At 47.3% G+C, this 57,671-nt stretch carries 43 protein-coding genes and 3 tRNA genes (2 of these 46 only partly in view); 18 read left to right on the top strand and 28 right to left on the bottom strand.

The genetic code is table 11. The features are described from left to right. The 9 genes from ACO08K_RS17690 to gltX all read right to left on the bottom strand — a co-directional run. A protein-coding gene (locus ACO08K_RS17690; RefSeq protein WP_421798321.1) for a hypothetical protein crosses the window boundary here: on the bottom strand, positions 1-524 show its 5' portion. It extends 241 nt beyond the left edge of the window; 524 of the gene's 765 nt are visible here — the first part of the coding sequence; it begins with the start codon at positions 522-524; the stop codon falls past the left edge of the window. Positions 525-721: 197 nt separating this feature from the next. Continuing rightward, positions 722-1,408 (bottom strand): DUF1349 domain-containing protein, encoded by a 687-nt coding sequence (locus ACO08K_RS17685; protein ID WP_421797739.1) that lies wholly within the window; start codon positions 1,406-1,408, stop codon positions 722-724. Positions 1,409-1,419: 11 nt separating this feature from the next. Beyond that, positions 1,420-1,731 (bottom strand): DUF6958 family protein, encoded by a 312-nt coding sequence (locus ACO08K_RS17680; protein WP_421797738.1) that lies wholly within the window; start codon positions 1,729-1,731, stop codon positions 1,420-1,422. Next, positions 1,728-2,378: a hypothetical protein gene (locus ACO08K_RS17675; protein ID WP_421797737.1), complete on the bottom strand. Its 651-nt coding sequence runs from the start codon at positions 2,376-2,378 to the stop codon at positions 1,728-1,730. Before ACO08K_RS17675 ends, ACO08K_RS17680 begins: the two co-directional genes overlap by 4 nt. Positions 2,379-2,401: 23 nt before the next feature. Beyond that, positions 2,402-3,085: a class I SAM-dependent methyltransferase gene (locus tag ACO08K_RS17670; protein WP_421797736.1), complete on the bottom strand. Its 684-nt coding sequence runs from the start codon at positions 3,083-3,085 to the stop codon at positions 2,402-2,404. Positions 3,086-3,146: 61 nt separating this feature from the next. Next, complete coding sequence (locus tag ACO08K_RS17665) at positions 3,147-3,686, bottom strand: inorganic diphosphatase (protein ID WP_421797735.1); 540 nt, start codon at positions 3,684-3,686, stop codon at positions 3,147-3,149. A gap of 38 nt (positions 3,687-3,724) precedes the next feature. Beyond that, the gene (locus ACO08K_RS17660) at positions 3,725-4,681 is read right to left on the bottom strand and encodes a type IX secretion system membrane protein PorP/SprF (RefSeq protein WP_421797734.1); all 957 of its coding nucleotides are present in this window, start codon (positions 4,679-4,681) and stop codon (positions 3,725-3,727) included. 9 nt (positions 4,682-4,690) lie between these two features. Further along, positions 4,691-11,080, bottom strand: coding sequence for a gliding motility-associated C-terminal domain-containing protein (locus ACO08K_RS17655; RefSeq protein ID WP_421797733.1), 6,390 nt, complete (start codon positions 11,078-11,080; stop codon positions 4,691-4,693). A gap of 273 nt (positions 11,081-11,353) precedes the next feature. After that, a complete protein-coding gene (gene gltX / locus ACO08K_RS17650; RefSeq protein ID WP_421797732.1) occupies positions 11,354-12,874 on the bottom strand; it encodes a glutamate--tRNA ligase in 1,521 nt (506 codons plus the stop codon). A gap of 264 nt (positions 12,875-13,138) precedes the next feature. Between gltX and ACO08K_RS17645 the strand changes: the two genes are divergently transcribed. Further along, positions 13,139-13,792, top strand: a complete 654-nt coding sequence (locus ACO08K_RS17645; RefSeq protein ID WP_421797731.1) for a polysaccharide deacetylase family protein — start codon at positions 13,139-13,141, stop codon at positions 13,790-13,792. Positions 13,793-13,904: 112 nt separating this feature from the next. Here ACO08K_RS17645 and ACO08K_RS17640 read toward each other — a convergent pair whose 3' ends face one another. Continuing rightward, a complete protein-coding gene (locus tag ACO08K_RS17640; protein WP_421797730.1) occupies positions 13,905-14,903 on the bottom strand; it encodes a bestrophin family protein in 999 nt (332 codons plus the stop codon). 240 nt (positions 14,904-15,143) lie between these two features. Here ACO08K_RS17640 and ACO08K_RS17635 point away from each other — a divergent pair, with 240 nt between their 5' ends. Continuing rightward, complete coding sequence (locus ACO08K_RS17635) at positions 15,144-18,215, top strand: hypothetical protein (protein ID WP_421797729.1); 3,072 nt, start codon at positions 15,144-15,146, stop codon at positions 18,213-18,215. A 133-nt stretch (positions 18,216-18,348) separates the two neighbouring features. Here ACO08K_RS17635 and ACO08K_RS17630 read toward each other — a convergent pair whose 3' ends face one another. Further along, positions 18,349-19,143 carry an NIPSNAP family protein gene (locus ACO08K_RS17630; protein WP_421797728.1) on the bottom strand — a complete coding sequence of 265 codons (795 nt, stop codon included), beginning with the start codon at positions 19,141-19,143 and terminating at the stop codon, positions 18,349-18,351. 177 nt (positions 19,144-19,320) lie between these two features. Between ACO08K_RS17630 and ACO08K_RS17625 the strand changes: the two genes are divergently transcribed. Next, positions 19,321-22,014 carry a S8 family serine peptidase gene (locus tag ACO08K_RS17625; protein WP_421797727.1) on the top strand — a complete coding sequence of 898 codons (2,694 nt, stop codon included), beginning with the start codon at positions 19,321-19,323 and terminating at the stop codon, positions 22,012-22,014. A gap of 159 nt (positions 22,015-22,173) precedes the next feature. Here the strand turns inward: ACO08K_RS17625 and ACO08K_RS17620 are convergent, their stop codons facing one another. The 11 genes from ACO08K_RS17620 to ACO08K_RS17570 form a co-directional block, all read right to left on the bottom strand. Further along, positions 22,174-23,139: a D-2-hydroxyacid dehydrogenase gene (locus ACO08K_RS17620; protein WP_421797726.1), complete on the bottom strand. Its 966-nt coding sequence runs from the start codon at positions 23,137-23,139 to the stop codon at positions 22,174-22,176. 150 nt (positions 23,140-23,289) lie between these two features. Next, entirely contained in the window at positions 23,290-23,622 is a 333-nt protein-coding gene (locus ACO08K_RS17615) for a hypothetical protein (RefSeq protein WP_421797725.1), read from the bottom strand. 81 nt (positions 23,623-23,703) lie between these two features. After that, positions 23,704-24,807: a histidinol-phosphate transaminase gene (gene hisC / locus ACO08K_RS17610; RefSeq protein WP_421797724.1), complete on the bottom strand. Its 1,104-nt coding sequence runs from the start codon at positions 24,805-24,807 to the stop codon at positions 23,704-23,706. A 98-nt stretch (positions 24,808-24,905) separates the two neighbouring features. After that, positions 24,906-27,551, bottom strand: a complete 2,646-nt coding sequence (locus ACO08K_RS17605) for a c-type cytochrome (protein ID WP_421797723.1) — start codon at positions 27,549-27,551, stop codon at positions 24,906-24,908. Between the two features lie 7 nt (positions 27,552-27,558). Continuing rightward, on the bottom strand, positions 27,559-28,503 hold the full coding sequence (locus ACO08K_RS17600) for an NAD(P)-dependent oxidoreductase (protein ID WP_421797722.1): 945 nt from the start codon (positions 28,501-28,503) through the stop codon (positions 27,559-27,561). A gap of 177 nt (positions 28,504-28,680) precedes the next feature. Then, positions 28,681-29,166, bottom strand: a complete 486-nt coding sequence (locus ACO08K_RS17595) for a VOC family protein (protein WP_421797721.1) — start codon at positions 29,164-29,166, stop codon at positions 28,681-28,683. A gap of 4 nt (positions 29,167-29,170) precedes the next feature. Then, positions 29,171-30,337, bottom strand: a complete 1,167-nt coding sequence (locus ACO08K_RS17590) for a mandelate racemase/muconate lactonizing enzyme family protein (RefSeq protein WP_421797720.1) — start codon at positions 30,335-30,337, stop codon at positions 29,171-29,173. After that, positions 30,334-31,218: a sugar phosphate isomerase/epimerase family protein gene (locus ACO08K_RS17585; protein ID WP_421797719.1), complete on the bottom strand. Its 885-nt coding sequence runs from the start codon at positions 31,216-31,218 to the stop codon at positions 30,334-30,336. Before ACO08K_RS17585 ends, ACO08K_RS17590 begins: the two co-directional genes overlap by 4 nt. A gap of 59 nt (positions 31,219-31,277) precedes the next feature. Next, positions 31,278-34,448 (bottom strand): PVC-type heme-binding CxxCH protein, encoded by a 3,171-nt coding sequence (locus ACO08K_RS17580; protein WP_421797718.1) that lies wholly within the window; start codon positions 34,446-34,448, stop codon positions 31,278-31,280. A 73-nt stretch (positions 34,449-34,521) separates the two neighbouring features. Then, on the bottom strand, positions 34,522-35,367 hold the full coding sequence (locus tag ACO08K_RS17575) for a ThuA domain-containing protein (protein WP_421797717.1): 846 nt from the start codon (positions 35,365-35,367) through the stop codon (positions 34,522-34,524). Positions 35,368-35,519: 152 nt separating this feature from the next. Continuing rightward, positions 35,520-35,996 (bottom strand): hypothetical protein, encoded by a 477-nt coding sequence (locus tag ACO08K_RS17570; RefSeq protein WP_421797716.1) that lies wholly within the window; start codon positions 35,994-35,996, stop codon positions 35,520-35,522. 230 nt (positions 35,997-36,226) lie between these two features. Here ACO08K_RS17570 and ACO08K_RS17565 point away from each other — a divergent pair, with 230 nt between their 5' ends. Continuing rightward, a complete protein-coding gene (locus tag ACO08K_RS17565; RefSeq protein WP_421797715.1) occupies positions 36,227-36,847 on the top strand; it encodes a CvpA family protein in 621 nt (206 codons plus the stop codon). Here ACO08K_RS17565 and ACO08K_RS17560 read toward each other — a convergent pair whose 3' ends face one another. Further along, complete coding sequence (locus tag ACO08K_RS17560; protein WP_421797714.1) at positions 36,848-37,942, bottom strand: Gfo/Idh/MocA family protein; 1,095 nt, start codon at positions 37,940-37,942, stop codon at positions 36,848-36,850. 151 nt (positions 37,943-38,093) lie between these two features. Between ACO08K_RS17560 and ACO08K_RS17555 the strand changes: the two genes are divergently transcribed. Further along, a complete protein-coding gene (locus tag ACO08K_RS17555) occupies positions 38,094-38,864 on the top strand; it encodes a MerR family transcriptional regulator (protein ID WP_421797713.1) in 771 nt (256 codons plus the stop codon). A gap of 179 nt (positions 38,865-39,043) precedes the next feature. Here ACO08K_RS17555 and nadA read toward each other — a convergent pair whose 3' ends face one another. After that, positions 39,044-40,054 carry a quinolinate synthase NadA gene (gene nadA, locus ACO08K_RS17550; protein WP_421797712.1) on the bottom strand — a complete coding sequence of 337 codons (1,011 nt, stop codon included), beginning with the start codon at positions 40,052-40,054 and terminating at the stop codon, positions 39,044-39,046. Positions 40,055-40,382: 328 nt separating this feature from the next. Here nadA and ACO08K_RS17545 point away from each other — a divergent pair, with 328 nt between their 5' ends. Together ACO08K_RS17545 and ACO08K_RS17540 are read left to right on the top strand one after the other, a co-directional pair. Then, a complete protein-coding gene (locus ACO08K_RS17545; RefSeq protein WP_421797711.1) occupies positions 40,383-41,678 on the top strand; it encodes a hypothetical protein in 1,296 nt (431 codons plus the stop codon). Between the two features lie 59 nt (positions 41,679-41,737). Further along, positions 41,738-42,922 carry a DUF255 domain-containing protein gene (locus ACO08K_RS17540; RefSeq protein WP_421797710.1) on the top strand — a complete coding sequence of 395 codons (1,185 nt, stop codon included), beginning with the start codon at positions 41,738-41,740 and terminating at the stop codon, positions 42,920-42,922. Positions 42,923-42,940: 18 nt separating this feature from the next. Here ACO08K_RS17540 and ACO08K_RS17535 read toward each other — a convergent pair whose 3' ends face one another. The 4 genes from ACO08K_RS17535 to ACO08K_RS17520 all read right to left on the bottom strand — a co-directional run bounded on the left by ACO08K_RS17535 (position 42,941) and on the right by ACO08K_RS17520 (position 45,234). Further along, positions 42,941-43,378 carry a hypothetical protein gene (locus ACO08K_RS17535; RefSeq protein WP_421797709.1) on the bottom strand — a complete coding sequence of 146 codons (438 nt, stop codon included), beginning with the start codon at positions 43,376-43,378 and terminating at the stop codon, positions 42,941-42,943. Next, positions 43,375-43,632, bottom strand: a complete 258-nt coding sequence (locus ACO08K_RS17530) for a hypothetical protein (RefSeq protein WP_421797708.1) — start codon at positions 43,630-43,632, stop codon at positions 43,375-43,377. Before ACO08K_RS17530 ends, ACO08K_RS17535 begins: the two co-directional genes overlap by 4 nt. A 63-nt stretch (positions 43,633-43,695) precedes the next feature. Next, complete coding sequence (gene lptB, locus ACO08K_RS17525) at positions 43,696-44,442, bottom strand: LPS export ABC transporter ATP-binding protein (protein ID WP_421797707.1); 747 nt, start codon at positions 44,440-44,442, stop codon at positions 43,696-43,698. Between the two features lie 42 nt (positions 44,443-44,484). Next, positions 44,485-45,234 (bottom strand): hypothetical protein, encoded by a 750-nt coding sequence (locus ACO08K_RS17520; protein ID WP_421797706.1) that lies wholly within the window; start codon positions 45,232-45,234, stop codon positions 44,485-44,487. 273 nt (positions 45,235-45,507) lie between these two features. Between ACO08K_RS17520 and ACO08K_RS17515 the strand changes: the two genes are divergently transcribed. The 11 genes from ACO08K_RS17515 to ACO08K_RS17465 form a co-directional block, all read left to right on the top strand. After that, a complete protein-coding gene (locus ACO08K_RS17515; RefSeq protein ID WP_421797705.1) occupies positions 45,508-45,744 on the top strand; it encodes an acyl carrier protein in 237 nt (78 codons plus the stop codon). 91 nt (positions 45,745-45,835) lie between these two features. Continuing rightward, the gene (fabF, locus tag ACO08K_RS17510; protein ID WP_421797704.1) at positions 45,836-47,089 is read left to right on the top strand and encodes a beta-ketoacyl-ACP synthase II; all 1,254 of its coding nucleotides are present in this window, start codon (positions 45,836-45,838) and stop codon (positions 47,087-47,089) included. 315 nt (positions 47,090-47,404) lie between these two features. Beyond that, positions 47,405-48,151 (top strand): ribonuclease III, encoded by a 747-nt coding sequence (rnc, locus tag ACO08K_RS17505; protein WP_421797703.1) that lies wholly within the window; start codon positions 47,405-47,407, stop codon positions 48,149-48,151. A gap of 67 nt (positions 48,152-48,218) precedes the next feature. Next, entirely contained in the window at positions 48,219-49,142 is a 924-nt protein-coding gene (locus ACO08K_RS17500; protein ID WP_421797702.1) for a hypothetical protein, read from the top strand. A 13-nt stretch (positions 49,143-49,155) separates the two neighbouring features. Continuing rightward, entirely contained in the window at positions 49,156-49,995 is an 840-nt protein-coding gene (locus ACO08K_RS17495; RefSeq protein WP_421797701.1) for a zinc-dependent peptidase, read from the top strand. A gap of 221 nt (positions 49,996-50,216) precedes the next feature. Beyond that, positions 50,217-50,293: transfer RNA gene (locus ACO08K_RS17490), tRNA-Ile, on the top strand. A 28-nt stretch (positions 50,294-50,321) separates the two neighbouring features. Beyond that, positions 50,322-50,393: transfer RNA gene (locus ACO08K_RS17485), tRNA-Met, on the top strand. Between the two features lie 15 nt (positions 50,394-50,408). Next, a tRNA-Gln gene (locus tag ACO08K_RS17480) sits at positions 50,409-50,480 on the top strand. Positions 50,481-50,783: 303 nt separating this feature from the next. After that, positions 50,784-53,306: a DEAD/DEAH box helicase gene (locus tag ACO08K_RS17475; protein WP_421797700.1), complete on the top strand. Its 2,523-nt coding sequence runs from the start codon at positions 50,784-50,786 to the stop codon at positions 53,304-53,306. Between the two features lie 99 nt (positions 53,307-53,405). Beyond that, positions 53,406-54,509 carry a hypothetical protein gene (locus tag ACO08K_RS17470; protein WP_421797699.1) on the top strand — a complete coding sequence of 368 codons (1,104 nt, stop codon included), beginning with the start codon at positions 53,406-53,408 and terminating at the stop codon, positions 54,507-54,509. A 43-nt stretch (positions 54,510-54,552) separates the two neighbouring features. Further along, positions 54,553-57,671 carry the 5' portion of a tetratricopeptide repeat protein gene (locus ACO08K_RS17465; RefSeq protein WP_421797698.1) on the top strand. 550 nt of this gene lie beyond the right edge of the window, so 3,119 of the gene's 3,669 nt are visible here — the first part of the coding sequence; it begins with the start codon at positions 54,553-54,555; its stop codon lies off the right edge, out of view.

The raw sequence follows: 57,671 nt of genomic DNA, 5'->3' as shown, positions 1-57,671 counted from the left end.
GCAATGGGCACCGTTTTGCCACTGCGGAACCGGGTTTTCTCCAACAGGGAATCAATGAAGGGTTTGGTGGGTATGTTCATTTTATACCAGATGCCTTTGGTATAAGGAGTAGGTTCTACCAAGGCCCCTCTTTCTTCGGGGTGGGGGGTAACATTTAAAACCGCATCCAGCACATGGGTAGCTTCGTGCAATAAAACGTATTGAAGTGCATCTAACTCTCCAGCCTCAATACTGATTGCTAAATCGGGATTGGCAGATCGGTCATAACAGGTATTTTCTTTCTGAGTGGCCCATTCAGAAATCGTTTCATTCAGGATGCCAGCTCGAAAAGTAATGTTGAATAGTTGCGTGGAATCCGAGCTTTCCACTGGCGAGGTCAGGGCAGTATTGGGCATGTTGTCCATAAAGCTGATGCTGTGTAAATGCCCTTTCAGGATTTTTTGATAAAGCGGCGGCAAAATGGCAAAAGCTTTTTCAACTTTTGCCCGTTCAACTTCAGTTAATTCATGGTTCACGGGATTCATTTCGGCTTCCCGAAACATTTTAAAAACACTCTCCGGGGCTATTAGAACCCGCTTAGCAAGGTCTGAATTGGATACCTGAGCGCAAATAGGAATTGCTAAAAATAAGCTAAGGACAAGGATGGAAAATTTATGGATCATGGTCAGCAAGGTCTAGGCTTGGTTTTGATTTTTTCAGCCATTTGACGCGAAGTTATGGATTAAATCCCCATCCTAAAATCCTTGATGCTTTTTTGGCTCAGGGAAAATTCTTCAAAAATTGTACTGTTCCCCTTGCCGATAGGCGATTGAGTGCTCACACCGATCCAGGTTTCGAGGGGATAGTCATTGCGGAACAAACGCACCAGCTGCCAGGCTTTTTTATCCAGCGAATAATAAAAGCCAATGGTCTTGGTATCCGAAGAGATTTTCATGTAGGTACTTGTACTGTCAATCACATCGTGGTTGTTGTCATCAGATGTTTCAATGGTTCGAACCGTTACGGCGCGAGTACGCTTCAGTTCATCTCTTTCAAAAGCAAATTTAAACCACCAGTTTTTGTTCAAAAAAACATACATCGCCCCTGCATCGTAGGTGTCCGTAAAGGTGGGCGTGACCCTCGCCGTAAAAGTAAAGGGCTTGCTGTTGTCTATTTTTGTCAGCAAAACCGGCGCCGTACTGTACGACATCGTGCCATCGGGTTCATTAAAATAGTCGGATTTGGCTTTGCTTTTGAGCACCAGTCTATCGCCTTCAACGCTGGCTTGGGACTTTGCTCCATTGAGCGATTTGGTAAACTCAAGTCCCGAAACCTTGATCGCGCAGGCTTCTCCTTTTTCAATCGGATCACTTGTACAGCCATTCAAAACTGCCAAGGCAAGAAGCAGGTTCAAACTTACTTTTTTCATTTTCGATTGTTTTATGGTGCTTCCAAACCGGTCTCTCCCGACTTATTGACGAGGCGGTACTTTTCTGGTTTGCTCCTCGTTCGCTCAATTACTTTTCTTGCCTCCAAATCCAGTTTCACGGTCTCCCCATACCATTGAACTCCACCTTCAAAGGTATCTTTTACATTGGTATACAATTGCTCCATTAGTTCGGTATGGGTCAACTCATTTTGACTCAAAATAGCTAAAATCTGCGCTTTGATCACTTCGTATTTTTCCAGGGCAATACGTTTGTTGGTTTTGCCTGGAATAGGGTGCAGGGTTTGAATTTGTTCTGCTTTCATTTTTTTGCAAGTTGAGTAACAACCGTTACGCCCCCAATCAAAAGCATTAAAACGGCACCCAATAATACAAAATTTGTTGGAATGAACTTAGTAGATAATAGATTGCCAATCATGGCGTTTCGCAACAAAACGACTCCTAAAAAGTAGAATAGCCCCAAATACGTCCAAACCCTTCGGGTAGAAAATTCGGCATTGTTATCCAAGTAATTTTGAGGCTTAGGCAGAGCGATGAACTTGAGTTTATTCCAATCCCACAGCAGTAGGTAAATGGTCCCCAATAGCATTAAAAAGGTAATGGCTTGAATACTGGCTGATTCAAAAGAAAGGGTGATGACAAAAATATTGAGCACGATGGTGAAAAAAGCCACTGCGCCCAAGGTGCTGAACATTTGAGACATCAACAAAAAACCGGCAATCAACTGTCCCCAGCCGATAAAATGCCAATACATTTCGGCTTGGTACATGGCCTCAAAGAAGTGAGCAAGTGAATCGACTGCAGTGTCTGCGCCAGGCTCAGGCATAAACCTTTTGCCTTGAATTTTAAAAACACTCGCATAAACAAACGATGCCCCCATCACATAGCGCAGTGAAATGGTGAAGAGTTGAAGGATTCTGCTTTGTTTTAGCCTTGAAATCAGTGGTTCCATGTTGATGGCTTGTGTAGTACATTTCACCCGGAGTAATGCGAAGTTACCGCGTCCTGCCCAGTGTAATTGGGGCCGGAATGATCGTCTGCACCAAGGTATTGAAGATCGAATTTGATGGCCAGTCCACCAACGCGCTCCAGCACTTTTCGCCTGGCATGATAGGCAATCCCCAATTGTTTGAATGACTTTTTTAGATAAGCACTGGTATTTGTGCCTTGAATGACCAGGTTGTTTAAGTCGAGATTTGCCACAAATCGACCGGATGGGTTTAGGGCAGCGATACTGGTTTCAATCACCTTTAATTTGTCACCGAGGTAATGCAAACCATGTACGCAGGTAATCAGGTCATAGCTTTGGGTAGGCATCCAGTCAAGGAGCGATGAGGATACAAACTCTACACAGGTAAGGTTTTTATCTATGGGTTGGAAGCCATCCACCAGGTCAATTCCGGTGAGTTGAAGCAGGTGTTGTTGGCCCTGGTGCTCAAAGTGTCGGGCCGTTTGAATCAAGGCATTGCCGCGCCCGCAGCACAAGTCGAGCCAGGATGCTTGGCCATATGTGGCTATTTTAGCAGCGAGGTATGCTTCGGGTTTGAACTTGAACTCCTGTTCGTAGCTGTTGACTCCACTGACGTTTCTTTCGCGATTCATTCGGGAGTTGGCAACAGTGGGCGACCAGATGAGTTGGGCTTCGGGAAGGAGGTTCATGTGGGGAGATGGAGGTTTTAATTGGGAAACTTATGGCTAACAAACCGAGTGTCCCTCACCCCTATCCAAAAACTTCCCGATACAACTCAAAACTATCCTGCAAAATCTTAATCGCCGTTTCCCGATCCAGAAACTCTTCCACCACTACCGTTTTGTTCTCCAGTTTTTTGTAATCCTCAAAGAAGCTCCGCATTTCCGAAATAAAATGGGCAGGCAGCTCAGAGATGTCTTTGATGTGGCTCACACTGGGGTCACCTGCGGCTACGGCAATGATTTTATCGTCGGCCTCCCCATTGTCAAGCATCCGCATGACTCCGATTATTTTGGCAGGAACAATACACATGGGCACCACATCAATTTGTGACAACACCAATATATCCAGTGGGTCCTTGTCGTCGCAATAAGTCTGGGGAATGAACCCGTAGTTTGCTGGATAATACACCGACGAGTAAAGCACCCGGTCCAATATCAAAAGGCCACTTTCTTTATCGAGCTCGTATTTGGCGCGGGTACCTTTGGGTATTTCAATGATGCCGTTGACAATGTCCGGCAAATTGTCGCCAGGTGAAACATGATGCCAGGGGTTGAAGGTATTTTTCATTGGATTGTTTTAACTAATTTTGAAAACTTAAACAAGCTCTAGAAGAAAAACCGCGGGTTCTCATAAATCACATCTCCGGAATTCCGCCCATTGATGAAGTACCGCAGGACTACCTCCAGACTACCATTGTTGTAGCGGCGCAACTCCGATAACGTTGCATCGTAAGACATACCAATGAGCAAATTATTGCCCATCTGTACACTGAACATACCCGATACCGACTCCCCTACTCCCGATGCACTGGAGCCACCCAAACGGTAAGATGCGCCCAAAGTGTAGCGTTCATTAAAAATCAGATTGAGGTTGGCATCCGCATCAAAAGGTGCACCTTTGACGTATTTGAGCAAAGTTTGAGGCTGCAATTTGATCTTTTCTCCCAAGGGAATCATCACCCCGGTCATCAGGAAAAAATGCGGCGTTTCCCGCGAAATGGTGCCACTGCCATCAGCCAGATCGATGCTGACATTCAACAAGCGGGGAGAGGACACGCCGATGTAAAAATTTTGCGCGTCGTAATAAATACCCGCCCCAAAGTTGGGCACGTATTTGCTTTGTAAACCCGCTGGAATCGCCCCATCAATCGAAGTTGGCTGAGAACCTTCCAACTCCGAAAAATTCATTTGGAAGTTGCGAATCGAAGTCATCAAACCCAGGTTCAAGTGCCCCCGGGGCGCGGGAATGCGGTAGGCATAAGCCAATTCTGCCGTGTACTGCTTGGTTACCCCAATGGAAGCCAGCGCAAAATTGGCACCAATGCCCACCCGGTTGTTGAGCACAGGCATATTCAAAGACAGGAGCTGCACCATCGGTGCACCTTTGATGCCCAGCCATTGCTGCCGCACCAGGGCGGCGATGGAAATGCCTTCGGCGTTGCCAGCATAGGCGGGGTTAAAACCCAGTTTGTAGTGCTGAAACTGGGTGAACTGGTTTTCCTGTTGGGCTTGCACCCCGCAGCCCAATCCCAAAAAGATAATCAGGATGTAGATTTTTCTCATAGCCTTTGTTTATCGCTGGATGACTAAAAATCCGTTTTTAGGCTTTTGCCCCTTGCCAAAATCAATGATGTAGAAGTAAGTATCCGCAGGTAAATCTTCGCCGTTGTAGGTGCCCGACCAGGTGTTTTTGTAGGGTTTGCCCGATCGGAACACTTCATCGCCCCAGCGATTGAAGATGATGACCTGGCTTTCAGGGTACTCCGTGTCGTCTAATAAACAAGGTATCGTAAAGACATCGTTGATCAAGTCATTGTTAGGGGTGATCACCGAAGGGATTTTGCAATCTGCATCTGAAGAAATTTCAATCGTCACTTCCGCCTGTGAACAATCACAACCCGCACTACAAATCTGGTACAAAAACTTGTCTTCACCCACAAAATTGGTGCGCGGCGTGTACGTAAAGACTCCATTCCCGGTAGCCACCAAAGTACCGTTAAAAGGCTGTCGGATGATGCTCACCTGAGTATTGGCAGGCACGGTATCATTGAGCAGCACATTGATCGGAATGTCCACCCCGAAATTTCCACTTATGGCGTCATTCAAAGCTTTGGGTGAACGTTTGTAGGTGATCACCACCGTGTCGCGGGAATCCTTACCACAAATGCCGTTGTCCACTTCCCAAACGAAGGTATTGTCACCAATCCGCAAATTGCGCACCTGTGCCTTGGGGTCTTCAGGATTGGGAATATTGATGCCCTGGGTCAGGCTGGTCCAACGACCGCGACTACCATCGGTGGGTTTATCGGCATCGAGGAGAATCACTGCCTCGTTGTTACAAATGGAGCGATCGCCCCCTGCGTAAGGTCCAGGGTCAGAAATCAGCACCAAAACCTCATCGGTGATGTTCCCGCAGCCACCCGCCTTGAGCGTCCAGGTAAAGGCATAAAGGTTGCCCGGTTGCATGCCCGTCACTCCACTTTGAGGGTTGGTAGGGTCGAGGATCAGTACGCCCAACAAGCCCTGAACTTCCGATTGACTCCAGCTTCCCGGAGCACTCGTGGAAGACCGAGCATTGAGTTTGATTTCGCGGGAAAAACAGGCCAGAATATCCGTACCGGCAAAAGCCGTATCGGGTTTATTGACGGTAATGACTACCTCATCACTGGAATAATTGTTGCAGGCTCCACTGGAAAGTGCCCAGCGGAAGGTATAATTTTGGCCACCTTTCAGGCCGTTGACCAGCGTTTTGGCCAATCCTGGATCGACGATCCGCACACCAGTAGTGTCGCCATTCACCAGGCTCCAGGTTCCAGTTCCAATTGCAGGGGCCTGAGCACTGAGGGTGATCGGCGATTTTTCACAACCCAAAAAGTCTGCGCCTGCAAAGGCCTGTCCCGCCGGGATTTTGCTAAAGGAAATGGGAAAAGGTTCGGACACTCTGGAGTTACAGACCCCCAATTTTGCCTGCACAGTAAAATTATTGATGCCTTCAGCAAAGCTGCTCAAGTCCAGAATATCAAAATCGGTGGTTGAACTGGTACCCAAAACGCCGTTGGGGCCACTCCAGGTGTATACTGCTCCCGCCGTTGCGGTACCTGGCCTTAGCGACAAACGCAGCCTCGCATCCGGCCCACTGATGCACAAGGGGCTATTGCCAGCCAAAGATGGACGACGAGCGCCTGCCAGTACTTCCACTTTGGTGGTTACAATGTCCGACTTACAACCATTGAGGGTGGCAAAAACAGCGTAGGTTCCGGCATGTTGAGCCGAATCAGCCTCAGCAATGGTTGGACTGGAGAGGGAAGAACTAAAATTCGGTCCACTCCAGTTGTATTGGGCTCCTGGTACAAACGTTGATTTCAATTCGATGGGCAAACCCTGGCATACGGGCCCATTTGTGGAGGCAGTCAGGACGGGTTTGGGCGTAACTTGTAAAATGACTTCCCCAGACTCCCGCGAATTACATCCATCGATGCTCACAAACACCGAATAGATGCCCGAATCATCAGCTACCGATTGAGGAATATTGAAACAGGGAGTAGTCGTCAGGAACACCCCTTTATTGGGCGTCACCCAATTGTAGGTCACGGTAGTTCCCTGGTAGGCATTGGTACAAAGGCTAATGGCTCCACCTACACAAAGGGGTTGAATGGTTGTTTCAGAGAGTTTTGGTACACTTGGAATTGGCGGCGGATCGCTCATGTTAACCAGGGTGCTCACTGCTTCAGAAGTACAACCTCCTGCGGTAGTGATGACCACCGAATAATTGCCATTGTTGGCCTGGGTAGCGTTGGGAATGGTCGCCTGGGCGGTATTGGCGGTAAACCCATTTGGCCCAGTCCAACTGTAACGGAAATTGCCATCGTCGGCAGGGAAAAAATTAGCGGATAAAATGATGTCCGTTGGGCCAGTCAAACACTTGGGTGCATTGTTGGTCACGCTAAACACCCGAATGCTGGTGATGACTTCAACCGCAACCGAGTCCATTGCAATACAGCCTTCAGCGCTGGTCACCTTTATCACGTAACGCCCGGAATTGATCTGGCGCACATTATCAATAGCGACACTACTGCCAACCGAACTGAAATTGTTCGGCCCCGTCCATTGGAAAGCCGCATTGGGTGTAGCTGGTGTAACCTTTAACTCCAGGCGACTACTTTCACAAATAGAGGATGAGTTCGCCGAAGCTTTGGGTTTGGGTTTGTCATTGACCACCACTTCCAGGGCTTGTGAGAGGGTTGAGCTGCATTCCTGATTGGTCAGGTACAAACGCCAGGAGCCCTCCTGGGCATTCGTGACGTTGTTGAGGTCAAAACTAGGTACACTGGTGCGGAATTCTTCCAAAGCGGGACTTACCCAGGTATAAAATGAAGCGGTAGCGTTGGTGCGCAGGGTGATTTTTCCTCCTTCACAAGCTGCGCCTGAGGAGGTCAGCTGTGGTTGGGCGGGGCGTGTCAGCACACTCACCGGAATAAAAGCCTGGTCAGACGCACAGCCAAAGCGGGAGACTACCAGGGTATACACTCCCGCATTCGCCATGGTAGCCGCCGTGATGGCTGGCGGCGATTGACTGGTAGAACTGTAGCCATTCGGCCCAGTCCATTGATAGGTAATACCGGGGCCAGCTACTTCGGTGCCAAATACGATAGATTCTCCTTCACAAACCGAAAAGCTGGCTTTTTTGGGGATAGCCTGTGGCTTTTGATAAATGCGGATCACTTTAGGGGCCGAGGGCAAGGATTCACAACCTCCCGATTCAATGGTCAGGTAGTAGTTGTCCTGGCTTTCGGCATGGGGTGCCCGAAGGGTCAGGCTGGGTACAATGGTTTGCCCGATCACCGTACCATTGGGGGCTTCCCCTTTGTACCAACGGAAAATTACATTGGAACCAGAAGGTGCGATGGATGAGGTCAGTACGATGTCTTCTGCGGAACAGTAGTTTTCTTTGGTCAACAATAGCGTAGGCGTAACGGGTAGGTCTTCAATCGACACCTCAACCACTCCTGTGGACTTGCAGCCCGTAATTCCGGTGATTTCTACCGAGTAGGAGCCCGCATTCTTCGAACTCACTTTGGGGATAATTGGATTTTGCAGGTTGGAGGCAAATCCATTTGGGCCCGTCCAGCGGAAAGTATAAACTGTGCCACCATTAGCCAGTGGTGGGTTGGCAAACAAAGACAAGGTATCGTTGCCACACAAACCAGAATTGGCAGCAGGAGCAGGGCGTTCATTTTCAATGCGCACGATGGTGGAGCAACGGGCGATATTCCCGGCGCGATCGGTAACCGTAAGTATCACATTTTGTACCGTTCCAGCCTGAGCACAGGTAAAGGAGTTGGGGCTGAGACTAAGAGTAGGTGCACCACAGTTGTCCGAACTTCCCGCATCAATCTCGGTTGCATTGATCTGTTCAGTTTCCAGCCCGGAAGGATTGACGAACAAGGTAGTAGCCTGGCATTTTGCAATGGGCAATTCATTGTCCTTAACTGTCACTTTAAACGTACAGGTATCGGCATTGCCGCTGGCATCCTGAATGACGTAGGATACACGGGTTTCACCCAAGGCAAATTGTACCCGTACACTATCCGGAGGTACGGGCATTCGGGTAGCAGTGATGGGTGTAGCTCCCTGGGCAAAATACAAGGGTAGCACACTTGGATAGGCCAGATTGGCAAAAATATAACCTTTGCGGTCCGTGTCCCCATCGTTGACAATCGCAGATGGATTACAGGGATTGACGCCTTCTCCGGGTTGCCCGGACGGAACACTGATGCGGCGGGGAGCTACTCGCAATACGATAACCCCGTCGGCGGCCCAACGGTTGAAGGTATCGCGTGGAATGCTGAGGTTCAACTGCCCAGCCTGGTTGCAAGTGGCATCACCCAGGTTTGAATTGCCCAAAAAGCGGCCATTTTCACCAAAAACTTCTAAAATGGCATTGGGTGAATTGAAGTCCCCTTTGTAATTGACCACTATACTGGCATTGCCTGTTGCATTGGGCGCTACGTTGGTAAAATTCAGCACTTTTCCTCCAGCGATGTAGCTGTTCAATGCAGCATTAAAGGAATAGGTCAAAAATGCGCTGGTACTATCCAGAGGTAAAGTCCGGCTATAACTGCCAGCCAGGCTACAATTGTCGGTGGCAGTTGCGCGCGGCAAAGTAAATGGCGCAGTACAGGCTCCGGTCGCCAGAACCAATTCAACATCTGTTGGACAAATGATCTCCGGGCGCTCCCGGTCCCGTACGGTAATGGTGTAACTACAGGAATCCTTATTCCCAGCACAGTCTTGGACGTAGTAGGTGATGCGGTTGGCACCGATGTTTAGACTTACCTGAACCGGAACAAAACCCGGGACAATTTTGACTGCTCCATTGTTGATGCGGTAGCTGTACAGAATATCCTCATTATTGGGTGCAGCAAAGGTGCAAATTTCCGTTACGCTTGGTGCTTGCAGGGTAAAATTGGCAGTACACTGTCCCTGGTCTGCATTGATCTCGGCATCACTGGGGCAATTGCTCAGTTCTGGTGCCTGGTCGTCGATGACTTGAAAGACTGCAAGGGCAGTATCGCGATTGCCACATTCGTCTTCCACGATGAAGCGTACCCGTCGTTCCAAAATAATACTGTCACCAGCAACGCAACGCAGGGTGGGAAAAGTGACTGCTCCGCCACTTTGGGCGTCCTGCAAAATCCAGCGCAGCGCAGAAGCTGGGGTGGTGCAGTTATCCACTGCCAATGCATTACCCAGGTTATTGATCCAGGCATTGAACCGCGTTTGAGCATCCAAATTGGCATCGCAATTCAAAATCAGGTTGATGGGTGCACGAGTGATCTCTGGTGCAGTGCGGTCGATTACCTCGATCCGTTGTTGATGGGTGATAAAATTGCCACAGCTATCCGTCAGCCGCCAGGTGCGGAACACGATGTAGTTGTTGTCGCAATTTCCAGCTTGCAGCACGTCATTAAAGCTCAAATTGGCTTCCGTAAGGGTGCTACAGTTGTCGCTCAGGTTTTTGGGTTTGCCCGAAAAGGCAGGATCATCCCCAAAGCGGCAATCGATGATGGTATCACGAGGCGGCGTAAAACTGGGTTTGACATTGTCAACGACATAAATGATCTGACGTTGAACGGCACTGTTGCCACAAACATCTTCACTTCTCCAAAGGCGCCTCAATTCATAGGTTCCTTTACAATTGGGATCACTACCATACACAATTTCATCGGTAAAGCTCAGAATTGGATCGGGATCACAATTGTCTCTTAAGATGGGAATGCCTAAGATTTCAGGAATTTTGGACACATTACAGGTGATCGTGGTATCGTGGGGAAATTGCCCAAAGGAAGGTGCATCGGTATCCGTTACTACAATCACTTGCCGATAGTCGCTGCGGTTGCCACATTTGTCGAAAGCGCGCCAGGTACGCACGATTTTTCGACGATAGATACAGTTGGCACTACCTACTTCGGTTTGATTGTACACCACATTGTCCAGGGCACAGTTGTCCGTAATTTTTACCGTGGAAGTATCCGGAATAGGGTCTTTACACCCCAAAATCAAGGAATCAGCAATGGAGGAGACTATTTTGGGCGCTTCATTGTCACCAACTATAAACACATACGTATCGTTGGAGACAGTCTGACCACCCTGATTGGTCACTTTAAAAGTCAGGCGCAAGGTATCCACACATGGTCCTTTAAAAACGAAAGCCTCCGGTGGGGTGGGCGTAATGCTTACGGTATGGCCACTTTGCTGCGCGGGCAGTGTAACCTGGAGCTGTAGGGTATTGAACCAGGTGCTGTAAGCGGTATCTGCGTCTTCACAAGCCACCTTGGTTGTATCCTCCACCAGACGGGTCAAAGGAAAAAAATGGTCGGGCTGCTTGGCTTTTCCAGGCAAAGCAGTGTCAAAAAACAGGCAGGTAGCCAGTATTGCGAGGGAGTATACCAAATGCTTCATACCAAAACGGAAGTTATGCGTTTCACGGATACATTGAGCGACTTAGACAAAGTGACTACAATATCAAAATGAGTGGAGGAATCCTTCCGGATCAGGGTAGAACAAATAGCATACTGTTGGACAATGTACAATTGGTCCATGGGATGTGATCGGTTTTTGGTCAATGCTCTTTAGGCTGCTCTAAAGTAGCAAAATATTTTGATATAGTTGATGAGTGATGAATGATGAGTGAAATAGCCGTTGCCTTTCACTCATCATTCATCACTATTCAACTCAACTTATTTGATCGAACAAATCAAACGCTCTTTCCATTCTCCGCCGACACTCAACTTTGCCCAACAAAGCCATCATGTCGAATACAGCAGGGCCTTTCATCGTGCCCGTCAGGCCTACTCGCAAAATAGGCAAAACATCGCCAAATTTCAAACCTGCCGAGTTCGTAAATCCTTCTACACAAGCCTGTACTGCCGCCGCATTGTAGTCACTCAGTGCATCCAACTGCTCCAGTAAGGGCGTGAAAATGGCCCGACTGCTATCAGCTTTCCATTTTTTGCGAATAGTAGCTTCATCAAAAACGGCAAAATCTTCAAAGAAGTACGCGCCATTTGTCCAGAAATCGGGAAACAAAACTACTCGCTCCTTCATCATCCCAACAAAGCTGCGCAAATAGGCCTCGGTGGGTTGATGTCCTTGCGCTTCAATGATGGGGCGAACGGTTTTAGCCAGTTCTTCCTCACTGCTGGCCATGATGTATTGTTGGTTGAACCAACGTGCTTTTTCTATGTCAAAACGCGCACCGGATTTTCCGATTTTTTCCACCGAAAAAGCTTCAGCCAGTTCGTCCATGCTGAAAATTTCCTGCTCGGTGCCGGGGTTCCAGCCCATGAAGGCCATAAAATTGACCATTGCGCGAGGATCAAAACCTGCTTCGCGGAACCCCACAAAAGAATCCTCAGCTGTTTCCCCTTTCCAGGACAAGGGGAATACAGGGATGCCCAGGCGGGTGCCGTCCCGCTTGCTGAGTTTTCCCTTGCCATCCGGTTTGAGAATGAGGGGCAAATGTGCAAAACGAGGCATCTCAGCCTCCCAACCAAAGGCACGGTACAACAAGACGTGGTGCGCAGTACTCGGCAGCCACTCTTCGCCGCGAATCACGTGGGTGATTTTCATCAAACGATCGTCCACCACATTGGCCAGGTGGTAGGTCGGCATGCCGTCGCCTTTGAGCATCACTTTATCGTCGAGCTCATTGCTTTGGAAATTCACCTCGCCCCGAACCAAGTCCAGAATATGGACCGTTTCGCCTTCGGGTACCTTCAGGCGGATGACGTAGGGTGCGCCGGAGTCCAGACGTTGTTGCACTTCTGCTGCGCTCAGGTTCAGGCTATTGTTGAGCCGCATGCGGCTCTTGTAGTCGTACTTAAAGGTATCGTCGGCCTGACGGGCAGCGTCCAGTTCTTCGGGAGTGTCGAAAGCGTAATAGCCGTGGCCACTTTCAACCAGTTTTTTGGCGTAGTCGTGGTAGATGGCTTTGCGGTCGGATTGCCGATAGGGCCCGTATTCGCCGCCAAAACTTTGTCCTTCTGTCGGAACGATCCCGGCCCAGTGCAGGGCTTCGATGATGTAATTTTCGGCACCGGGTACAAAGCGGGTTTGGTCTGTATCCTCAATGCGCAGGATAAAGGTTCCGCCATATTTTTTGGCCAAAAGGTAATTGTACAAGGCCGTACGGATGCCGCCAATGTGCAGGGCGCCGGTAGGACTTGGGGCAAATCGAACACGAATATTTTCCATGAAAAAAGAGCGATAGAATTATTTTCAAAAAATTCTGAAAAAAAATGTGCCTTAGAGCAGCCCATTTTTAATTTTTTGCGTTATAGCATAAATAGCACTTGCGCAATTTTGATCCACAAAAGTAAAAATTTAAGTGGCTCAATAGTGCAATACCAGTGGAATTCCTTTTTTCGCTGGCTCCAGGTTGCTGTTAATGACTTGTTTTTATCCCGTGAACATTGGTGTTGCCGCCCTTTGATGCAGCACGCCCAAAAAATTATGCTTATGTATTTGATCAAAACCCCCCAATTTATCCAAAACCTCTTCCCCCATTTCACCTGGAGGATACCTACCGAGGAAAAGCAAATTTTTCTCACTTTTGATGACGGTCCCATTCCTGAAGTTACTCCTTGGGTCTTGGAGCAACTGAAACAATACAATGCCAAGGCTACCTTCTTTTGTGTAGGGGACAACATTAGTAAGCACCCCGAAGTGTTCAAACAAGTGGTGGATGCTGGCCATGTGGTAGGCAATCACACCATGAACCACCTCAATGGTTGGAGCACTGAGAACATTCCTTATTTTCACAACATCCGTCAGGGTGCCAGCCAATCCAAATCGGTGCTGTTTCGTCCACCGTATGGTCGGGTAACACCAAAACAAACCCAGTTTTTGCTGCGGCATTACCGGATTGTGATGTGGGACGTACTGAGTGGTGATTTTGATGTCAATATTTCGCCGGATCAGGTGCTTAGAAACGTGGTTCAAAACGCTGGCCCAGGCTCTATTGTGGTGTTCCACGATAGCATCAAGTCAAAAGAGCGGCTGGAGTACGCACTGCCGCGAGTACTGGCCTATTTTGCAGCCGAAGGCTATTCTTTCGACGCCCTGCACCCTCAGGAAATTTTCGAAACGGAATTGGTGCACCAACGCGCTTAAGAACTTGTTTGTCTGATCACCAGTTAAAATCGATTTACTTTGGCAATGCTTGATTTATTACCATAAAAAAGCCGTAGGGGTAACTCTGCGGCTTTATGTTTTTATGGCGGTTTTACATCAAAAATCCATCCACTGCCGCAATGGGCTTCGGCACCTCTGTTTCTCCCAACATCTCTCGCAAATCGATCTCAATCGCCCGGGAAATGGACGTAATCGGCACATCGTTGTAGGTCCCTTCAAATGGGTTCTCGGAATAGTCTCCAATTTTTTCCATCAAAAAAAACACCCAGGTGATCAGCGCATTGAAAGGGACGGTGAGCCAAATGCGAAACTCTCCCTTCAATTCCTCAAAAACGCTCAGCAGCCCCCATGGCAGTAGTGCGGTAAACACCAGTGTGTTCCACAATGCAACTGAAGCGTACTGCCGGGGGAAAGGAAAGTTTTTGATGCGTTCACTCCGTCCCTGGTCGTCATAAAAAGTACTGATCAGGCGATGAAATTCCATGTGGCGGAAGTCGTCGAAATACCCCAGGTCGTGCAGGTTTTGCAACTCCCGGGCCTGGGTAGCCATGATTTGGGTGGCGATATTGGTCTTGGTTTTGTACCGCTCAAATTCCTCATCATCGATCAGGTTCATGACCTCCTTGTCCAGGTTGTTGAAATATTCCTCACAGATAGTGGGGGAGTAAAGCCCTTTTACCCGATCTTCTTTGTGCTCCCAATCCCGACTCAGCCGCAATTGGTACCGCATTGCCGTGAGCCAGGCGATGTGCCGGTAAATCAGGCGGCGACGAATTTGTTGCACTTCCTCTTTGTCTTCACCTTGGATAAAGGAGGTGACTGCAGCACCAAAAGTACGGCTACTGTTGACGATCCCGCCCCAGATTTTGCGGGCCTCCCAGGTACGGTCGTAGGAGCTGTTGTTTTTAAAGCCCAGGTAAAAAGCCACCGCTATCCCCAACACGCTGATGGGTTGCCAGGGCAGGGAGAGACTGATGTGCCCAAAATAAGACAAAGCGGTGATGGGTAAAGCATAAACAGCCCCAAAGATAAAGGGCTGGCGAGACCAATTGAAGGTCATCCAAAAGTTGTAATTGCGTTTGGTATACATGTTAATTGGGTATTTCAGGAATGATGAACATTCGGGGTTTGGATAAAGTTAAAAGAAGAGTTTGACTTTATCCAGTCCCTTTTTTTGTCACCTATACTACCTTGAATTTGAGTTTAAGAGATTTTTAACCAAAATCCACTTGCCCAATGCGTTACAAAGTGGTCTGTCAAATTGTTTATAGTTTGTAATTTCGATAATCTAAAGAGCAACATGAGATCGTTTCAAAGAAAAACATACCGTATGAGACACCGCAGTAAACTTTGGACCCTTGCGGCTTTTTTGCTGGCCTTTACCGGAACAACCACTTTGCAGGCCCAGGAGTATTTTGGCCGCAACAAGCCTAGTTATGAGTCCTTCAATTTTGATGTGTACCGCTCGCCCAATTTTGAGATTTATTATTACCTCAAAAATGCAGAACGGCGCAAAGACCTGGCCGATTTTGCCGAGCTCTGGTACCGCTACCACCAGAATCTGTTGACGGATACCTTTTCTATCCTCAACCCCTTGATTTTTTACAACGATCACGCCGATTTCCAACAAACCAATACCATTAGTGGTGGCGTGGGTGTGGGTACTGGTGGGGTGACCGAGGCATTTAAAAACCGCGTCATCATGCCCATTGCCCTAACCAACCAGGCAACCTATCAGGTATTGGGGCACGAATTGGTGCATGCTTTCCAGTTCAACCGCATTTTGAATGGCGACTCCACCAGCATCCAAAACCTGGGCAACCTGCCTCTTTGGGTGGTGGAAGGGATGGCCGAATACATGTCGACCGGGAGTGTGGATCCGCATACTGCCTTATGGATGCGCGATGCTGTGCTCAATGACGACGTGCCTACCATTGATCAATTGAACAACCCCAAATACTTTCCGTATCGCTATGGCCACGCTTTCTGGTCTTTTTTGACTGGATTAAAAAGTGACCGCATCATCGAGCCATTTTTTAAATCGGTAGCCATTTTTGGGGTCGACAATGCCATTATCAATGTATTGGGCATGAACAAAAAAGACTTCAGCAAGCTTTGGCAGGACGCCATCACTGCACAGTTCAAGCCCATGATTGAAGGCAAAGAGAAAAATGTCTTTGGTAAACCGATTCTGGACGACAAGGACGGTGGACAAATGAACATTTCCCCCTCAATCAGCCCCGATGGGAAATATGTGCTGTTTACCTCCGAGCGCAACCTCTTTTCTACCGATATTTTCCTGGCCGATGCTACGAATGGTCAAATCATGAAAACCGTGGCCAGTACGGCTCGTGGCGGCAATGTGGATTTCTTCGACTTTCTGGAATCCTCAGGTGCCTGGTCACCGGATAGCAAGCGAGTAGCCCTGGTTGGTTTCAAAAGGGGCCGCAACGTATTGTTGATCAAAAGCCCTTTCACTGGTAAAACGGTAGATGAGTTCAACCTCGGTGACTTACCCGCTTTTTCCAACCCAAGTTGGTCTCCTGATGGCAAAACCATCGTGGTATCCGGTTTGAAAGAAGGCCACACCGATTTGTACGCTTTCAACATCCGTACCCGGACCCTGAAGCAATTGACCGACGATAAGTATTCCGAAATCCAAGCTACCTGGTCAGAAGACGGCCAAACCCTGTATTTTTCTACGGATCAAAAAGCCTGGGAAAATGGCCGGACTTATGGCCGTTTGACTTTTAATCTGGCATCGATTGATCTTGTTAGTGGAGCGGTGACGCATTACGACGATGTATTTCCAGGTGCAGACAACCTCAATCCACAATTGGACACTGCGGGCAACATCATCTTTTTGTCCAACCGCGATGGTTACCGCAACTTGTACCGCTATGATCCAGATTCCAAAGAAGTTACCCAGTTAACCGATTTGGCCGTGGGTATTACCGGGATATCCCATTATTCTCCGGCCATTTCTGTTGATCGCAAGCGTGACCGGGTTTTGTACACCCTTTACAACAAGCGGGGTTACAGCATTTACCGAGCTACTTCAAAGGATTTTTTGGACAAAAAAGTGGACCCCAAGGATGTGACTTACGCAGCGGCACAATTACCTCGTCTCAACCGTACTGTAAGAAGTATAATTGACCAACAAATTGGGGCCATCGATCAAGTGATTGCTGGGGAAACGGCTATTTTGCAGGAAGTGCCCTTCAAATCCAAGTTTAAACTCGACTTCCTATCCGGTGGTGGTGGCCTTGGAGTCGGGAACAACCTTTTTGGCACCAACGCGGGTATGGCGGGTGGCGTACAAGCCATGTTCAGCGACATCCTTGGCAACAACCAAATCATTGCCAACCTGGCCTTGAACGGCCAAATTCAGGATTTTGGAGGCATGGTGACCTACATCAACCGCAAAGGTAAATTCCAGTGGGGTGGCTCATTGATGCACATTCCTTATCCTTACTACGCCTATGATTCTACTTATTTAGATAATTCGGACATTGGTCCGGTCGTGGTCGATCAGTACAGTGTTTACCGGATTTTCCAAAGTGGGGCAACGGGTTTTGTACAATACCCTTTCTCCTCTACCCTGCGTGCTGAAGCGGAACTTGATTTCACGCGCATCAGTCAATCCTTGCGCCAAATCAAGGAATACAGCCAATACGATCCTTTCTATTTTGATGGCCGGGGTCGACCACTCGGTCAAGATCAGGAAAAAGTAGGGTCTTTACCTGGCTTTTCGATGCCGGGTGTGGGTGCAGCCATCGTTGGTGACAAGTCTAATTTCGGGCTTACTGCGCCTTTGCAAGGTTACCGATTCCGGGTAGGTTTCAGGCAGTATTTGGGCGATATTCAGTTCTTAAACCCCACCATTGACTTCCGGGGTTACCTGCGCAAAAGGCCCTTTACTTTTGCGGCAAGGGTGATGCATACGGGTCGTTATGGTCGTGATTCTGAAAATACGGATGTATTCCCACCTCTCTTCCTGGGCTCACCCTGGTGGGTGCGCGGTTTCCAGGGCAATGTAGCGCAAAACCTGGAGCGCGATGGTTTGGTGACCTTTGATAATCTGGTGGGTACCAAGATGGGGATATTCAATGCTGAAGTGCGGATTCCACTCCTGGGGCCAAAACGATTGGCACTGATTCCTTCCAATATTGTTCCTGCAGATTTGAACTTCTTCTTCGACAGCGGGATCATCTGGACGCGTTTCGAGCAGTTTGATTTCGAAGGACCCAATGGCAAAAATTTGATCCGCCCCTTGTCTTCAGTGGGTGCTTCGGTGCGGGTCAACCTGTTTGGTGCTTTGATTTTGGAACCTTATTATGCGGTTCCTTTGATTAAAGGGGCACAGGGAGCTTTTGGGTTGAACTTTATGCCGGGCTGGTAAACACATTCCTTAGGTGATTCCTTGAGTGTCTAAAGTTTCTTAGGTGGTGAAAGAGTACCCTGCTTCGCAGGTTTTTTCTTTTACCACCTAAGAAACTTTAGAAACCAAGATTCACCTCAGTTGTTGCTCCAATTTAAATTTCCGAATACACCGTAGGATTCAACAAATAAATAGTCGACTTCGAAACGGTGTGCTGATACTCCGGCAGTGCCGAGATTTTTTTCCAAAAAGCATCCGCCCCAAAAGCTTTCCACAACTCATTGCGCTTTTCGATGTTGTCAAAAGAAGTCATGTACATCAGGTTGGGCATGCGACGACCGGCCAATACTTCACCATAAAATACCGCATTGAAGCCCAAACGGGTAAAAATGCTGATTTCCTGACCCTCGTTGAACATGTGTACTTTCTTTTGGTACAACTTCTCCGTAGCCCCTTCATAACTCCGCAATTCGTACACCCGATCAGTCACGTTTCCACCGAGTTTGGGCAACTGGTGAAAAGGCATGTCTTTAAATGCCTGGATCACGATGGATTCCATACGCACATACACGGGTTTGTCCCAGGGTGCATTCAAGTATTCCGAACCCGCGCTTTGAAAAGCAGCATCTTTGTCCAAAGCCGTCAAAAGTGTGCTGAGCTGATCCAGTTTCTTTAAGGGAATGAAGACAAAAATGCGTTTGCCGAAGGTCGTATCCGTTTTTATGGGTTTGTACACCCCAACTTTGCTGATTCCTGCACGGTGTAAGGCCGGTAGATAAGCTTTTTCTAAATACTGATCCACTTTGGCTTCTTGCTCGGGCCCGTTGATGGTGTAAATTTTGATTTCGTAGTACTCTCGTTTGAGGGCAGCATCGTTGGTAGTATTACTGAAAAAAAGCACAATCAAGATTGCGCCAAACACTTGCAGAATTGGTTTGATGTAACTCATCGCTGTTTGATGTTTGTTTAAGGTAGTGTGAAACGTTAAAGGTAATTATTTTCTAAGGGTGATAAAAAATAACTGTTCATTTTTGCCCCACTACTAAATGTACTTTCCCCAACACAAGTTGTGAATTTTCCATTCTTCTAGCTGCTGGTTTATATTTTTGTAAAAAATTCTCAACCCATGAGACAAACCTTTGCCATAATCTGTTTTGCCTTGAATTGTTTGTGGTTTAGCACCCCAGTTTTTGCCCAAAATCAAAATGACCATGTGCCTGGGGAAATCCTGGTTCAACTCCGTGCTACCGTACGTGCCAGTGCCTGGGCGAGCCAGGAAGCAAGTTTACGCGCAGCTGGATCGGGCTTTGTACTAGATGGAGGCACCCTATCCGAACCTATGAACATCTGGAAATTGCGATTTGACCCCGATACCCAGGATGAGAATGAGCTCCTGGCTCGGCTTCGACGTGATCCAGCCATTCTTGCGGCCCAATTCAATCATTATATCGAACTTCGTTCAGCCACCCCGAATGACCCCGAATTTGCCAAACAGTGGTACCTGTCGAACACCGGGCAGGATGGTGGCTTTTTAGGTCTTGACCTGGGGATGCCTCAAGCCTGGGACATTACCAAAGGTGGACTCACACCAGGAGGGGACACAATTGTGGTTTGTGTCATTGACGATGGGATTGATACAACCCACCGCGATTTAAAAGCCAATTTGTGGGTCAACCGAGCCGAAATCCCCAACAACAACATTGATGATGATGAAAACGGTTACATCGACGATTACCGTGGCTGGAACGTGCGCCGCAGGAATGACGACATCAGTGAAGATGCTTCGCATGGTACTGAAGTAGCAGGATTTATTGGCGCAGTGGGCAACAACAATTATGGCGTTAGTGGGGTAAACTGGAAAGTAAAAATGATGGGTGTTTTTGGTGGGTACAATTCTGGTACAGAAGACATCATCATCCAAGCCTACAACTATCCTTTTATTCAGCGGAGGCTTTACAATCAAAGTGGAGGCAAAAAAGGCGCTTTTGTGGTAGCCACCAATGCCTCCTGGGGCATAGAACGCGCCATGCCTACTGAATACCCCATTTGGTGTAGTTTTTTTGATAGTTTAGGCTACCAGGGCATCATGAACATTTGTGCTACCGACAACGATGTTCGGGATGTGGATGCGACTGGTGATATGCCCGGAAGTTGTGGGAGCCCTTACATCATCAACGTAACCAGTATGAACCGCACAGGTGCGATGAACCATGCTTATGGAAAAGTTACGGTTGATTTGGCTGCTTTTGGCGACCAGGCCATTACTACAGCGAAAAACAATGGATTTATAACTACCTCGGGCACTTCATTTGCAGCCCCACAGGTGGCAGGAGCAGTGGGTTTGTTGTATGCTGCCCCTTGTCCTACTTTGGCTTCTTTGGCCAGGCGCGACCCCAAAGCGGCGGCTTTATGGATCAGGCGATTGATCCTGGAAAATGTCAAACCCCACTTTAACTTAAAAACTACAACCAGTACCGGCGGCCACCTCCAGGTGTACAACAGTTTATTGGCTTTGGCGAAAGAATGTGGTTCCTGCCCTTCTTTGGTTAGTGTAGCAATCAGCAACATTACGATAAACAGTGCCCGACTAGGCTGGACGAGTAATGATAGCATTCAAAGAGTCGATTTGCGTTTCCGAATTAAGGGCAGTGCGACCTGGACCACGATCGAACGAGCACTTCCCCCCTATAATTTTACTGATTTAAAACCCTGCACGGATTATGAGTACCAGCTCAAAACCTATTGTCGCAATACCAGTGTTAATTTTGATGAGCTCTTCAGCTTCCGCACCGACGGTTGTTGCGAGCCGCCTTCCCAGGTGACAATACCTACGGGCATTATCTCCAGCGTGATCATCCGCTGGCAGCCAGTAACGGCAGCGAGTTCGTATACCTTCCGCTACCGGATAGTTGGAACTACTGCCTGGTCTTCCTTGACTCCACCTTTCACTTCCGCTAATTTGCGGAATTTGCAGGCCTGTACCGAGTATGAATTCCAGATTCGTTCTGAATGCCTGGATGGCAGCTCCTCGGTGTTTAGCAAAAGTTTCACGTTCAAAACGCGCAACTGCGGGGCTTGCCTGGACAAGGATTATTGTGCCGAAACCATCTTGATAGACCAGTCTGAGCAGGAGTGGATCACCGGGGTTCAGGTAGGCAGTTTTAATAACTCTAGTGCCCGCAACGGTTATGGGGATTTCACGGGGCTAAAAGGATTGGATTTGCGTTCGGGTCAAAGCTACAATTTTAAAGTGACCATGGGTTACAAGGGGACATTGTTCAACGAGTTTGTGGTAGCCTGGATTGACCTCAATCAGGATGGGGTATTTGGGAACAATGAAGCCCTTTACAATTCGGGGGCCAAAAAAGATACCGTATTCAGTGGGGTCATCAACATTCCTGCGAATACGCCTTCCGGACCTACCCGGATGCGCGTAGCGCTGCGGTACAACAGCGAGCCCAGCACCTGTTTTTCGGGAAGCAGCAATTTTTATGGCGAAATTGAAGACTATTGTGTCAACATCAACCTGATCTCCACTTCGACCAATGCCATAAATCCGGCCAGCCAATTGCACATTTTCCCCAATCCCTTTGGAGATGAATTTGTGGTGAGCCTTAAACTGCCTAGCAGCGCCCCCAAAGCGCAATTAGAGGTTTGGAACGCCCAGGGGCAAATGGTTCACAACCGTACCTTGGCTATCCCGGGCAATACGGTGCTGCAGGAAACCATCACCGCTCAGGATTGGCCGAAAGGACTTTACATGGTTCGTTTGCGCAATGGAAATGAAGAAGCCTGGGGGAAAGTGTTGAAGGTGGAATAGGGTTTCATTGCTCGAGGAACCTTCGGGGAGGGGTTTTAGATGGCGCGTTACCACCTAATTCTCACTCACTGTTCCCCAAGAATACAAACCATAAGACAAAGGCCCCATTAGCTGAAAATTGCTAATGGGGCCTTTCAATTCACTCCGTTTGGAGATGGCTTATTTATCGTCGCCGAAGAAAGCCAAAATCCGATCGGCCAATTCCAAACCAATGTTGGCCTGAGCTTCAAGCGTAGAAGCACCGATGTGTGGAGTGAGCGAAATATTGGGATGCGTCAGGATTTCCGGGCGTGGTGTGGGTTCGAAGTCAAATACGTCCAAACCGGCACCAGCCACCTTGCCGCTAGCCATTGCTTCCAGTAGTGCTTCTTCATCTACCGTTCCGCCGCGAGAGGTGTTGATCAAACAAACCCCTTTTTTCATTTTGTCGAACTGGGCCTTGCCAATAATGGGGGTGCCACCACTGAAAGGAACGTGTAGGGTGATGAAGTCAGATTTAGCGAGCAGTTCTTCCATTTCCACGGTAGGCACCGTTACGGCCATGGTGATGTACTCACTGTTGTAAGGTTTAATGTCGATGCGGGCTTCGTCGATCATAAGGTCGGCAGCCAGTACGTTCATTCCCAGACCAATCCCGATGCGCGCTGCTTCCTGACCGATCCGGCCAAAGCCGATGATACCCAGGGTACGGCCGCGCAACTGAATGCCTTCGGAGAATTTTTTCTTGAGCTTGTCATACTCAGTGCCGCCCGTTACTGGCATGGCCCGGTTGGAGCTATGCAGGAAACGCGCCAGACTAAACATGTGCGCAAACGCCAATTCCGCAACCGCTTGTGAGGAAGCTGCTGGTGTATTGAACACGGTGATGCCCTTGGAGCGGGCATAATCTGTATCAATGTTGTCCAAGCCAACACCACCACGAGCAACGATTTTGAGGTTGGTCCCCGCATCAATTACTTCCTTGGTGACTTTGGTTGCACTGCGTACGATCAGTACATCGTACTGGCCGATAACGCCAGGTAGGTCCGCCTGTGGAATCCGGGTAGTGTCTACTTCATAACCCGCTTCTTCAAGTAGTGTTTGACCGTCTGGGCTGATGCCATCATTGGCAAGGATCTTGATCATTCTGATAGGATTTTTCAAAAAATTTGACCCTAATTTTGAAATTCTCCGCAAAGAAAAGGATTTTTTTTGAAAGCGTGGTTATTACAGCGGGAAAGTTGGTGGAATGCTAAGTTGCTCAGTGTCGCTTTTTAAGGATGGCTTGGATTCAAATTACATCCAGGTAAAACTGGTATACTTTATGTCGTGAGTTTTCATGAATTCGCCAAATAAAGTATAGGCATTGGGTACGCTGAACTCCTTTTTAATTGCAGCCAATAAACCTGCTCTATCTTCCATTTGCAAATTAAAAATCGGATAGAATTTTTTGACCTCTTCCGGTTCAATCGTATGGGTGTATTCGTAGTCTAAATCATCAAATCTTTCTTTTACGGCACTACCAATGTCATATCCATCGAAAAACAATTGGTTGTTTTCATTGAAATAAATTTGGATCGATATTTTAATGTCGGGTAGTTCCAGATAGAAGAGGGTTGTTTTTTCCATATAGAAAATTATTTGCCACTTAATTGCATATGGCCTAAAGTAAACCAAAAGTAGTGAAACAGCAACTCACGACACCATTATTCACCTCATCACGCTGATAAACCTTTCCATCTCCTCCCTCGTCCCAATCGTAATCCGAGTCCATAGCCCCGCGTCCTCATAAATCCTTGTGCCAATGATGTTGTTGCTGCTCAGTTTTTGAAAATAGTCTTGCTTGTAATTCGCCAGGGAGAAATAGACAAAGTTGGCGTGGGAGGGAATACAAGCCAAATTGAGTTGTTTTAATTGTTCGATGGTGTATTTTTTCACTTGTTCGTTTAAAGCAGAGGTGTCAGTCATGAACTTTTCGTCGGTCAAAGATGCCAAAGCTGCTGCCACCGACATTACACTGATGTTTCCACTCACCCAGGATTGTAATGCGCCGAGTTGTTCAAGCGTTGTCGCCTCTCCAATCGCATAACCAATCCTTGCACCGGCCAGACCGTGTAATTTTGAAAAAGTTTTGACCACAATGAGGTTTTTATTCCCCACCACAAGCGGACCTAAAGATGTTTCCTTGCTAAAATCCAGATAGGCTTCATCTACCAGCACGATTGCTTTTTTGCTCGCTTCATGGATAAAATTGAGCAGCTTATTGTGCTCACAAATGGTTCCGGTAGGGTTGTTGGGATTACAGACATACACCAAACGGGTGTCGACACTGATGGCTTGCAGCATGGCCTCCAGATTCAGTTCCTTATTGGCATTTAAGGGAACTTTGATGGCTTGTAATCCCAGCTTTTTTGCGGTGGGAATCCAATTGTCATAGCTTGGATTGGCTGTAACCAGGTTGCCTTTGGTAGAAGCAGCGAGCCGAACCACCAAATCAATAATTTCAGTAGAACCAGCCCCGACCAAGATGTTCTCAGCGCTGACTTTATTTTTTTTAGCCAGTGCCTCCACTAAATCAGTAGTCAGCTGCCAATTGTAGCGATTGCTGCTATTGATGCTTTTAGCCATGGCTGCCCTGGCTAAAGGGGAAGGGCCGTAGGGATTTTCGTTGGAGTTTAAGTTAATGGTAGCATCACCCACTATCGATTCAAAAAAATCCACAGTAGGTGAAGCAAGAGTGTTGAAATTCGCGAGGCCAATACCCGATACGCCTATCCCGAGCTGTTTTAGCCAATTTCTTCGATTGATTTGCATGGTTCTAGTTTAAGCATTATCGGGATTGGTTGTAACAAAAGGGCAAAAATTACACCATCCAGCCAATCAGTACCTGCAATTTTTTGTCAAGCAGCATTCTACTTGGTTTTAAAAACCGCATGCTCCTCATCACCCCCGGCCTTCAAATACGCCACCAAATCCTTCAATTCTTCCACATTCAGGGGATTGACCAAACCAGGAAGCATTACTGAAACGGTTGAGTAGTTTTTAGCCACCACGTCTTTTTTGTTGACTTTGACCAAAAAATCAGGCGCGTAAGGGTTTTGGGACACGTAATAATGCTCAGTGTCCTGATTGGCGATTTTGCCTACCAGGCTTTTCCCATTTTTCAGCTCAAACTGAGTTGCTGCGTATTGGTCGGAGATTGCTTTGCTGGGTTCAAGGATGGCCTCCAGGATGTCTTTGGTGCTAAAGCGGGTACCAATTTGGGTGAGATCAGGGCCGATATTTCCTCCTTCACCTTTAATGGCATGGCAGCGTGAACAGGTGGTAGCCACGTACATCGCTTTACCCCTTTTGAAATCTCTACCACTCAACTCAGCCGTAAAAATGGTATCCATGTCCTTTACTTTGTAGTTTTTCCCAGGGCCTTTGGGGTAATCTTCCTGGGCTATATCATTACCGGACTTAGTCAGCAATTCCGCGCCCGAAAGTTGGTTGTAATACTCCCTTTTGTTGGCAGGAACATTCTCCAGGGCTATCTTCCTGGCTTTGTCAATAAATCCGACGTAGCTATTGCCCCCTTTGAGGGTAAAGGCGTATTTGTACCAGGCAAAATATTGCTCCCGCATTTCGGGAGTCCAACCCACCTTTGCCTTGGCCAGCATGATTGCCAGGTAAGTTTGTTGGGGAGCAGGCATTTTTTCCAACATTTTGGCAATGTCCAGGCCATATTGGGGATTACGCAGGATCAAGTCTTCGGAGGTGGTGGCAAGTCCTTCGTTGGGGTCGTACTGCTCTTTTTTCGCCATCAAGGCCAGGGTTTTGGGCAAAACCGCTGGGGCCTCCAAAAATACCAGCAGCTTGCAATAGGCTTTGTTGTGCTCTCTGGAACTGCTAGGGTATTGGGCATTCAGCAGGGCCGTAATTTTTGCTTTTTGGGCCGATTCAGGCATGCCAAAGCGGGCAAAGACCAGTTCATACGCCCGCAACACATCCAGCTGCTGGGTGGGTGAAATTTTGAGGTAATTGATTCCTGACAGGGCATTTAGAATGGCCGTTTTGTCATTTGCCGTTCCACTGCGGGTAAGCCCGATCAGGGCATTGGTCAAGGCGATCGGGTTGGTTTCCGCCAGGGCTTTGCTTTTCCATCCCTCTACCGCCTGATGTTCAAGGGCTAAACGCGCGGCATATCGAACGGCCCGGTCGGGGTGCCCGAGGTAGGGCCATGCGGTAGTTATTGCTGCGGGGTTCCCAGGGGCATGAAAAGCCTCCAGTTTCCGGCGGAGTTTATTTTCTTCCGTCAAAGGAGTGGTTTCTGAACTGGTCGTTGCTTCTGGACCATTATAATATACGCGGTACAAATCCGATTCGAGCCGGCGGCCTCCAGTCAAAAAATACAAGGCACCATCCGGGCCAATCGCACCATCTGTCAATGGCAAGGGTACTCCTGACAGGAACTCCTCACGGGTAGCCGTGTAGGTCGAGCCGCTAGGTTTGAGGTGTATGGCGTGGATGATCCCAAAACTCCAGTCAAAAGCCAGCAGGGTCTGCTTGTATTTGGCAGGAAACTTTGCTTCTTTGGCGTATAACAAATTGGTAGGCGACCCCTGGCCAATGTTGATAACGGGGGGTAAATTGTCAGGAAAACTTGGCGACCACTTGCCATCACCCGTCCGCCAGCCAAACTCGGAGCCACTGGTGGCATGACAAATCCGGGTAGGCCGATACCAGGGCAGGCCAAAATCCCACTCCATGTCGGCGTCGTACACAAAAAGGTCGCCCACGTCATTGAAAGCCATATCGAAAGGATTGCGGTAACCTGCCGAAATCAGTTCCCATTTGGTGCCCTCAGGGTTGACATTGGCCACCCAACCACCGGGTTCTTTGCGGTCGTTGGCATGCCCACGGGGGTCTTTGATTTCGGGGAAAAGGTTGTCGTATTTCCAGGTTTGAGGCAATTTGTAGGCATCCATAGTGGGCAAATCCGTGTAATTGCCACAAATCACGTAAAGCGATTTTTTATCGGGGGAAAGTTTGATGCTGTGCGGGCCGTGCTCGCCTTCACCGACCAGGTTTTTGAGCAGGGTGAGTTTGTCGAACTGATCGTCGCCATCGGTATCCTGCAAACGGTAAAAACCGGAACCTTTGGGTAGGTTTTTATTGGCGCGGTTGTTGACCATGACGTACAGGCTGTTGAAGGCATACAACAAACCGTGGGCTGCACCAAAATTGAGGGTATCGTTCTCCAGTTTTATTTTTTCAATTTTAGGACTCAAGTCTTTGGAGCCAATCGCAGGAATTTCCAGGCGATAAATGCCACCATATTGATCTGAAGCCAACATACGTCCTTTGTCGTCAAAACACATCGACACCCAGGAACCTTCCTTACTTTCGGATGGGCTGTAAAGGTGTTCGGCTACAAAGCCAGGAGGCAGTTTCAGGTTATCCGTTTTGGGAGGATTAGCCGGAAGGTCAGGCCGAAAGAATTGCAGAGAAAATGTTCCCAATAGCATTACTGGCAACAACAGGTACCAACGCATTCTGGCTAATCGTTTCATCATCTTAAAATTAAAGGTCTTTTAAATTAAAAATACACCCTGCCACTGGCTCTTGTCCCCGCAAAATGGCCAGCACATTATTCACTGTGCTCACACACATGTTTTTGTAGGTGGTGGCAGTTAGGCTGCTTACATGGGCGGTAATCAATGCTTTAGGGTGCGAGATCAAAGCATCGTCAGCAGTGGGTGCGGGAGAAGTCGGTACATCGGCACCATAACCAGCCAGTTTCCCGGAATTCAGGGCATCAACCAGTGCTGCTTTATCTACAATCTGCCCGCGGGCCGTATTGACGATGATGCAATTGGGTTTTACCTTGCTCAAAGCTTCGGCATTGATCAGGTTGCTGGTTTCAGCCGTCAAGGGTACGTGGATGGAAATGAGGTCGGCAGTAGCCAACAATTCAGCCTTTGATACATACTGATAGGGAACATCCTTTGGTGATTTTGACCAATAGACGACCCGCATGCCCAAGGCTTCGGCAATTTTCGCCACTTTTAAGCCAATGTTGCCCAAACCCAGGATGCCCAGGGTTTTTTCCCCCAGTTCATCACTTTTAAAGCTGCTGCGTGCGGCCCAGTTGCCACTTTTGACATCGTTGAGCGCCTGATAAAGATTGCGTTGCAGCAGCAGCATCAGGGCAATGGTGTGTTCCGCTACGGTGGAGGCGTTGGAGCCTGGAGCGTTCACTACTTTGATTTTTCGTCTGCTTGCTTCGGCTACATCAACGTTATCAAGTCCCACACCACAGCGGGCGGCCACGACAAGCTGAGGGCAGGTATCCATCAAGGCCGAGTTGACCTGGCCGAGTCCACGGGTAATGACAGCGTCAATTTGGGATAAAACTTCGGCAGGAGGTAGCCCGGTAAAAGCGGTAAATACCGCCACATCTTTTGCTTCGCTGAGCAATTGATTGGCTTCTTCGGCAATGGTTTCGAGTAGCAGGATGTTTTTCATGCGTGGTCGGACATATTGACTAGGCCTTGGGTCTGTCTTGGGAACGAGTGAAAAATAACCCCTCTAAGGTGTTCTAAGGTGCCTAAGGTGGTAAAAAAATAAGCATTTTCGCGCTCGCGCGCTTTTGTTTTTATTGAACCACCTTAGACACCTTAGAACACCTTAGTTGGCGCAAAATTAGTTGTGGTACAAAGTCGCGTCTTTGGACTTATACCCCCGGAAATCATTGCGCCCAGAGACGTAAATCCCCGCCTGAAACAACTCATCTTCAAAAATAGCCGGATCAATTTCAGAACCAGGCTTGCAGGACAACTCCAGCAAATTGCCCGAAGGATCCCGCACGAACATCTGAATCGGTCCATCCGGCAATTGCCGAACTTTCCCCCAGGGCGAAGTATCGATCACCCCCAACTCTTTCATGCGCCAAAAGATGGCATTGATGTCGTCCACTTGCATGCATATATGCCCGCGGAAGGAGTACGTGTCGTCCCACTCAGTCAAGTGAAGCTGCTGGGTTTCGTTGATCTTGAAAAAGGCAGTGGGATAGTCAAATAAGAAGGCGGGGATAATTTCCATGCCCAGTTCTTTTTCATAAAATTCGCAGGCAGCTTCCAGGTTGCTCACCACAAGTGCCACGTGATTGATGCCGATTGCTTTTGCCATAACACTAGATTTTTTGCTTGAATTCATGTACAAAATCCCAGTTGGGCGTCAATCCCAAGCCGGGAGCCGTGGGTGCGGAAAGCATCCCATTTTCAACCGTGATTTTTTCTTTCACCAGGTCGTACATCATCGGATTGCCGCCCAGCGAAAACTCAATCACTACCGCTGCCGGGGACGCAAAGGCCACATTGACCCCCGCCATAAAAGAAAAAGCGGAGCCCCAACAATGCGGCGCCAATTCCAACTGGTACGTATGGGCCAATTGTGCTACCCGCATCGATTCGGTGATGCCACCAATGATCGCTGAGTCGGGTTGGACAACATCCAGAGCACGCACTTCGATCAGGTCACGCACATCAAATGCGGTGTATTCACTTTCACCTGCTGCAATGGGAATAGCAGTAGAGGCGCGCACTTCAGCCGTGCCATGTCGGTTGTCGGGGCTGATGGGTTCTTCAAACCAGTAGAGGTTGCAGTCTTCGACCCCGCGACAAAACTGTTTGGCTTCCGGCACACTAAAAGTACCATGAGCATCGGTCATGAGTTTGATGTGGTCGCCGATCGCTTCCCGCGCGGCGCGTACCCGCTTGACACTTTCGCCAACCGTTTCGTCCATGATACCGACCCGCATTTTGACCCCCTTAAATCCTTTCTCGATGTAGCTATTGAGCTGTTCGCCGATTTTATCTGCACCTGCCCAGCCGCCACTGGCATAGGCTTCCATGGTATCGCGACAAGCACCGCCCAAAAGCTCTACCACCGGAACCCCCAGGGCTTTGCCTTTGAGGTCCCATAGGGCAGTATCCACCCCACTCATGGCCGAGACGGTCAATCCGCGACGGCCTAAAATGGGAAACTTGCGTCCCCGGGATAAGGCGTAATGGTCACGCGTACCATTGTACACATGCTCCCAGATGCGCGAAATGTGGCGGGCATCCTTCCCGACCAACAGAGGTTTTAACTCCTTTTCTACACAAGTTACAATGGAGGCGCAGACCCCCGATGAGCCTACGGCTGCTTTGGCTTCGCCAAAACCTTGTAGCCCACTATCGGTAGTTACCACCACCAGGGTCATGTCAAAATCGGTCAGCAGGCCATAGTCGGAACGGTGCTGTTTTTCTTTGGGAATGGGACAACGCAGCCAGAAGGCTTCTACATTGGTGATTTTCATATCAGTGCACTAAGTGTTTCTATGGATTTCCGGGTCAACATGGTGTAAAACTCTTCGGTTACAGCCGAGCTACCGTGGTCTTCCAGGAATTTCTTTTGTTCAGGACTGAGTCCTTCTGGATTGGTTTCAATGGAATTCGGGTGTGGGTTGGCGGGAGTACGATCCAAAGGTGAGCAAAACTCTACCGAAAGTACCTCATCGTAGCCAATTTCATGGAGGGTAGCGATGATTTTTTTCCAATCCAATTTGCCCATGCCGGGTGCCATGCGGTTGTTGTCGGCTACGTGGAACCCAACCAATCTGCCCTTGGCGCGACGGATGGCTTCAAACATGTCGTCTTCTTCGATGTTCATGTGGAAGGTATCGAGGCAAACTCCACAATTGGGGCCGACCGCTTTGGCCAGGGCAAGGGCTTGATCTCCACGGTTGATGAAATAGGTTTCAAAGCGGTTGATCGGTTCAATGCCCAATAAAATGCCGACGCTTTCGGCATAGGCGTAAATCTCCTGCATGCCCTCTACAGCCCATTCCCATTCTTCTTCCGGGCGACCATCGGGGATGATTTTGCCCACCGTGGCGGGTACGACTGAAACCATGGTGCCATTGAGTTCCTTGACCATCGTCACGACGTCTTTGACGTACTGTACCGAGGCGGCTCTTTGGGTTTTGTTTTTGGCCAGCAGGTTTCGCTCTTCCAACATCAGGGTTACCGAGCCCCAACAAGTGAGCCCATGATCTTGTAGTAATTTTCCTACATACTTCGTATCGTAAGCCTCGGGAGTGCCCTGAATTTCAAGTTTGTGATAACCCAAGGATGCTATGCGTGCAATCGTTTTTTCGATTGTTTCGGCGCGCATCCAGTTGTGTATCGCCAGTTTCATGCGTATCTGATTTTGGTGGTTGTCTAAAGTATCAAGTGCCATCAACAATAACCAGGCACCTATTTTCCAGCATTTGCCGTCAAGGGATGTTCTTTCAAGAGTTTTTTGCTCTGGTAAAAAGCTTTTGTCCCCTTGAGCTTGGCCCGAATTTCCTTCACTTTTTCCGGCGAAATGACCGAGGCCTTGTTGCCAAAAGAATTGCGGATGTAGGTAGCTACGGCGGCCAGCTCCTGGTCGTTGAGCATCCCTTCAAAAGGGGTCATCGGAACCATTCCTTCGTAGTTTTTTCCCTCCACTACAATCGGCCCCATCAGCCCTTTGAGGATAATTTTGATGAGTCGCTCTTCGGAACCAGTTACCCACTCGGTACCAGACAAAGGAGGAAATCCAGAACCTGGTAAACCTTTGCCATCAGCCTGGTGACAGGTGATGCAAAAACCTTCTTTGGAGTAAAGGGCTTTGCCCTGGTTGAATGCCTCGAAGTCTTTGCCTTTCAGGTTGGTCGTGCTGTATACTTCCTTGACTTTTTTTACCGCCCGGCCACTCAGGTGAGCCACCGCAGTTTCGTGGGCATGTACCATCCAATCGTCGAGTGGTTTCTTCTGAGCCTCTTCCAAAATGGGTAAACCCTTTTCGGGGCTGATTCGGGAAGCAGCTACAATGGCACCCAAACGAACCCGGCTGTTGTCATCCCGCACCGCCTGCATCAACAATTCGGCCTGGTCTTTGACCTGATGGCCCGTAAAACGCAAGACCTCAATGGCCGCAGCCCGAACCCGGTAATCTTTAGCTTTGAGGAGTTGCTTCAACAGTTGTTGATTCACTTTATCCAAGCCCCAGCTCACCCAGAGGCCTTCCAACTGGTGGTGCTCGTATTGTGGATCATTTTTGTCCAGTGCAGCCAGCCACTTGTCTAGTTTGGATAAAACTTCCGTTGCGTTTCTTGCCCTCAATTCCCGACGGGTGCGGTAACGGGTACGGTATTCGGGCAGTTTCAGGTTGTCCAACAAGGTTTCAATGCTGGCGCCATCAATTTTTGCTGGTGTAACCAATGGGCGGGAAGGATAAGTGATCCGGTAAATCCGGCCATGTACGTGGTCGCGCAGCGGATCGCGCGCATTGTGCTGCATGTGGCCGATCAGGATGTTGTGCCAATCCACGATGTACAAAGAGCCATCTGGAGCAAACTCCATATCAACTGGCCGGAAATTACGGTCTTCGCTTACCAGCAAGTCCTGGCGGTGTTTGGTTTTATAACCCGTTCCATCATCCCAGATCTGGTGCTGTTTGGTGCCCAAAAAGCCAATCGTATTGTTGATCAGCATGTCGCCTTGCATTTCATCCGGAAAATGGCGGCTGGACACAAACTCTAGCCCCGAAGTAGGACGCACCATGTGGTCTTTTTCGATGAGTTGGAAACCTTTGTGGGTTGCCTCGCCATAACGGGGCAGTACGGTACCAGGAGTCATCCAGCGCACATCGGGGCTAGAAGTTTCGGCAAAAAAGGGTTGCCCCCAATTGTCGAACGCGATACCCCATGGATTAGGAATGGCCAATTGAGCAATCCGATCCAGTTTGTGCAATTGTGGACTGTAGCGGTAAAAACCACCATTGGTAGCCCTGACTGTACCGTAAGGCGTTTCCACACTGGTATGTAAAAACACCCCTTCGCCCGTGTAAATGGCACCTGATGGATCCGCACAAAATGCGCTGCTGTTGTGGTGGGTATCGTGGTCATCAAAACCACTGAGGATGATTTCCACTTTGTCCGCTTTGTCATCACCATTGGTATCGGTGTACAACTTGAGGTTGATGCCTTGAGAAACATATACCCCCTCGGGCGCAAATTCAAAGCCCAAGGGTAAGTGCAAACCCTCAGCAAAAGTTGTTTGTTTGTCCGCCTTGCCGTCGTTGTTGGTGTCTTCCAGGATGATCAGTTTGTCGTTGGGTTTGGCGTCGCCGGGTTTGTAGTGGGGGTAACTGGGCATGGTGGCCACCCAAAGCCTGCCTTTGTTGTCAAATGACAGCTGCACCGGATTGGCTAGATCGGTGAATTCCGCCTCGGAGGCGAAAAGTTCAATTTTATATCCAGGGGGCACTTTGAGTTTCTCCAAAGCCTCTTTGCCGTAGAGGTACTTCAGGCTGCCATTTTTTTCGGGGTTAAAATTGGTTTTGATTTCGGGCAAACTGCGGGTGGTTTTATCCGCAGCGGCCAGATCGGTTTTTTCTCCTTTTTGTGCAGCCAGCCAAATCGCCTTGTCGCGAATCGCCGTCATTTGGCGGATTTTTTCGATTTCAGCGGGATAGTTATCAGGGCCAAAGGGATCGTATCTGCGGCCATACACGTGTACGCCGTTGGGAATTTTGTAGTCGTTGTGCCACATCCAGTTTTTTTCCATCACCATTTCATGGATCAGCTTGCGATTCGCTTCGGCTTTGGCGGGGGCGCTGCCAAAAATTTCATCGCTCAGCAGTTTGGCCAGTTTTTTATACCCAGCTTCGTTGAGTTGGGCACCATCTATATTCAATGGTTCAGCGGTGTTGTCATACCATTGTTTGGAGGGGGTGAAGGCATCGACAAATTGCACCTTGTTTTGTTGGGCCACTGCTTTCATGGCGTTGGTGTAAAGCAGGAGATTTTTGTTCTCTTTTTCACCATTCGGCAAGTCATAAATACCGGTTAAATCTTCAAAAGCAATGGGGGAAACGATGGCCAATTGAGGAGCAGAACTGCCGTTGTATTTTTGGCTAAGGGTATGTTTGATAAAAGCATCCAACTCCTGCTTGTAATTTTCCAGGCCTGCTTCACCTTGGAAAGATTCGCTGTAACCGAAAAAAGCGATGATGATGTCGGTGTTGAGTTTGGTCAACCATTGATCCGGGCTATCGAAATGGCCTTCACTATCGGAATTATTGGCGTACTCGGTTTGAAATTTTTCCGCGCCTGGAAAAGCCCAGGGTGAAAAGCGCGAGGCGTGCGGCCTGAATCCGGGGGTCTCCCCTGGGTCACACATGTTGCGGATGAACAGTGATTTTTCGGGATAACGAACGTGCATTTCGGTTTCAAAAAGCCCGTAGTGCATCATTCTGGACCCCAGGTTGCCGCCAATCAAGGAAATATGGGCATCTTGTTTGAGCTCAAGCGTAAGGGGTTTTTGGAATTGTAAAACGCTGAACAACATAAAAACGAGCACGAAAATAGAATAGAAGGACCTGCGCTTGAAAGACATTGGTTGAATTGTTTAGGGTTGTGAAAAAGATGAGTACCTGACTGACATTAATAGCACCCAAAAAGCAGCCGAATCATTTCACTATACCACGGTAAGGCACATTGATGTCGATTTTACCCTTCCATTTTTTGGGCACTTTCAGGCCTAGTTCCCAGTGAATGGCGTTGATGATCAGGCGCTGAACGGATTCGACCTGAAAATCTTCGGGATGTCCAAGGGTAGTGGTAAAAATCTTTGCGCCATAGGAGTTGGTCCCGACATAGGCTACCGGATTGTCAATTGCTGCCTTGTCAGGATTGATGGATTTGCCCATCAGCAACCATTCGGAACCCTTCGTGGGGTAATCAGGCAGAAGACGATACAACCAGGAACTTACCCTGAAATTGGGTGCAACTCCGCGTAGAATCGGGTGTTTTTTAGCCGCCTCAATGACTGAAACTTCAGTGGTACTTTCATGCCCGTAATGGGTGTGCCCGGCTTTGCCGCCCCAACCTGGAGGCGCATTCAGGGCAAATTCCCCAAAAGCATTCCAACGTGCGGAAGGATGGTCTTTCGGGAAGTTAAAGGCGTGGGTAGTGGTGCGGAATCCCATCAAAGGCTTGGCTGATTTAAGGTAATCTTCAATCAGAGCCAATTGCTCGGGGGGCAACTGCCGCCAACGTAAGTAGAAGATCGCCAGATCAGCATCTTTTAAACTCTCGAGGCCAGGAATGTCTTTTTCAGCGTTTTGATTGGGATAAGCTTTCAATACTTTGGTCTGAATCCCATAATTTTTCTCCAGCTCAGCCGCAATCAGGGGCAGAGTCTGTTCGCCACTGTATTCGTGGTCGCCCGTAACAAATACGACAAGTGGTTTTTTTTGTGCGAAGGAGTAAAAACTTGTAAGCAACAACAATAAGCAGAGAAGCCCCTTTTTCATGCGATGTTTTTTTCTGATAAGGCAAATTTTGTAAGCGCTTACAAAATAGAAAATCCATCAAATAAAACGTAGCTCCTGCTAGTATGACGCAAAAAAAAAGTGCCAGATGATGTAGCATCACCTGGCATTTTTTCAAACAGAATACCTTCAAACTACTGCTTCCGCTCAATCAGTGTAGGGAAGTTCGCCGAAGTATAATGCGAGAATTTTTTATCGCTAGTAAATTTAGGTTTGTATGCCCTGGTAAAGGTGCCAAAGAAGGCGCGCAATTCTTCAGGTTTAAAATTGCGGGAATCCGGCTTGACAAAATAACCGATGTGCCGGATGCTGCCATCTTCATTCCAAAACACGTGTAGAAAAACTTTCAATCCGTTGATGTCAAATTTGACCGCTTCGGCATGCTCCTGAATGGCTTTGATGAATTCCAGCCAATTGTTCAAGGCTTTTCCTGTATCGTTACCCGAAATAACTAAAAGATTCCGTGGATGTTCAACGCTCAATTTTTCGTAAGCAGCTTCATCTTGCCCCAAGAGGAAAACTACTGGTAGTTGTTGGTTTTGGCCACACACAAGGGCTGGTGCACAGGCCAGGGCCAATGCAAATAAAATAGTTGTTGGAATTAAACGCATCTTCAAGGATTTATGATAAAATTAAAGTATATCCAGCTTAAGTTAAGTCGACTTGTAGTGATTATGACGCAGAAGGAGCTAGTGAGATACATCCGATAATCAACGGCTTGCGTCGGAAAAAATTTCCATCTTGTGACTTTTTACTGCACCTTTGTATCTAAAGAATAGAATTTTTCGCCTCTACAAGGTACAAGTTCTATGCTATTGAAAGCAAAAGGAAAGCAAAAAATATGATCATCGACGTAATTTTTTTGATCGTTGCTGCGGCTGGATTTTGGTTCGGCTATTCCCGGGGGATCATTGAAACGGTGTTCAAATACGTTTCCATCCTTTTCGGGATCATGGCTTCTTTGCGCTTTTCGCCCATGATGACCAACTTCCTGCAAGATGTTTCGGGGTACCAAAACCCGCTGATGTTTCTGGCCGGTTTTTTACTCACCTTGTTTCTCACCATGTTTTTGTTGCGTACGGTAGGGCGAGGACTCGAAGGCGTGCTGCAAACCGTCAACATCAATTTTATCAACCAAATCATTGGGGGGGTAGTTTCTGCCGCTTTTTCAGTGCTGATTTATAGCTGTTTGTTGTGGTTTGTCCTGGTTTCCTCGGCTACAACGAACGAGGCCGTGGCCGAATCCCGAACCTATCCATATTTGAAAGATTACCCCAAAACGGTGTGGGGGCTACTCAAGCAGGCCCAACCCATTATGCTCGACTTCTGGGATTATTCCGTAGATGTAATGGATGACATCCAGAACATGACGCAAAAAACGGAAACCGAGAACGTTTACGATCTTGAAGATCAGGAGGATAGTGGCACCGTGGATGATAGTCCGTATAGTGACAATCAATAACTAAAACCCCTTCCAATCCAACACCACTCTTTTCCCTGTATTTGCAGCCTTAACAATGGCTTCAATAATTTTTAAATCGATCATACCTTCCTGCCCGGACGCTTCTGGTGTACGGCCATTGAGTACATCCTGAGCAAAGGCGTCCAATTGGGCGATTTGTTGGAATTCTGGGGTCTGGAAATTGAGCTTGCCTTCAAAAGTTTCGCCACTTGCACCCGTCGCATTGTAGGAAGGCTGAAGGCCATACCACTGATAGCCCGAGGTAACGTGAAGCCGATCCACATAAGAAGAATACGTGGTGGTGGAATTAGAAACGGCGCCGCCAGGGAATTCCATCTGGAACATTACCATTTCGAAAATGTCTTTGAAGACCTTTTCGTCGCGTACGAATCCTTGGGCTGTAACTGCGCTGGGCAGCTCCCCTACCGTGCGCCGTGCACCCTGAATGCAGTAGACACCCAAGTCCATAATGGCACCACCACCGCCGAGGGCTTTGTTGAGTCGCCATACTTTGGGGTCGGCCATGGAGAAACCCAGACTACTTTCGATGGTTTTTACGGCACCATGTACTTTCTGGGTGCCCAGGCGGCGAATTTCCAGATGGTAAGGGTCGTAATACAGGCGATAACCAACGCCCAGTTGTACCTTGGCTGTTTTACACGCAGCAATCATTTGTTCACATTCCTTGACGTTGAGGGCCATGGGTTTTTCACAAATGACATGTTTGCCTGCTTTCGCAGCCCGAATGCTGAACTCGGCGTGCATGGAATTGGGCAATACGACATACACGATATCGATATCCGGATTGTTGCGGATTTCGTCAAAGTTGTTGTAGTTGTAAATATTCTTCTCTGGGATCTGGTATTGGGCTTTCCAGCTTTCGGCCTTACTGGGGGTACCGGTGACGATGCCCGCCAGGCGGCAATGTTGGGTTTGTTGGAGGGCTGGGGCCAATTGCCGGGTGGCGTAGTTGCCGAGGCCGACCAGTGCTACGCCCAGTTTTTTTTCAGCGTACGGCCAGCAGCCGAGGCGGGCGGGCGCGAGTAGGGAGGCGGTGGCGAGGGTGCTTTGGGCGATGAATTTGCGGCGTTGCATGTGGGTGGGTTTTAAATTTGTAGAGGTTAAATTACTGTTTTAGCCATCAAAATGGATGGAAATATTTTTTACAATTTTTTTCCACTCCCCTCTTGACTCTCCCCTTACGTCATACCTTACCTTTGTGCCGTCGATCAAAATGAAGGCAAAAATGAAGCAGTACAGCGTCAAACAACTGGCCAAACTCGCAGGCGTAAGTGTGCGCACCTTACACCTGTACGACCAGAATGGCCTGCTCAAACCAGCCATTCGCACCGAGGCCAGGTACCGGATGTACGGGGAGGCGGAGTTGTTGCGCTTGCAGCAGATTCTTTTTTACAAGGAGCTCGATTTTTCGCTGCAAGCCATCCAGGACATCCTGAATGATCCTCATTTTGACATCATTCAAGCCCTGGAAAGTCACAAATTGGCGCTGCACAGCCGACAGGAGCGCATTCAGACTTTAATGGCGACAATCGACACCACCATTCACAGGCTAAAAACAAAACAGATGTTGTCACACGAAGAACTATACGAGGGATTGCCGAAAGAAACGGCCACAACCTACCGCAATGAAGCCATCACGAAGTACGGCGCAGAGACGGTAGAAATTTCCGAAAAGCACCTGCGCAACTTGGGCAAGGAAGGTTTCCAACAGCTCAAGGCCGAAATGGAAGACATTGCCAGCAAACTCATCGCCTTGATGCAGGAAGACCCCAAGAGCGCCATCGTTCAACAGCAAATTGCGCGGCATTACCACAATATTCGTGGGTTTTGGGGCACCGCTCAATCCCCCGATTTGCAGGCAGAAGCCTACGCAGGTCTGGGTGACCTGTATGTGGCAGATGAACGATTTACAACGGTAGATGGGAAAACGAATCCAGACTATGCGCAGTTTTTACAGCAAGCGATGCGGCATTTTGCAGAAACACAGCTAAAATAAATTTAGGAAAGTAAAAATTTAGGATTGCGCACAAATCTAGAATCCCTCCCCGAAGGTTTCAGACCTTCGGGGAGGTAAAGCAGCGAAACAGTGCTTTGCTCGAGCTCTCCAGAAGTTTTAGACCTTCAGGCAGGGGATCCAGATGCTGCATGCACCTTCTATTTCTTTGTGATTTTTACTCAATGAATATGCCCCGCCTTCTGCGAAATATCCAACATCCGGTCGATGCACACCCGCCCTTGTTCGATCACCCAATCTGGCAATAGAATTTCTGGCGTTTCGTGTTTCATACACAGGTAGAGTTTCTCCAGGGTGTTGAGGCGCATGTGCGGGCATTCGTTGCAGGCACAATTGTTTTCGGGTGGCGCCGGGATGAAGATTTTATCGGGCGATGACTTTTGCATTTGGTGCAGGATACCCGCTTCGGTGGCTACGATAAATACTTTACTGGGACTTTTAATGGTGTACTTCAACAAACCAGTGGTAGAGCCAATATAGTCCGCCATCTTTAGCAGGTGGTCTTCACATTCAGGATGCGCAATGAATTCCGCCTCAGGGTACTCGCGCATCAGTTTGTTAATTTTTTCCTGCGAAAAAATCTCGTGCACCATACAGGCACCGTCCCAGAGCACCATATCGCGGCCTGTCTTTTTGATCAGGTAAGCGCCCAGGTTTTTATCGGGAGCAAAAACAATTTTTTTATCCTTGGGGATGCTGTTGATAATATCGACCGCATTGGTAGAAGTGCAGCAGATATCAGTCAGGGTTTTGAGTTCAGCCGAACAGTTCACGTAACTCACTACAACGTGGTCGGGGTATTTTTCCAAAAACTTCTTGAACAAGGGTGCTGGGGCCGAATCGGCCAGAGAACATCCCGCCTTGAGGTCGGGCAATAACACCTTCTTTTGCGGCGAAAGCATTTTGGCAGTTTCTGCCATAAAGTGTACGCCAGCAAATACGATGATGTCGGCATCTGTATTGGCCGCCTCGCGCGAAAGCCCCAGGCTGTCACCAATGTAATCGGCAATGTCCTGGATGTCGGACTCCTGGTAATAATGCGCCAGGATGATGGCATTTTTTTCTTTCTTCAGGCGATTGATTTCCTCAAATAGATCAAGGGTAGGGTCTACCTCCAGATCGAGGTAACCTTTTTTGGTCAGGTTTTGTTGGGCAACTGCAATGGCGTCCATACTCGGAGATTGAAAAGGATTTTGTAGTCTTTAGATGTTATTCTAACGCAAAGGTAACGAAAAAAGTTTTAGACTTATTTTAGAAATGAAACTAAGTTAAAAAATATATCTACTTAATTCCAAGTAGTCAAAAACCCTTCATATCAAGTACATCGCCTCCTTCCCTTTTGCCGCAACTTTGTAATGCAAAAGCGCCTAAAACCACACAACAAAATTGCTGTGTTACTTGCCAGAATTCAGAAAGATCAATGCGACTCAAGATCTGAAAGTAAGCTAAGTAAGCGGTGATGGTAGGTGCAAATTTTAAACACTTAAAACCTAATTTACGATGAAAAATTTAATTTTAATTGTATTGATTTGTTTGTCAGGCTTGTATGCCAATGCTCAAGTGCTGGATGACCCCAGAGTATTTGATGCAATTTTTTACCTAAATAAGTACCCTGATTTGAAACAAGCTTTTGGCACAAATGAGGCTCAGGCCCGACAACATTGGTTCAATTTTGGCATCCGTGAAGGCCGACAGGCATCTCCAAATTTTAATCCATCTTACTATCTATCAACTTACCCAGATATTAAGCAAGCCTACGGGGAGGGCAATTATGCAGGTGCCATTCAGCATTGGCTGACTTGGGGTTTGGGAGAAAAAAGGAAAGGAGTAGGTCAAACAGCTGCTCAACCTATCCCAGATGCCGACATGTGCTGGGCAGTCTCTAAGCCACGAGGAGCAGGCACATTCCCCACTGATTGTGGCCCTGGTATGGAGTACGACGCGGGTTTGTGTTACCCCAAATGTCAAGCTGGCTATGTTGGTGTTGGCCCGGTTTGTTGGAGAAGTTGTCCAGCCGGTTACCGGGATGATGGTGCTTTTTGCGCCAAACCCGCACCCTATGGTCGTGGCGCAGGGTACCCCTGGAAGTTTGGCGATGGCTTTGACCTGAGTTCTGCCAAAGCTCGCTGCGAAAAAGACAATCCTCAAGGTTGTGAAATATCTGGTGCGATCATGTACCCAAAATGTAATCCCGGATTTCATGCTGTAGGCTGTTGTGTGTGTAGCCCTGATTGCCCTGCTGGTTTTACCGACATTGGGGTGTCTTGTGCAAAACCAAGTTATGGCCGAGGTGCGGGAACCATTCCTAAAAGTTGTGCCAATGGCCAAGAATACCAGGCTGGTTTGTGTTATACCCCCTGTGGCCCTGGATTTCATGGCGTTGGCCCGGTATGCTGGGCAGATGAGTGCCCCAATGTATTCCCTATTCGCTGCGCTGCGGGTTGTGCCAAATCATCTGCAGATTGTTTCAATGCAGTAGTGAATCAGGTGATCACCCCACTGGAAATGGTGGCTAATATTGCCGGGATCGTAGTGACAGGTGGTGGGTCTGCAGTGGCAAAGTCAGCAGCCAAAACCAGTGCCAAAACCATTGCCAAAGAAAGCATCAAAAGCCAGTTGATCCGCAAAGCCAAAGAAATGGGCAAAAACCTGGCCGAAGATGCTGCCGAAAATGCAGCCAGTACTCTTTATGAAGCACAACTTACGGGTGAATTCAGTTGGGAAGACCTCGACCCTACGGGCATAGCCAACGTGGTGAAAGCATTCAACAAGCCACTTTGTAAAGACATCCATTAACATCAATTGAGGGCTGATTCGACTTGAGGGTCAGCCCTCACACCTAAAACCCATCCATCATGAAAAAGCTTTTGTCCTTTTTGCTGCCCCTGTTTTTTGTACAGGTCATTTTTGCACAAGGCATTCAATTTGATACGGTTGGAACAAACTGGTCAGCTATTTTTAATCAGGCACAACGGGAGCAAAAACTGATTTTTGTGGTTGCCTACTCCACTTCTTGCCACAATTGCCAGGAGATGCAAGAAAAAGTGTATCCAGCTACCCCTGTGGGCACCGTTTTTAATACAAAATACATCAATGTCAAAATAGATGTTGATCAAGCATCCGCAACTGAATTTTCCCTAAAATATGGTATCATCGCTTATCCAAGCTATTTGTTCCTCAACGATAAAGGAGAGCAAGTGCATCGGGCGATGGGGAATATGAGCATCGAAAAATTTATAGAGATGGGCGAAAACAGTAGTTCTCCAACAAGCCAATACTTCCCCTTGAAAAAGCGCTTCTCAAACGGCGATCGATCTGCAGACTTGTTGAAAAAGCTGACCTTCATGGCCAAAAATCTTGAAAACAAAGGTTTATTGGACAGCGTACACATTGCCTATCTGGATACGCAAGAAAATTGGTTGACTAAAGACAACATGGACATCATTCGGATCGGATTAAAATCCATCGAACAAAAAACTTTCCCCTTTTTGATTCAACAAAAAAAGGCCTTCATTGACACCTTTGGAGCGGCCAAAATTCACAATCAAATCGAAGAAGTGGTATTGAACAGCCTGAGTATCTCCGCTTATGATTATTCGAAAAGAGATTTTGATATGGCTCTGGCCAAAGCCTATGCGCTGAAATATCTGCCTGCTGATTTATTTTCGCAATATTGGCTGTTGTTTAATGTAAATCAACACATGCGCAAAAACGAAGAGGACGCATTCATTTCAAGTGCTATTCGTTATTTCGACGAATATCCTTGCTACAATGAGTTCTTATACAACAACATTGCTTTGTCTTTTTATGAAAAAACCAAGGAAAAGGAGCACTTGGATAAAGCACTGAACTGGGCACTAAAAGCAATTTCCATCAAGGACATCTTTCCTTTTAACGATACTACCGCAGCCTTGTACTTCAAACTAAAGAATAAAGAGAAGGCTCTGGAATATGCATTAAAAGCAATAAACCAAGCCAAAGAAAGCGGGTACGATGCTAGTGAAACAATCTCGCTATTGAAAAAAATCGAAGCCCTGTAAACAAATGGGCATTCAGATTTATTGAATGCCCTTATTCTTCTTCCCCAGGGTATCCACTTTCACTTTTTTCCTCAAAGTATCCACCTTCACTTTCTTCCGCTTGCCCTCAAACAAAGGTTTCAACTGGATGGTATCTGGTCCTTTGATTTCGGGGGCTTTTTCATCCGGCTTGATGGGTTTGGGCGGACGAGCGAAGGTATCCCGATCAAAATAGGCTTCGGCAATGACCAGTGAATCCACAATTTTGGTAGCCTGTCGGAAAGCTTCTTCCCGGCAGGCATCAATTTTGCTCTTGCGGTAGGCGGCGATTTTGCGTTGCAATTCCCCGTCCATCAAGGCCTGAATTTCTTCCTCAGTGTATTCTTTTTTGGAAAGGCAGGCGGAGAACAAAAGCGTTAAGCCCAACAAAATTCCAAATTTACTCATGTAGTATTTTATCGCTAAACTCCTTTTCATCTTGCATACCTTTTTCTCAAGTCTTCTTCTTCTTTGCGGCGCACCTGCAGCATGGAATCTACCAGATGCTGGACTTTGGCTGCCTGGGTATGGGTGCACAAACTATCCATTTCAGCCAATATACCGCCCTTGTTGATGGCACGCAGGTACAGGGTGTCCACCTGATCACGCTGGGCGGTGGTCAATCGGAGCGGCGGTTTTTCCCCACAGGAAAACGCCCCAATGCTCAATAGCAAAAAAACAAACGCTGGCACTAAGCCTTTTTTATTCATAACACACAAAATATCAATAAATTAAGGGCTTGATATACAAACACTTTATCTCGACAAATCGATCACCTTCCGCCGCAATTCAAAGTTTTGCCCCAGGTATACCTTCCGCACCATTTCATCAGCAGCCAATTCCTCTGCGGTGCCCGCCTTGAGGATGTTGCCCTCAAACATCAGGTAAGCCCGATCGGTAATCGAGAGGGTTTCCTGCACGTTGTGGTCGGTGATCAGGATGCCGATGTTTTTGGTTTTGAGCTTGGCCACGATGTACTGAATGTCTTCCACCGCAATGGGGTCGATGCCGGCAAAAGGCTCGTCCAGTAGAATAAAAGTAGGGTCGGTAGCCAGGGCCCGGGCAATTTCAGTTCGGCGGCGCTCCCCGCCCGAAAGGGTATCCCCCCGGCTCTTGCGCACCTTGTGCAGGTTGAACTCGTCGATCAACACTTCCAGCTTGTCTTTTTGCTCGGCTCTGGACAGCGTTGTCATTTCCAATACGGCTTTGACATTGTCTTCTACCGTAAGTTTGCGGAAAACCGAGGGCTCCTGTGGCAGATAACCAATCCCTTTTTGAGCTCGTTTGTACATGGGCAAAGTAGTAATCTCTTCCTCGTTGAGGTACACTTTGCCTTCATTGGGCTGGATGAAACCAACCACCATATAAAAGGTTGTGGTTTTACCGGCACCATTTGGCCCCAGCAGTCCCACAATTTCACCCTGATTGACATTGATCGAAACACCTTTGACCACATGGCGTCGACCGTATACTTTAATGAGGTTATCGCTGCGAAGAATCATAATTGCTTTTGGTTCATAGACCCTCTAAAGGCCTGATTTGTCCTAATCAACATAAATTACTTTGCGCAAAAAGCGGAAACCCAGGGAAAGCTCAAAGGCCAGGTTGGTGCTTCTGCGTTGGGGTAAGGTGATGTTGCCTCGGGGCGCCCAGGGGTTCGGATTGATGATGTTTTCGAGTGGCGGCTGATCGTATTGGTAGGAAAAGTCAGGATTAACTGTAAATTCAAGCAACACACCAACTAGGTCATCAAAAGGAACATGGATTCCGCCACCTACCGTGATGCCATAATTGATTTTGCGGACAAACTCAGGTATGGGGTAATAGATGGTGAAAATGTCGTATTCATTGGGGATGCGTGGCCCGAGCAAGGTATTGATGGTGTATTCGCCCCGCAATCCAAAGAGGTAGTACAGTTTTTTGTCTCCCAAATCCAGATCAAGGTTTTGTTTGGCACCCACCGTCAAGGATGCATTACGGTATTCAAAGGAGATTTGTTGTGCTGGAACGGTAAAAATAGTGCCCCCAGAACCCGTGACTGCACTGCGGGGGGTACGAATGGCACTCCCTTTGATGTGATAGCCCGCCTGCGCAAACAAGGAAAAACGGGTATCTTCAGCCAGCGACTCAATAAAAACGATGCCGTGGTAGCGCAGCAACATGTCGCGGTCAAAGTTATTGTCCCAACGTTGGCGACTGGCGGTTATCCCACCTTTGATGCCAAATGCCGAGCCTTGGGCCAGCATAATGCCCACTGAGCCACAAAAAAACAAAGTAATAATTAAGGAGCGCATAGCTGTTACTTTAAGAAGGTGATGCAGTCCAAAGGTTCAAAGCTTGAAAAGAATTCGAACTTTTGACCCCAAGCTTATCTTCCAACAAAGGTGAGGAATTGGCTTGGATTGTGCAAGAGTTCCGCTGAATTCAACAAAATCAAGCTTTTGAACTCTGGCATTAGCCGCAATGCGTAGGACAGGTATTTAAAAAATTACCTGAAAAACTTTGTTTATCAATATAGTTCTACGTTACTTTGCGGGTGCATTTATAAATCAATAAAGCTTTCTAACATGTCAAGCATTGCAGAAAAAGTAACCAAAATCATCGTTGAGAAGCTGGGAATTACGGATTCAGAAGTTACCCCTGAAGCGAGCTTCACAACCGATTTGGGTGCGGACTCTCTGGACACCGTTGAGCTGATCATGGAATTCGAGAAACAGTTCGATATCTCCATCCCAGACGCAGAAGCGGAGAACATTAAAACAGTAGGTGACGCCATTACCTACCTTGAGGGCAACGCGAAGTAATATTCGTGTTCGGAAAAAAATCCACAGGTTGATTTTTTAGCCTGTGGATTTTTTATAAGCATACTCTTGTTTCTGCTAATTAATACCGTATATGAGAAGAGTTGTTGTAACCGGCTTGGGCGCAGCTACCCCCATTGGCAATACCCTGCTGGCTTACCAGGAAGGTTTACAGAACGGAGTGAGTGGTGCCGATCGGATCACTTTATTTGATCCTACGGAGTTCAAAACTCATTTCGCCTGCGAAGTCAAAAACTTCAACCCAGAAGTTGCGATTGATAAAAAAGAGGTGCGTCGTCTTGACCGTTTTACCCAATTCGCCCTCGTTACCGCCGAAGAAGCCATGCAGGATTCTGGTTTGGCTGCCCAATTGGAGCAGTTGGATCGCGACCGTGTGGGAGTCATTTGGGGCTCGGGGATTGGTGGTTTGCGCTCGCTGGAAGAAGAAATTGAAACCTTTACTTCTGGCAATGGCATCCCACGCTACAATCCTTTCATGATTCCCAAGATGATTGCGGACATTGCAGCAGGGCACATTTCCATCAAGTACGGTTTTAGAGGCATCAACTATGCTACCGTATCGGCTTGTGCATCAGCTACCCACGCCATTATGAACGCCTTCGACTACATTCGTCTGGGCCGCAATGATGTGATCGTAACGGGTGGTTCAGAAGCTGCGGTAACCAAAGCAGGAATTGGTGGCTTTAACGCCATGAAAGCCTTGTCGACCCGCAACGACGACTACAAAACAGCTTCCCGCCCCTTCGACAAAGACCGCGATGGCTTTGTACTAGGTGAAGGTGGAGGTGCATTGATCCTTGAAGAATACGAGCACGCTAAAAAACGCGGTGCCAAAATATACGCCGAAATTGTAGGTGCAGGTGCAACTGCCGACGCCTATCACATTACTGCTCCTCACCCCGAGGGCTTGGGCGCACAAAACGTGATGCGCATGGCTCTGGCCGATGCCAAGATGAATGCCGACGAAATTGACTACGTCAACGTACACGGTACTTCTACACCACTGGGTGACATCGCCGAAACCAAGGCCATTCAGAGTGTATTTGGCGAACACGCCTACAAACTCAACATCAGCTCGACCAAATCCATGACTGGTCACTTGTTGGGCGCAGCCGGGGCCATTGAGGCCATTGCTGGAATTTTGGCACTCAACAGCCAATTCATTCCGCCAACAATCAATCACTTTACCGACGATCCGGAAATCGACAGCCGCTTGAACCTGACCTTTAACCAGGCCCAGGAACGCAAAGTGCGGGCGGTACTCAGCAATACATTTGGCTTTGGTGGCCATAATTCATCTTTGATTTTTAAGCAGTTCACAGAATAGGACTGTAATGGTTTTTTGGGTGAAAAGAATGAAAACTACTCAATGCCCCAGCGATATGCGCTCAAACTCAGCCATTTTTGCATGTACAAAATGGCTGAGTTTCGATTCCGTTTGAACAAAAAGTGAAAAATGAAAAACGAAAAGCGAAAAATTATTCACTTTTCGTTTTTCACTTTTCATTTTTCACTTTACAGTAGTTTGCTTCTTTTCCATTCACTATTTACAGGCCGTTTCTGTATTTATTCATAGTCATCACCCTGCAAAAAATGGATTTTTTTGCAGGGCGGCATTGTTTACACTCATAACTAAACGGCCTTGCGTCTTTTATTCAAATTTTATAACTATTACCTGTCTCCGGATAAAGAATTCGCCCGTAAACTCAAGCCATTGTTGGGTTACACGCCAGCGAATTTGGGTATTTTCAAGTTGGCCTTTTCGCACAAGTCGACCAGTAATTCGGGCGACAAAGCTTTTCCGATGCAAAACAACGAGCGCCTGGAATACCTCGGCGACGCAGTTTTGGGCACCATCGTGGCCGAATACCTCTTCAAAAAATACCCAGACAGCAACGAAGGTTTTCTCACCAAAATGCGCTCCAAACTGGTGAAGCGCAAATCCCTCAACCGGATTGGTGACAAAATGGAACTGGAGCTCCTGCTCGCGGAGTACAACACCACCCGCCTGAGCCGCTCTATGCTCGGCAACGCGGTGGAAGCACTGGTGGGTGCCGTTTACCTCGATCGGGGTTATGCACCAACCAAAACCTTCGTGATCAACCACATGCTGCGCAAGTACGTGAACATCCACGAACTGGAGCGCCTCGACGACAACTACAAGAGCCAACTCCTGGAATGGTGCCAAAAAAGTGGCAAAAGTGTAACCTACAAACTCCTGGCCCGTTATAAATTTGAAAAACGCGATCGCTTCAAAGTGGCCGTGATGATCAACAACAAACGGGTCGCCACCGCCGACGACTTCAACAAAAAAAGCGCCGAACAAATGGCTTCGGAAAAAGCCATGATCGCGTTGGGCATTTTGATTGAGGAAGAAGACGAAGATTGATCGATCCGCAGGGGCAACCCTATGTGGTTGCCCCTACGGATTGCCCAATACAATTATTCCGACACCCATGAAATCACCCCTGGATAAACGCATCGAAGCCATGTCCCTCGGAGCCAAAGAGCTCCAGCTTTGGGTATTGGACGCGATACGCCAGGGATTCGGGCACCTGCAAAGCCAGCCGCACTCCACCTGGGACAGCATCGCTGCCCGCATGACCGATGCCAAACTGGGGGCCATTTCCCGCCGCATTCGCCTCCTGCGCGAGCGCCGCAACGAGCCCCAATGGCCCGATTTGTTCTTCAACGAACTCGCTGATTTTTACCTCTTTGCTCAAGCTTTTGAAAAATTGGAAACTTTGCCCCCGGCGATGCAGGAGGAGCTTTTGCTGTACGGTGGGCGTACCATTCGGAAGGCTGACTTGCTGCAACAGACGCCAGTGCACGATCGCTGGCTGGTTTTGGGGCAGAATTTTGGGGTAGAGGAGGATTTGCGTTGGCGGCGCACCTGGTTTTGGGCCGAAAGGCTGCAAAAACCTGCCCTGGTCCTGGATTTTGCCTTTCGGGATGCGCCCTACGACCAGGAATGGATCATTGGGGCGGCTTTTGAAGCAGACTTGTATTTTTTCCCGGGCATCAATCCCTTGCGGGCGGTGGTTGGGGAGTTTGGCTTCTCCATTGAGCCTTTTGCGGCCTTGACTGGCTTCAGCAGCGTGGCCGATTTGGCCCAAAACTACGCGCAAGCCCTGAGCCAAAACCCTTTTTTATCCCTAAGCCCATTTATCCTGAGTGATTTTGGCGTTATCTTGCAGGAGCAGCGCTTTTACGCCATCGATCAGCAGCGCCATTACCTCCCACTGAGCAATCAGGAGGAAAAAAACTGGAAACTGCTGGCCCTGAGCGGCGGAGAACCGATTGCTTTTTTCGCAGAATGGGATGGGCAGGTGCTCAACCCACTCTCCTTGATTCAGTCAGCTGCGGTGACCAAGCTTTAAACCACATACCACTATGCCGTTTAGTCGAATGCTTTCTCTGCCTTTTTTTATCGCCATGGCCATCAGCTTTTACCTGGCCCTGATGGTGGACCCTGCATATGCAAGCTATGTGATACCCTGCGTGGTGGTTCTGGTCATTTTGTATATTTTTTCGCCCCAAATCGACTGGTATTGGTACAAACGCAATCCACCAACGCTGCCGGGTAAACTGGGGGCCTTTTTTGAGCAGCACAGCTTTTTTTACCAGCAGCTGCAAAGGGAAGAAGACCGGCAGTTGTTTCACCAGCGCGTAGCCCTATTTAAGATTGCCACTGATTTTAAAAGCCCGGATGCAGATACGGCGGTCAGTGAGGACTTAAAAGTAGCCGTGGCGGCTAGCGCAGTACCGCTGACTTTTCATTTACCGGACTATTTGTTGCCCAAGTTCGAAACGGTGGTGGTGTTTGCCCAGGCTTTTCATTCGCCGCAATATCCCCATTACATTCATGCCTCGGAGTTGTTTGAGGAAGATGGGGTTTTGTTGTTTTCGGCCCCACACCTGATGAAGGGCTTTATGAGCCCTCGGGAGTATTACGATGTGGTGCTGCACGAGTGGGCACGGGCTTTTGTGCTCAGTTTCCCGCAGCTGAATTGGCCAGCGGATGATCCTCAACGTTGGTTGGTGTTTCCGCAAATTAGTGGTTTTCCGGCCCAGGCGATTCAGCAATGGATCAATCGGCCCGATGTGGAGTTGTTGGCGGTTACGGTGGTGCATTATTTCCATTTTCCGCAGCAGTTTAAGGCGGTGCTGCCGGAGGTGTATGGGGAATTGGAGGGGATTTTTCGGTTGGAGGGGAAGCGGGGCCTTGCCTAAGGTGCCCCTTCAGTGCCTTTGGTTGCTTAGGTGGTGAAAAAAATATTTCCCTCCGGGAACTCTCCAGCAATCCTCATGGTTATTGGGGCATAACCTTTAAAAATGATGATTCTTCACAACATTCGCATACGAATTCAACGACAACGTTAATCGCCACTTCGCTCAGGCCCACGCCGCTGAAGTGAAGCAGTGGCGATCCATTTTCCAATCCATTACCATTTCTTGATGTAGCTCAATTGGTTAGAGCACTGACCTGATACGTCAGGGGCTGGAAGTTCAAGTCTTTCCATCAAGACCACTGGCTTGTTGCGCAACAAGCCCAACACTGCGCGGTAGTATAAGGGTTAGTACGTGGGACTCATGATCCTAAGTTAGGAGTTCGAATCTCCTCTGCGCTACTAGTTTGAGTTTTTTGACCAGTCGTCCAATGGTGAGGATACTTGAGTTTGAGTCAAGTGATGTAGGTTCGAATCCTGCCTGGTTAGCTGATTTGTGGGTTTGTGCGGATGTAAAAGGATGCGACGTAGTGTTTCCATTGGATTTTATTGCGGGGCTGGAAGAAGTTGGAGACGCTGAAGAAGTATTTGTTGGCTTCTGGGTTGGATGTGGCGATGGTGGCGGCGGAGTATGAGTTTTTTAGGTAGGGGTTGAATTTGAGATGAAAAGGTATTAATTTGCAAGATTGATTAATAGATCCATTCAGAATTACTTCCAAAATAGTAATACAAATCATCTTTGAGATTTGAATCACATGATGATTTGATCATCTAAACTTAAAAAATCAATAAATGATCAACTTTTCAAAACGAATGGGGAGTGGTAAAAACATAAAACCCACAAATCCAATAGAGTTATATGACACACTAGATCGAGAAAGCGATAAAGGGCCTTTAAGACCTTCACAACTTGAAATTCTAACAACCTGGTATACTTCACGAAAGAATGAAAAGGATTTAATAATTAAACTGCATACAGGACAAGGCAAAACACTTATTGGACTACTAATTTTACAATCAAGACTTAATGAGGATAAAGGGCCTGTTGTATTTGTTTGTCCTAATATCTATTTGGCTGATCAAACGAGAGAGCAAGCTAAACAATTTGGTATAAAAACTTGTGACTTTGATTCAAGCAATAACCTGCCTGATGAATTTTGGAATTCCACGGCAATTTTAATTACCCATGTCCAAAAAATGTTTAATGGGGCAACAAAATTCGGTTTAGGGAATCAAGCAGTAACAGTAAACACAATTATATTGGATGATTGCCATTCATGTATTGACACAATTGAAGAAGCTAGCTCAATTACTATACCTCGAACTTCTAATTTATATGATGCAATTATAAGTATATTTAAGGAATCCTTGGAAGCTCAAGGCTATGCTAAGTTACAGGAAATTATTGCTAAAGAGTCTAATGAAGTTATGTTTATACCGTATTGGACTTGGCAAGATAGATTCAAAGAAGTTGTTGAAGAAATAATAAAATATAAATCTGAGCATTACATTTTTTTTTCATGGCCATTAATAAAAGATACTATTTCAAATTGTACCTGTTATGTGTCTTCTAATTCAATAGAGATTAAGCCATATATGATCCCAATTGATATGTTTGGTACATTTCACCGGGCAGAACATAGGATTATGATGTCTGCTACTACGAATAATGATGCTTTTTTTATTAAAGGGCTTGGACTTGACCAGGAGGTTATTCTAAATCCGCTAATGTTCAAAAAAGAAAAATGGTCGGGTGAAAAAATGATATTGATACCTTATCAAATTGATGACCGACTTAATCGAACAGAAGTTGTAAACTGGTTGGCGTCTGAAAGGAAAAATCGTTCGGTCGGAATAGTTGCATTAACACCAAGCTTTAATGATGGAGCGTTTTGGGAAGATTGTGGAGCTGAATTAGCAAAGACTGAGACTGTAGGGGAAAAAATTTCTCAACTAAAATCTGGTAATTACGATAAGGTAATTGTATTCGCTAATAGATACGATGGTATTGATTTGCCTGATAATAGTTGTAGAATTCTTATAATTGACAATAAACCATACAGTCAAACACTATATGACAAATATCAAGAAGAAGTGAGATTAAATAGCCAAATCATTAGCATAAAAGTTGCTCAAAAAATTGAACAAGGCTTAGGTCGTGGAGTTAGAGGAGAAAAAGACTATTGTGTAATTATTCTTACTGGTGGAGAGCTGGTTAGCTTTATTAAAAACCCTAAATTTAAACGGTTCTTTTCTCCTCAAACTCAGCAACAGATAAATATTGGAATGGCGGTTACTAAATTCGCCATAGAAGATGCCGGCACTGAATTAAATTCTAAGAAAATAATCAATGAAGCAATAAATCAGCTTTTAAGGAGAGATGAAGGCTGGAAAGGTTACTATAAAGAACAGATGGATGCAATCAAATCAGTAGAAGGTAATGAATCAGCATTAGAAATCTTGCAATTAGAGAGAAAGGCTGAAGAGTATTATAGGCAGGAGGATTTTCCTAAAGCAAAAGACTGCCTTGAGCAGATTATTAATAAATATTTAGAAGATGAATCTGAAAAAGGATGGTACTATCAAGAGATGGCAAGATTAGTATACCCTATGTCTAAGCAGGATTCAAATAAACTTCAGGTTACTGCGCACAGGAAAAATAGGAGCTTGCTTAAACCTCAAAATGGTATGTTTTTTAAGAAATTAGAGGTTGATGACAGGAGAGTTGAGAAAATAATCGAATATGTCCAGCAATTTGATAATTACAGTGACCTTAAATCAGATATAGAAACTACATTAGGGCATTTGGATTTTCACCCTGATAGTAAACGATTCGAACTATCGTTAGAAAAGGTTGGACTAATTCTTGGTTTTGCCAGTGAAAGACCTGAAGAGTCATGGAAAGAAGGCCCAGATAATTTATGGTGTCTATCTTCGGGCAAGTATTTAGTAATTGAATGTAAAACAGGGACAAAAACAACTCGATCAGAGATCAATCAAAATGAAGCTGAACAATTGCTTAATAGCACAAGATGGTTTGAAGAAAAATATCTCAACTGTAATGGAGTACCAGTGATGATAATAAATACTATAATGTTAGCACGCGGAGCTTTTTTGCCCGCAAATGGTAAGATTCTTACCCAAGCTAAGTTGAGTGAATTTAAGTCAAGAATTCGAAATTTTTTTAATGAATTCTCAACCAGAAAATTTGATCAACTTTCCGGTACAGTTATTCAAGAATGGTTAAATACATACGACCTAAATGAAGCGAAAATTTTAAGTTTACTAAGTTCCCCGAAGTATCATAAATCATAAATAGTAACCTATTGCTTCTCGAAATTTGCAACCAAATGTTGCAAATTCGGGAAGCAATGTATTCTTTCCAATTATTAACACAACTAGAACGATTAAATTTTGAAAAAAATAGTTAAACATACTGTTCAACCAGAAGACTGGAAATATTGTGCCGTTGTCGATTTAGGGATAGCTGGCTCAATAGAAACGATACTGTCCTTTCAAAACCATGGTATTCGTATATTTCGCCCATCAGATTTAAAATTAAGTAATGGGCATATTATTGAGATATATTCTCCACGGGAGGTATACGAAAATTTGGAATCGGCATTTAACGGGTCAACCGAAATACTTCAAAGGTTTTTGAATAGAGTTAGTTTTATTACCTTTCAAGACCATAATAAGGTTAAACCAATTAGCATTACCAAATTCAAAGTTGAGATTGGTGAAGAGTTTGAAATGCTTTTGACGGTAGATCTGTCTCACGGAATTTCAAGACCTAACTTAGAGGCGAATGATTTTGATCAACTGTTGCAAGAATTTGATAATAATGAAATTAACCATGCACTTCATGAAATGAGACTAGCAATTAAGTCAGAATCGCTTCTGGAAAAGCTATTGCATTTTTATAATGTAATTGAACAATATGCTGATCTCAAAACAACTGAAAAAGCAACAAGGAAATGTCCAAATTGTGGGGAGGTATCAGAACTAGAACATAAGGCTACTGGAAATACAATGAGGGAGGTGTTTAGTAGTTTAGGATTTTCTAATAGAGATTTTAATGATGTCAGAAGACTAAGGTCAAAAATTGCACATGGTTCTTCAAGTAACCTGATTATTGAAGATGAAGAGCTGCATAAATGCTTATCTATAGTTGAAAAAGTAGCTGCGAATTCGCTTTCTGAGATTTCGGGAATTAAAATTTTTGCGGCAAAATTTCCAAGAGTAATCAAGCAAAGATGTATAATAAACGGGGTTAAACTTCAGAATAACACGGGCAATGAAAGCTACTGGAGAAAGATAGCAATAAAACTTAGAATACCATGGCTAATGAGAAGTACTTCAGGGCCTGCTTCTTATGATATACTGGAAATGAGAATAGGGTTCGAGGGTAAAATGATTGGACTAGATGATCAAGGAAAACATGACATGTCATGGAAACCATTTTTTGGTCCTATTGGAGGGAAACCAGAAATTTTTCCATATGCTTGGCCATATTGAATGTCCGATATTGTGATTAGAGAACGCCCAAAGATTCAAGACAATGCCAGACAACACCTATCATAAAAACATCGTCCACGGCTCCATCCACGCCAACGGCAACGTCCACATCGGCGACATCATCTACAACATCGCCCGTGATTTCAAATCCGGCAGCATCCTCTTTCTGCGCCTGGACAAAAAAGACGATACCCATTACACCGCCAACCTCTCCGTCAAAAGCAAACACGCCGACCAGGGCAACCTGGCCACCTCCGGCGAAAAGTGGTGTGAAAACATCGAGATTGACATCCCCCCTTCCCTATTTGAAGGATTCGAGAATTTTCAAACATTGAGGCGACACATTAGTGCAACAATGCGTATTGACTCAGGGAATCTTCCCGATGGCAATATTGTGGCAGCTGCAGAACACCATTTCAGTGACCTTCTTTACGATACTTTCTTCAAAGGCCAAATTGGGACCGCCTGTACCGCCTTCATCCAACAACTCGAAGAACAACGCATTGACGAACTGCTCCTGGCCATTTCTACCGACGACGAAACCCTGGTCAATCTGCCCTTTGAAATGGCCTTGCCCCTACTATTTCCACCCACACTGGGCGAAGCCAAAAAGAGCCTCGCCATCAGCAATTTTGGCCTGGTGCGCACCAAAATCACCTCACTCGAAGCCTTCAACCTGCAAGGCGATCATGCCACTGCTGCCCCGCTGAAAATGCTCTTCATCACCGCCTTACCCGAAAACCTGGACGAACGAGGCAAAATGTTACAAATTGAAGAGGAACAAACCCGCCTCATCCGCGCCATCGGTGCCCTGGAAGCCACGGGCGACAAACAGCCCAAAATCGTCATCGAGTTTTTAGAAAATGCCTCCCTAGTTGAACTGGACAAAGCCCTGCGCGCCCGCCAGCACGACATCGTACACATCAGCGGCCACGGAGCCTACCACGCAGCACAAAACAAAGGGGTCTTGTATTTTGAAAATGAAGATGGTGATGAAGAACAGGTCAGCGGGGCCGCCCTGGGCGAAACCCTGCGCAAACATGCGTGTGTCAAAGTCCTGATCCTGAGCGCCTGCGAAACGGCCATTTCAGGCAGCGAAGGTGGGGTAACCGAACAAGTGGCCGCCTATGGGCTACCGAGCATCGTAGCGATGCGTTTTGCGGTGACCGATGAAGGGGCCAAGGTCTTCACTACCGAATTGTACACCCAATTGGCCAAGGGCCTCTCGCTCACGCGCGCCCTGGCCTACGCCCGCGAGGCCCTACTCCAGGACATCACCCAACGCCGCGAACAAGCCCCGCAGCTGCTCCACATTGCCGAATGGTTCACTCCCGTGGTGTATCAAAACCAGGCAGTCGGTGCTTTGATCGACAAAGCACTGCCTTACGATGCCGCCTTACTCAAGAACTTCTACCCCCTCAGCAGTTTTCTCAAAACCCGCCAATCCCGCCTGATTGGTGAAGGCTTCATTGGCCGCAAACGCTACTTGATCCAACTGCGCCAAGCCTTTCGGGCGGGGCGGCACGTGTGTTTGTATGGCCTGGGCGGCTTGGGTAAAACCACCCTGGCCGAGGCCTTTGCCCACAATTACGACAACCACAGCTATACCACCCTGATTTTTAGAAAGGACCACCAAATCAATGAAGCGCATATTCTCCAGACGCTCAATAAACGTTTTGCCAAAATCAACCCCGAGCTGGCCGAACAAATCCAGCAAACTATCGATGACCCGCAAACCGAGCTACTGGACAAACTCCAATTGCTGATCGACAACTACCTCCAGGGGCGCAAAACCATCCTCATCTTTGACAATGCCGAAGATGTACAAACCGACGAGGGCGGAGCCTATCAGCGCAGCATCGGCAGCGAATCTTTGAGCGCTTTTTTAAAGCATTTGTGCGCCAATACCCCACCCCATTGCCATATCCTCTTCACTACCCGCTACAAAATAGAAGACCTGGCAGATGTGCTCGAACACCTGGCTTTGGATAAATTGGGCTACGCCGAGCAATACCGCTTGCTCAACTACTCGGAAATACTCCGAGTTATTCCATTGGAAGAGCGCGAGGAGGTGTACAAACGCCTCGATGGGCACCCTCGTGGTTATGAGTACCTGGAGGCTTTGTTAAAAAAGGATAAATCCTTCCATTGGCAAAAAGTAAGCCAGGTCGAAGCCGAGGTGTTTGAAAACCTCTTATTGGCCAAGGTATACGAACGTTTGACGGAACGGGAAAAAGGGATTTTCCAAATCGTGGCTGTTTTTATAACCCGCACCCCCCTGGCGGCACTAGCGGCGGTGAGTGGCGAGGCCGAAGTGGATTTAATCCCCGTTTTGCAGGCCTTACAAGATTGGTCTTTGTGTTTTGTGGAAAAGGATGGACGTTTTGAAGTGCATCGTTTGACCATGGAGTGGATGGCGAAGGAGATGATTGAACCGGCAAAAGTAAAGGAATGGGCATTGTTGGCTGGAGAGTTTTTCAAAGCGCAACCAACTTGGGATGATGAAATTTTAGCTAAAAACTATTTTGAGCTGGCTGAAGCTTGGCCACAGTTTGCCAGTACTTCGTTCAACCTACAAGACCATTATCAACTCATTGGGCTATATTCTCAGGCTTTTGAACTCAATCAAGCAGTTTTAACAAAAAAAGTAGAAGAAAAGCATATTTCAATTGCACTTTTCAACATGGGTGCAATTTTCAAGTTATTTGGTCAAAATGATCAGGCCTTAGAATTGTATGAACAAAGTCTAACTATTGATAAAAAAATCGGCGACCGTCAAGGCGAGGGCGCGACTTTGAATAATATCAGCCAAATCTATTATGCCAAAGGCGACTACGACACCGCCTTGCGCTATTTGGAACAAAGTCTGGCCATAAGGCAGCAAATCGGCGACCGTCAAGGCGAGGGCGCGACTTTGAATAATATCAGCCAAATCTATGATGCCAAAGGCGACTACGACACCGCCTTGCGCTATTTGGAACAAAGTCTGGCCATTCAGCAGCAAATCGGCGACCGTCAAGGCGAGGGCGCGACTTTGAATAATTTAGCGACAACTGCCCATGCCAAAGGCGACTACGACACCGCCTTGCGCTATTTGGAACAAAGTCTGGCCATTCAGCAGCAAATTGGCAACCGTCAAGGCGAGGGCGCGACTTTGAATAA

It is taken from the genome of Haliscomenobacter sp., from assembly GCF_965225875.1.
In the GTDB taxonomy this organism is placed as follows: domain Bacteria; phylum Bacteroidota; class Bacteroidia; order Chitinophagales; family Saprospiraceae; genus Haliscomenobacter.
The sequence above is the reverse complement of the archived record's forward strand: the minus strand, read 5'-3'. Positions and strand labels throughout refer to the sequence as shown.

Coding starts and splice junctions, on each gene's coding strand:
- ACO08K_RS17495 (WP_421797701.1), top strand. CDS start 49,156: ATGCCGTTTAGTCGAATGCTTTCTCTGCCTTTTTTTATCGCCATGGCC.
- ACO08K_RS17595 (WP_421797721.1), bottom strand. CDS start 29,166: ATGGCAAAAGCAATCGGCATCAATCACGTGGCACTTGTGGTGAGCAAC.
- ACO08K_RS17685 (WP_421797739.1), bottom strand. CDS start 1,408: ATGAAAAAAGTAAGTTTGAACCTGCTTCTTGCCTTGGCAGTTTTGAAT.
- ACO08K_RS17665 (WP_421797735.1), bottom strand. CDS start 3,686: ATGAAAAATACCTTCAACCCCTGGCATCATGTTTCACCTGGCGACAAT.
- ACO08K_RS17575 (WP_421797717.1), bottom strand. CDS start 35,367: ATGAAAAAGGGGCTTCTCTGCTTATTGTTGTTGCTTACAAGTTTTTAC.
- ACO08K_RS17475 (WP_421797700.1), top strand. CDS start 50,784: ATGATCAACTTTTCAAAACGAATGGGGAGTGGTAAAAACATAAAACCC.
- ACO08K_RS17500 (WP_421797702.1), top strand. CDS start 48,219: ATGAAATCACCCCTGGATAAACGCATCGAAGCCATGTCCCTCGGAGCC.
- fabF (WP_421797704.1), top strand. CDS start 45,836: ATGAGAAGAGTTGTTGTAACCGGCTTGGGCGCAGCTACCCCCATTGGC.
- ACO08K_RS17670 (WP_421797736.1), bottom strand. CDS start 3,085: ATGAACCTCCTTCCCGAAGCCCAACTCATCTGGTCGCCCACTGTTGCC.
- ACO08K_RS17635 (WP_421797729.1), top strand. CDS start 15,144: ATGAGACACCGCAGTAAACTTTGGACCCTTGCGGCTTTTTTGCTGGCC.
- ACO08K_RS17675 (WP_421797737.1), bottom strand. CDS start 2,378: ATGGAACCACTGATTTCAAGGCTAAAACAAAGCAGAATCCTTCAACTC.
- ACO08K_RS17660 (WP_421797734.1), bottom strand. CDS start 4,681: ATGAGAAAAATCTACATCCTGATTATCTTTTTGGGATTGGGCTGCGGG.
- ACO08K_RS17580 (WP_421797718.1), bottom strand. CDS start 34,448: ATGTCTTTCAAGCGCAGGTCCTTCTATTCTATTTTCGTGCTCGTTTTT.
- ACO08K_RS17565 (WP_421797715.1), top strand. CDS start 36,227: ATGATCATCGACGTAATTTTTTTGATCGTTGCTGCGGCTGGATTTTGG.
- ACO08K_RS17585 (WP_421797719.1), bottom strand. CDS start 31,218: ATGAAACTGGCGATACACAACTGGATGCGCGCCGAAACAATCGAAAAA.
- ACO08K_RS17625 (WP_421797727.1), top strand. CDS start 19,321: ATGAGACAAACCTTTGCCATAATCTGTTTTGCCTTGAATTGTTTGTGG.
- ACO08K_RS17600 (WP_421797722.1), bottom strand. CDS start 28,503: ATGAAAAACATCCTGCTACTCGAAACCATTGCCGAAGAAGCCAATCAA.
- ACO08K_RS17605 (WP_421797723.1), bottom strand. CDS start 27,551: ATGATGAAACGATTAGCCAGAATGCGTTGGTACCTGTTGTTGCCAGTA.
- ACO08K_RS17520 (WP_421797706.1), bottom strand. CDS start 45,234: ATGCGCTCCTTAATTATTACTTTGTTTTTTTGTGGCTCAGTGGGCATT.
- ACO08K_RS17680 (WP_421797738.1), bottom strand. CDS start 1,731: ATGAAAGCAGAACAAATTCAAACCCTGCACCCTATTCCAGGCAAAACC.
- ACO08K_RS17620 (WP_421797726.1), bottom strand. CDS start 23,139: ATGATCAAGATCCTTGCCAATGATGGCATCAGCCCAGACGGTCAAACA.
- gltX (WP_421797732.1), bottom strand. CDS start 12,874: ATGGAAAATATTCGTGTTCGATTTGCCCCAAGTCCTACCGGCGCCCTG.
- ACO08K_RS17535 (WP_421797709.1), bottom strand. CDS start 43,378: ATGAAAAGGAGTTTAGCGATAAAATACTACATGAGTAAATTTGGAATT.
- ACO08K_RS17640 (WP_421797730.1), bottom strand. CDS start 14,903: ATGTATACCAAACGCAATTACAACTTTTGGATGACCTTCAATTGGTCT.
- ACO08K_RS17560 (WP_421797714.1), bottom strand. CDS start 37,942: ATGCAACGCCGCAAATTCATCGCCCAAAGCACCCTCGCCACCGCCTCC.
- ACO08K_RS17630 (WP_421797728.1), bottom strand. CDS start 19,143: ATGAGTTACATCAAACCAATTCTGCAAGTGTTTGGCGCAATCTTGATT.
- hisC (WP_421797724.1), bottom strand. CDS start 24,807: ATGCAAATCAATCGAAGAAATTGGCTAAAACAGCTCGGGATAGGCGTA.
- ACO08K_RS17515 (WP_421797705.1), top strand. CDS start 45,508: ATGTCAAGCATTGCAGAAAAAGTAACCAAAATCATCGTTGAGAAGCTG.
- ACO08K_RS17545 (WP_421797711.1), top strand. CDS start 40,383: ATGAAAAATTTAATTTTAATTGTATTGATTTGTTTGTCAGGCTTGTAT.
- ACO08K_RS17655 (WP_421797733.1), bottom strand. CDS start 11,080: ATGAAGCATTTGGTATACTCCCTCGCAATACTGGCTACCTGCCTGTTT.
- ACO08K_RS17590 (WP_421797720.1), bottom strand. CDS start 30,337: ATGAAAATCACCAATGTAGAAGCCTTCTGGCTGCGTTGTCCCATTCCC.
- ACO08K_RS17645 (WP_421797731.1), top strand. CDS start 13,139: ATGTATTTGATCAAAACCCCCCAATTTATCCAAAACCTCTTCCCCCAT.
- lptB (WP_421797707.1), bottom strand. CDS start 44,442: ATGATTCTTCGCAGCGATAACCTCATTAAAGTATACGGTCGACGCCAT.
- ACO08K_RS17540 (WP_421797710.1), top strand. CDS start 41,738: ATGAAAAAGCTTTTGTCCTTTTTGCTGCCCCTGTTTTTTGTACAGGTC.
- ACO08K_RS17570 (WP_421797716.1), bottom strand. CDS start 35,996: ATGCGTTTAATTCCAACAACTATTTTATTTGCATTGGCCCTGGCCTGT.
- ACO08K_RS17555 (WP_421797713.1), top strand. CDS start 38,094: ATGAAGCAGTACAGCGTCAAACAACTGGCCAAACTCGCAGGCGTAAGT.
- ACO08K_RS17615 (WP_421797725.1), bottom strand. CDS start 23,622: ATGGAAAAAACAACCCTCTTCTATCTGGAACTACCCGACATTAAAATA.
- nadA (WP_421797712.1), bottom strand. CDS start 40,054: ATGGACGCCATTGCAGTTGCCCAACAAAACCTGACCAAAAAAGGTTAC.